The sequence below is a fragment of the Pseudomonas sp. GW821-FHT09H03 genome, assembly GCF_059415945.1.
Genome location: NZ_JBWKOF010000014.1, coordinates 1 through 57,671, shown reverse-complemented (window position 1 = coordinate 57,671; position 57,671 = coordinate 1). Strand labels below are relative to the sequence as shown.

Below are 57,671 nucleotides of genomic sequence, written 5' to 3'. Positions count from 1 at the left end.
GCGAATATGCCCAACAAACTTTCAGCACCCAATGGCCCAGGCCGCCCCAAGGATCTGGCCAAGCGCCAGGCGATCCTCGATGCGGCCAAAACGCTGTTCGTGAGTAAGGGCTATGCCAGCACCAGCATGGATGCCGTCGCCGCCGAAGCGGGTGTGTCGAAGCTTACGGTCTACAGCCATTTCAACGACAAGGAGACGCTGTTCTCCGCCGCTGTGGTGGCCAAGTGCGAGGAGCAACTGCCGCCACTGTTCTTCGAATTGCCGCCAGGCGTCGCGGTTGAAACAGTCCTGTTGAACATCGCGCGCGGCTTTCATCAGCTGATCAATAGCGATGAATCGGTGAACCTGCACCGTCTGATGATGACCCTGGGCAGTCAGGACCCCAAACTCGCACAGATCTTCTTCGAGGCCGGCCCCCAGCGCATGGTGCTGGGCATGGAGCGCTTGCTGACCCGCATCGATCAGAGTGGCGCGTTGCGCATCGACAATCTGCACAATGCAGCCGAGCATTTCTTCTGCCTGCTCAAGGGCGCGGGGAATTTCCGTTTGCTGTATGGCTGCGGCGAGCCACCGGAGGGTGACGCGGCCGAGAGCCATGTGCGGGAAGTGGTGGGGCTGTTTATGCGGGCCTATCGGCCGGATTGAGCCTGATAGACTCTGTTTGGCTGATCCGGCTCCTTCGCGAGCAAGCCCGCTCCCACAGGGGATTTGTGGTGATCCATAGAGCCAGTGTGGGAGCGGGCTTGCTCGCGAAGCAGGCGACGCGGTGCTAGGGCTTCAACGCCTTCTTCGGATAAATGTCATACCGGCTCGACTTGCCATCGAGCGCATGACTTGGCTTGGGCCCTTCAATACACGGAGCCTTGCGCGGGCGCTTGACCACCACCCGGTGGCTGGCCAGGGCCAGGGCCGCTGCAAGCAAGGCCGGCGCATCCGGGTCATCGCCCACCAGCGGCCGGAACAGGCGCATTTCCTTCTTCACCAGCGCGGTTTTCTCACGATGCGGGAACATCGGGTCGAGGTAGATCACCTGGGGTGGCTCCCCTTCCCAATTGCTCATCACCTCGATCGAGTTGCCCTTGAGCAACTGCATGCGCGCCACGATCGGCGCCACCTCGAAATCGTCCGCGCCACGGGCCAGGCCGTCTTCGAGCAAGGCACCAATCAACGGCTGGCGCTCGATCAGGCTCATCTCGCAGCCGAGGCTGGCCAGCACGAAGGCATCCTTGCCCAACCCGGCCGTGGCATCCAGTACGCGCGGGCGCACACCCTGTGCGACGCCGACCGCCTTGGCGATCATCTGCCCGCTGCCACCGCCGTACAGCCGGCGATGGGCCGCTCCGCCCTCGACGAAATCCACCCGCACCGGCCCTGGCGCATCCGCACCCAGCTGTTGCAACTGCAAACCCTGCTCGCCCACCTGCAAGGCGAACTCGGCGTCCGCCACCTGCAACGGCAAGTCCAGGCGCGCGGCCCACTGCTCGGCTTGTGGCTCGAAGGCTTCGCCGAGGGCCTCGACATGAATGCGGCACGACGCAGGTTGATCAATCATCGGAAAACACGCTCAAAAAATTAATGATCGGCAAAAACTGCCGATAACAAAACTATCGAGCATTTTGCCAGAGCTGAGCGTCGACCGAGAGAAATGTCAGACATTCAACCGACAATCACAGGTTTTATCTCGCCCTACGGCGATTACAACCTGCGAAACATCCAGGCACTGAGCGGCGTCAGTCACATCTGGCAGGATTTCTTCGCCCGTGCGCTGGCCGATCAGTCGGGTGAGGTGCTGCCTGAATCGCTCAACTTTCCACCCGTCGACCTCGACAGCCCGATCGAGCCCACTGTAGGTAGCGAACTGTTGGCACACATCGTGTCCCAGCGTTTATGCGATGTGCAGGACAACGAAGTCCGCCCGCCTGAACCGCTGTTCCTGCCGATTGCCGAGTTCGAAATGGACCTGGCCGACAAGCCGCTCCCTCCATTCCCGGCAGATGAAATCGTCGCCCAGCAAAAACAGCAGGACTTCGACAGCGGCTGGGTGCGCCCGATCGTGCTCAACGCCGGCCAGCCTGTGCCGCTAGCAGGCCCGGCGCCGCAACCCCGTGCGTTGCACCTGCCGATCGCCGAGTTCGAACTCGACCTGCTCGACAAGCCGTTCCCGCCGTTCTCGCCTGAAGAGTTGGTGGAACAACAGAAACAGCTCGACTTTGACAATGGTTGGGCGCGCCCGATCATCCTGCAGAACCTGCGCATGGCCGCCTGACCCTCAGCGACAGACCCACCACGGCCCGACATCCACATGAAAGTGATTGCGGTGGGCTGCGTTGTAGTCCGGGCTCAACACCACACTGAACATCCCGCAGGCGCCGTCGCGTACCTGGCGCAGAAACCGCGCGTCCTGATTATCCTTGGGCCAATCCTTGAGCACGCTGATGGCCCGGCCATCGGCCAGGCGAAAACCGGCGATATCCAGCGCATTGGCACTGGCATGCTGGCTGCGCCGCCCGTTCTCGCGGCTGTAGACGTTGCGACAGGCAAAGCTGCCCAGATGCTCGACTCGCGTCACCGCTTGCCCGTAGACCGCCTGCGCGGCGGGCTGCAACACATGGTGCTCGAACAGGGCAAAGGACACGGCGAGGCGGCAACTGGCGAGAAAACTGCTGCTCAGGCCCACCTCGCCACCTTGCACGCGCAAGGTACCGGTCAACGGGCACGTCGCGTCAGGGCTGTCAGCCTGGTGGGTGACGCGCAGGCCGGAACTGCCCAGCGCTTGATCGCACAGTTGCGGGTCATCACGCAGACGCATCAGCTTGTAGCGGGTCAGCAGGTTCGGCGTGGCCTTCACATCCAGCGGCGCCCAGGGGTTCCATTGCGGCGCCAGGTCGATCCAGCCGCGCCAGACGCCCACCACCGCTGCGCCGCTGATCAACAGCAGCACCAGCAGCCACCTTGCGCCACGCATGTTCAGCCTTTGAACAGATTATTGGCCTGCTGGAACGGCATGCTGCGGGAGGTGAAGCCAAAGGTGCCCGACGTGCGTATTTCTTCGGCAGCACGAAAAAACTCGCCATAGGCCGCCAGCGCCAACGCCGAACCGACGCTGATGCGCTTGACGCCCATTTCACTCAACTGCTCGACCGTCAGTTTCAAGCCACCGGACATCAACACATTGACCGGCTTGGGCGCCACGGCACGCACTACTGCCAGGACTTCCTCGGCGCTGCGCAGGCCCGGCGCATAAAGCACGTCGGCGCCAGCCTCGGCAAACGCCTGCAAGCGGCGGATGGTGTCGGCGAGGTCCGGCTTGCCGTGCAGATAGTTCTCCGCCCGGGCCGTCAGCGTGAAGTGAAAAGGCAAGCTGCGCGCGGCCGCCACTGCAGCTTCAATGCGCGCCACGGCATGTTCGAAGCAGTAGATCGGACCTTCTTCACGCCCCGTGGCATCTTCAATCGAACCGCCAACGGCACCGGCCCCGGCTGCGCGTAGAATGCTTTTCGCGCAATCGACGGGGTTGTCGGCGAAACCGTTTTCCAGATCAACCGCCACCGGCAGATCGCTGACCGCGACAATCGCCTGGACGTTGAGCAGGGTCTCGTCCAGGGTCAGTCCACCATCGGGACGCCCCCGGGAAAAAGCATAACCGGCACTGGTGGTGGCCAGCGCCTCGAAGCCGAGACTGGCGAGCATTTTCGCCGAGCCGGCGTCCCACGGATTGGGAATCACAAAAGCGCCGTTGCGTTCGTGCAGTGCCTGGAACGCCTGGGCTCGAAGGGTTTGCGCATCCATTTGGCAGCCTCCTGAACGGAAAAGAGTTCGCCTCAGAGCAGGCCAAGTTGCTCGGTGGCGGGCTCTCTGTATAGCTCAGCCAGCGCCGCCAAGCCAGGCAGGCGCTGCATCAGCATGCCGTGGAAGCGTTGCGCCAGCTTCGCCGCGAGCAGGTTGTCGGCGGTGTGCAGGAAGATGTAGGGCGTGCGGCCCTCTTCGATCCACAGGGCGATCTTTTCCACCCACGGCAACAGAAACGGGTCGTTGGCTTCGAGCAGCGGATGGCCAATGAAACGCACTTGGGGAAATCGGGTGAACGCAGCCGGACGTGGTGGAACCCGGGGCTTCTTCGATTGGGCATGGAGCACCGAGGGTTCGGTGGAGGTGCAACTGAACAGTGCTCGCGGATCGAGGCAGATACGTTCGACGCCGCGGTCGAGCAGCAGGCGATTGAGCATGCGCTCGCTGTCACCCCTGGCAAAGAAGTCGTCATGGCGCACTTCAACGGCCAACGGTCGTTCCAGGGCATCGATAAAACCGGCCAGCTCGGGCAAACGTTGTGGCGTGAAGCTTTTCGATAACTGCAACCACAGCGGCGACACCCGTTCGCCCAGAGGCTTGAGCAATTGCACGAAGGTGTCGGCGGCCGTCAATTGTTCGCGCAGATCGCCACCGTGGCTGATCTCACGGGGGAACTTGGCGGTGAAACGAAAGTGCTCGGGCATGCTCTCGGCCCAGCGTTGCACCGTATTGGCAGCCGGGCTCGCATAGAAGGTCGTATTGCCTTCCACGGCGTTGAATACCTGGGAATACAGATTCAGAAAATCGGCGGGTCTGGCGTCTGGCGGATACAGGTACTCGCGCCAGGCGTTTTCACTCCAGGACGGGCAACCAAGGTAGTAAGGCAGCGACATCAGATGTACAGGTCGAGGCCCAGCACGTCCGCTTCCCAATCGACGAAACCGGCGGTGCTCAGGTAGCTGGCCAAGGCCATTGCCGCACTTTTGCTCATGGAGCGCTGGTAGATCATGTCCTGCTGACGAGCCGGCAGATTGCTCAGTTTCTGTGCAGAGGCTTTGGCAGCACGGGCAGCCCGTTGTTCTTGCGTGGGCAACTCCAACTCACCGTCGATATCGACGTAGTCGTCTTCCGTCACAGGGCCTTTGCGAGGCTTGCGCTTGATCGGGTAGGACTGAGAGGAAACGCCGTCTATACGCATACATGCATGCTCGGAATCAGTGATGGCAGTTTAGTGGCGCAGAATCTGCTGCGCAAACGGCCGAGTGATAACTAGAACACAGAAAAGCGAAAAGGTTTAAAGCCGGGGGCAGAAAATGACGATTGGTAATCGTCTGCGGCGGCAATAGCCGTTCGCCGATCAACCACACCCCACCAGCCTATCAATTCGATAGGCTGGTCATTTAAGGCAAACTCGCCAAGGCGTCAGTTCACAACTGGACGCCATATACCGTTGGAGTGCGGGCCCCCGCGTCATTCAAATTCTCACCCGCTACAATGATTCGATTGCTTTGAACGCTGACCCCCCAAGAAAGTCCGCCTACACCGAGACTGCCCCAGCCATTGCCACCGAAACTGGTATCAGGTCTCCCATCCGGAAGTAGCCTGGCCGCAATGACCAATAACTGAAGATTGGCATTGTTCCCCGTCATGACAATTTTACCATCCGACTGAATAGCCAATGCGTTCCAGAACGTGTCTCGTTCTGCATCAGTGAGCACGGGACTCGCACCGTTGAAGCTCGAGTCTGGACTTGCGTCGGCATTGAACCGCATTACCATGCCCACTGTTCTGGAGTTTCCGATATAGGCTGCGCCAGCACACACCAATTTTCCATCGGCCTGCGCTACCATCTGCCTCATTCTCAATGGGGTTCCAGGGCTACGGTAAAAACCAAAACCTTTGTCAGCGAAAGTTGTGTCGACCTCGCCGTTGGGTGTAACGCAGGCTATTACCAACTGATCGTCAGCGGTCCCGCCGACAATAATCTTCCCATCGTCTCTTACAAGCACACTTCGCAATTCGATGGGGTAGTCAGCGTGTTTGACTTCTGCAACACCTCCGTTACCGAAACTCATATCAAGGCTCCCGGTCGCAGCAGTCAATCGTATTAACAGCGACAGCCTCCCTTCAGCAGTTTTGTAGCTGAACGTTACAAGTATTTTTCCATCGCTCTGAAGACAACCACTGACCAACTCCAACAGTACATATTCTTCATCAAGGACCGGAATCAGTACTGTGCCGAATACCAGGTCAGGACTCCCAGAGCTGTGGAAGCGCGTCAGTGCCACGCGGCCGGTACCGTCCCTTCTCGTATCACCGATGACAAGTATCTTGTGGTCCGCTTGCACCAGTACGCAGGAAGGTCTGGATTCTTCGCCGCTGACAAAACGCCACTTTACATGGCCTGTTCCATTACCGAAGGACGGATCCACGCCCCCGTCAGGCGTAGTCCGATACAAAGCGTTTTCATTCTGCCAAGCCGTAAAATAGACCGATTCGTCCGCTGACAATTGCATTGCCCGCACAGCACCACTTTGAAGATTTGGCCGGACTTGTCCTGATTCGCCGAACCCAGGATCAAGAGGCAGGGCCCCTTGAGCTTTCAATTGAGTCGATTCCATTTCCATTTCTGCTCCTGCTTCCAGCCCGGAGGACACGACAGGTATCCAAAGCGGCTTCCTGACGATAGATCGAGACGTAACGGCAAGATCCAGGAGGGGAGCCACCCCGAGCCGATGAACCGACATTCAACGCTATGTGGAGAAGCAAAAGAAACTGTCAAATATGACAGTTGCGGCAACATAAACCCTCCTGTAGAAAGGGTAAATTGCGCATGAATAGAATCAATGCAACACAGTTAAAAGCCCTTATAACCGTTGCCGGAAAAAGAGCCTTGGTCCCGCTGTGTTAGCCAGATTAGGAACTACTGAAACCTTGAAAGATTACGCATTAATCATGTTTTCGGTAATTTAGGCGTCGCCACTTTATCGCGCAGATAAACCGGCTGCGCTTGATCGGCCACGATCGCCTCGCCCCGCGCCCAGGCAAATCGCGCCAGGGTCAGCAGGTCTTCGGCGTGAGGCAGCATGCCGGCGTCCTGGCCGGTCAGGCTGACAGCAATACGCTCGGCATACCCCCAACCGGTGCCCGCGCCGAACCATTCGCCACTGGCGTCCGCCGGCAACGCCGCCACTTCCGGAGGCAATACCGCCTCAACGCCAGCCAGTCGCATCTCCCCCGCCGTTTCGCGGTAGCAACCCCAATACACTTCGTCCATGCGCGCGTCGATGGCGGCAGCGACCTGGCTGGCGCCATGCTCGCGAAAGGCGCGTTGCGCCAGCACCGCCAGGTTCGACACCGGCAACACCGGGCGATCGAGGGCGAACGCCAGGCCCTGGACCACACCGATGGCAATTCGAACGCCAGTGAAGGCCCCCGGGCCACGGCCAAAAGCGATGGCATCCACAGCTTGCAGGGTAGTCCCGGCGTCAGCGAGCAATTGCTGGATCATCGGCAACAGCTTCTGCGCATGCAGGCGCGGGATCACCTCGTAATGGCTCGTGACCTTGCCGTCATGCAGCAAGGCAACGGAGCAAGCTTCAGTCGCGGTGTCCAGGGCCAGCAAGGTGCTCATCGATGTGTCCGTAACAAGAGGTCAGAAAAAGTGCGTCAGTATAAACAACTACGGCCCGCAAGCGGGCCGTAGATCATGCAACAAGTGATCAGCTCAGGGCAGCAAGCACCTTGGAGGTGATCGCTTCAACCGAACCGACGCCTTCGATATGGCTGTACTTGGGCTTGCCATTGGCAGCGGACAGCTTCTGGTAGAAATCCACCAGCGGCTTGGTCTGCTTATGGTAGACCGACAGGCGATGACGCACGGTTTCTTCGGTGTCGTCTTTGCGCTGCACCAGCTCTTCACCGGTGACGTCGTCCTTGCCGGCCACTTTCGGCGGGTTGTAGACGATGTGGTAAACGCGACCGCTGGCCTCGTGAACACGGCGACCGGCGATACGCTGGACGATTTCTTCGTCTTCAACGGCGATTTCAACAACCGCATCCAGTTCGACACCGGCAGTCACCAGGGCTTCTGCCTGAGGAATGGTGCGCGGGAAGCCGTCGAACAGGAAACCGTTGGCGCAGTCGGACTGGGCAATGCGGTCCTTGACCAGTGCGATGATCAGGTCGTCGGATACCAGGCCGCCGGCATCCATGATGCTCTTGGCCTTGATGCCCAGCTCTGTGCCGGCCTTGACCGCAGCACGCAGCATGTCGCCGGTGGAGATTTGCGGAATGCCGAATTTTTCGGTGATGAACTGAGCCTGAGTACCTTTACCGGCCCCGGGAGCTCCCAGCAGAATGACGCGCATCGATGTGCTCCTCAATTTTTTATATGGATAACGTCAGATTCGCCTCGTGGGGCCAATCTCAAAAATAGGGTCGTGGCCGCCCAAACGGCCAAAGGCTGATCAAGATACACAGCAGGCTGCGCCCACACAAGACGGCAAAAGTCGGAGAAACCGCTGCCCGATGTGACCCGGCCACTGAGTTTTACAAGTCGCAACCCCATCATTAACTGTCGCCTGGCAGTACTTTTCCAACGGCCATGCGCGGACCTGCGGCACATCGACCGCAGGCCTGTACCCGAGGCAAAAACCTTAGCCGGTGTTACGCAAACCGGCGGCAATCCCCGCCACAGACACCAGCAAGGCCTGTTCTACGGGGCTGCCCTGTGCTACATCCTGCAGTCGCGAACGGGCCAGCAACTCGGCCTGCAATAGATGTAGCGGGTCGAGGTAAGTGTTGCGCAAGCGGATGAACTCAAGGGTGGCTGGGCTATGTGCCAGCAGCTGCGACTGACCGGTCAGGCCCAGGACGATGGTGCACGCCTGCGACAATAGGTCGCGTAAGTGCGCGCCCAATGGCAGCAGATCCGCCTCGACCAGACGCTCGTCGTAGGACCGCGCAATATCCGCGTCGGCTTTGGCCAGGACCATTTCCAGCATATCGATACGGGTACGGAAGAACGGCCACTGCTCGCGCATCTGCCCCAACAGTTCGCCTTCGCCGCGTTCCAGCGCCTTGCTCAGGGCCGCTTCCCAGCCGAGCCAGGCCGGCAGCATCAGGCGTGTCTGGGTCCAGCCGAAGATCCATGGAATCGCCCGCAGGCTCTCGATCCCGCCGGCCCGTCGCTTGGCCGGCCGGCTGCCCAAAGGCAAGCGGCCGAGTTCCTGCTCCGGGGTGGACTGGCGGAAGTACTCGACGAACTGCGGATTTTCCCGCACCACGGCGCGATAGGCGCTGACACCGTCGGCCGCCAGTTCGTCCATCAAGTGTCGCCACTGAGGTGTCGGTGGTGGCGGTGGCAACAGGGTCGCTTCAAGCACCGCCGCCAGATAAAGGTTGAGGTTCTGTTCGGCGATGTCCGGCAGGCCGAACTTGAATCGAATCATTTCCCCCTGCTCGGTGGTTCGGAAGCGCCCCGCCACCGACCCCGGCGGCTGCGACAGAATCGCCGCATGGGCCGGGCCGCCGCCACGGCCCACGGTGCCGCCGCGACCGTGGAACAGCAGCAGTTCCACTTGCTGTTCGCGGCAGATATCCACCAGGCGCTCCTGCGCCCGATACTGCGCCCAGGCCGCCGCCGTGGTGCCGGCGTCCTTGGCCGAGTCGGAGTAGCCGATCATCACTTCCTGCGGCCCTTGCAGGCGAGAGCGATAACCCGGCAACAGCAACAATTTCTCGATCACCGGGCCGGCGTTGTCGAGGTCGGCCAGGGTTTCGAACAGCGGCACCACACGCATCGGCCGCAACACGCCGGACTCTTTGAGCAGCAATTGCACGGCCAGCACATCGGAAGCGGCGCCGGCCATGGAGATCACGTAAGAACCCAGGGACGCGCCCGGTGCGGCAGCGATTTCCCGGCAGGTCGCCAGTACTTCGGCGGTGTCGGCAGAGGGTTTGAAGTAAGTCGGCAGCAATGGTCGACGGTTGCCCAGTTCGCGCAGCAGGAAGGCGATGCGCTCTTCCTCGCTCCAGTCTTCGTAGCGACCCAGGCCCAGGTAGTCGGTAATTTCGGTCATGGCACCGGTGTGCCGCGACGAGTCCTGACGCACATCGAGGCGCACCAGGAAAAGACCGAAGGTGACTGCCCGGCGCAGGCAGTCGAGCAACGGGCCGTCGGCAATCACGCCCATGCCGCACTCGTGCAATGACTGAAAGCACAGCTCCAGCGGGTCGAGCAGCTCACGGTTGTTTTGCAGCACATCGGCCGGTGCCGGCGTCGGCGCCGACAATGCGCTGTGCGCCCAGTTGCGCGTCGCCCGCAAGCGCTCTCGCAGCTGTTTGAGCACGGCCCGGTAAGGTTCGGCGCTGTCGCCGGCCTTGGCCTTGAGTGCTTCGCTGGCCTGTTGCATGGATAATTCAGCGGCCAGGTGATCGACATCGCGCAAATACAGGTCTGCCGCCATCCAGCGCGCCAGCAGTAGTACTTCGCGGGTGACCGTCGCCGTCACGTTGGGGTTGCCGTCGCGGTCACCGCCCATCCACGAGGCAAAGCGGATCGGCGCCGCTTCCAGTGGCAAACGCAGGCCAGTGGCGGCATGCAGGGCCTGATCGGCCTTGCGCAGGTAATTGGGGATCGCCTGCCACAGCGAATGTTCGATCACCGCGAAACCCCATTTGGCTTCGTCAACCGGTGTCGGGCGGGTGCGGCGGATTTCTTCGGTGTGCCAGGCTTCGGCGATCAGGCGCTGCAACGTGGCCTGGATCTGTTCCCGCTCGCTAGCGGTCAGGTCGCGGTGGTCCAGCGCCGCCAGTTGCGCGGCAATGGCGTCGTATTTCTGGATCAGCGTGCGCCGGGCGACCTCGGTCGGGTGCGCCGTGAGGACCAGCTCGATCTCCAGTCGTCCCAATTGCCGGGCCAGCGCCTCGGCACCGTGCCCTTCGGCGCGCAGGCGCGCGAGCAATTCAGGCAGTACCCGGGCTTCGAACGGCGCGGCCTGGGTTTCTTCGCGACGGTGGATCAGTTGGTACTGCTCGGCGATGTTGGCCAGGTTGAGAAACTGGTTGAACGCCCGCGCCACCGGCAGCAATTCGTCTTCGGTCAGTTGATTGAGACTGGCGCTGAGCTCGGCATCCATGGAGCCGCGACGGTCGGCCTTGGCGCCCTTGCGGATCTGCTCGATCTTGTCGAGAAACCCCTCGCCATACTGTTCACGAATGGTGTTGCCCAGCAGCTCACCCAACAGGTGAACGTCTTCGCGCAAGCGTGCATCAATATCGGTCATCAGCGGGTCTCCAGCAAAGAATCCGGGCGGCTTTTAACCTAGAGAGTGCCGCTCCAGACGGGTTCTTACAAGCCAGACGACGAAGTGACGTCAAACTTTGCCGGTTGAAGCTAGTCTCAACAGAAGGCCGTACAACGACCTTCGCCGGCACTTGCCGGACACTCACACTGCCTGCCACGAGCAGACGCACCATGAGGTCTCTATGAAAATCCGCGAACTCGCCCACCATTGGGAAGAAAACGCCAAGGGTCGCCTGACCGATACCGGCTACTCGATTCATCTGGACGTGGAAGCCGCCGCCCGCCTGGCGGCGATCATCGATATGTACCCCAAGCGGCATCCCGAAGAACTGCTCGGTGACCTGATCGGTGCCGCCCTGGAGGAACTGGAAAGAAGCTTCCCCTATGTGAAAGGCTCGACCGTGGTCGCCACCGATGAAGAGGGTGATCCGCTGTATGAAGACGTCGGGCCGACCCCGCGTTTTCTGGCACTGTCCCGTCGCCATCTACACGATTTGGCAGCCGGCGACGACAAGCAGAAACACTGATCTCCCTCCCCGCCATACCTGCTCGCGATGGACTCAATTACACCGTGGGGAACCAGACTCCCCGCGTAATCGTTAACCACCATCGCGAGCAGGCTCGCTCCTACATGGGAATACGATCCACTGCAGGAGCGAGCACGCTCGCGATGGACTCAAGACCACCACGGCGAACCAGACGCCCCGCGTAATCGTTAACCACCATCGCGAGCATGCTCGCTCCTACCTGGGAATACGGTCCACTGTAGGAGCGAGCACGCTCGCGATGGACTCAAGACCACCGCGGCGAACCAGACTCCCCGCGTAATCGTTAACCACCATCGCAAACATACTCCACTCCCAAAAACACGGCCTGGAACCCTGCCGACTCCGTCACGGTTTTTCGATAGCTGGCTAAATTTCTCTGAACTTTCGAAAAAAGCTCCGGGTCAACCAGGTAACCACACCTGGGACGAGCGTTTCAAATTCTCTCGAATTAGACGGTTCGCGGCTCCTTGCCCAGGATGGATTTTCAACGTTTATCAGGAGTTGACCCAATGGAGTTGAAGACTATGAAAACCCGTACTGGCATCCCCTCGTTCACCCACCTGCGCAGTTTGAAACTGGCGGCGCTGGCCCTCGGCACCGGCCTGATTCTGGCCGGTTGCGCCGGTAACCCTCCCACCGAGCAATACGCGGTAACCCAATCAGCCGTCAACGACGCCGTGAGCGCCGGTGGCACCGAGTTCGCCGCGGTGGAAATGAAATCCGCCCAGGACAAGCTCAAGCAGGCCGAGATCGCCATGCATGACAAGAAATACGACGAGGCCCGACTGCTCGCCGAACAAGCCGAGTGGGACGCCCGCGTGGCCGAGCGCAAGGCCCAGGCCATGAAAGCTGATCAGACGATGAAGGACTCTCAGAAAGGGGTCCAGGAACTGCGTCAGGAAAGCCAGCGCACCGTTCAATAAACGCCGCGGAACGACGTATTTCTTATTCGACTAAAAGGACGAAACCATGAAGCGCACACAATTGATGATCCCTGCCCTGCTGGCTGTCACCGTTGCCTTGGCGGCCTGCTCCACGCCTCCCAACGCCAACCTCGAACAGGCCCGCACCAATTACGCCGGCCTGCAGGCCAACCCGCAGGCAAGCAAAGTCGCCGCTCTGGAAACCAAGGAAGCCAGCGACTATTTGAACAAGGCCGACAAGGCCTACATGGACAAGGAAGACGCGGCCCAGGTTGACCAACTGGCGTATCTGACCAACCAGCGGGTGGAAGTCGCCAAGCAAACCATCGCCCTGCGCACCGCCGAAGCCAATCTCAAAGACGCCTCGGCGCAACGGGCCCAGGCCCGCCTGGATGCCCGCGACCAACAGATCAAACAGTTGCAGAACAGCCTCAACGCCAAGCAGACCGATCGCGGCACCCTGGTGACCTTCGGTGACGTACTGTTCGCCACCGACAAAGCCGAGCTGAACTCCAACGGTTTGGTCAACACCAACAAACTGGCGCAGTACCTGCAGGAAAACCCGGACCGTAAAGTGATTGTCGAAGGCTATACCGACAGTACCGGTACGGCTTCGCACAACCAGTCGCTGTCGGAACGCCGAGCAAATTCCGTGCGTGCGGCGCTGGTGAAGATGGGTGTTGATCCGACGCGCATCGTCGCCCAGGGTTATGGCAAGGAATATCCCGTAGCCGATAACACCAGTACTTCGGGGCGGGCGATGAATCGTCGGGTAGAAGTGACTATTTCCAATGACAACCAGCCGGTGATTCCGCGTTCGGCGGTGAGTGTCAACAGCCGATAACGGGTGGAAATACGTAACCAATGTGGGAGCGGGCTTTCTCGCGAAGGCGGTGTGTCAAACAACAGTGATGTTGAATGTAAGACCGCATTCGCGAGCAAGCCCGCTCCCACAGTTGATTTATCCAGTCTTACTGCTCCAGCTTTTGCGGCGTTTCCTGCCCCATGCAACGCACCGCTTTCTTCTTGCTGTCCACCAGCACCCCGGTCAGGCCTTTCTGGTCCATGTCGAACAGCACCAGCACACCATCAACGCACTGCGCCACTTGCGAGGCCGGCTCCAGGGAGACTCGGTAGTCTTCACCCGGCACCGTCTTGAGCATGGTGAACTCGCTGAGCAGCAGCGCGTCTTCGGGTTTGGCAAAGTGCAGGTAGCCGTACCACCACAGGGCAGCTACCGTGCCGAGGATGCTGCAGATACCGGTGATGATCAGCGGGATGGCGTTACGTTCTTCACTCATTGCGGACTCTCTGGTGGTTCATCTTCAGAATGCTGGGGCGCCGGGTAATTGGGGATTTCACCCAGGCGGCGCAGACCGTTGAAATGCTGCGGGTCATCAAGATAACGCAGCATGACGTTGCGCCAAACCGGGTCGGCGAAGGTCTGCACATGACCACCACGGGTCAGTTGCAACACTCGCGGCGGCGGCGCAGCTTGATACAGACGGATGCCGTTGGAAAGAGGCACGATCGGATCGTCGATGCTGTGGTAGATCAGTTTCGGCACGCCTTTGAGTTGCGCGATTGAATTGATCGCACTGTCACCATCCGGTACCAGCCACGACAGCGGCACCTGAAATGGCCAGGTCAGCCATGACGTACTCAGGACAAATTGCCCGACGTCGCGGTAGCTGGCGGGTGCGCCATCGAGCACGATGGCCTTGAGTTGCTTCTGCCGTTGCGGGTGCTGCACCAGATAATGCACGGCCATCGAGCCACCCAGGCTCTGGCCGAGCAAGACCAGCGGCTTGCCCTTGACCTCGGGTGCCTGGTCGAGCCATTTGAACGCGGTGTCGATGTCCTGATAGATCCCCGACAGGCTCGGTTCGCCCTCGGACAGGCCGTATCCGCGATAGTCGATCAGCAACACTTGGTAACCGTTTTTCGGCAACCAGAAGCTGCCGCCGAGGTGCATAGGCAGGTTGCCACCGTTGCCGTGCAGGTGCAGGACAGTGCCTTTGACTTCGACACCCTGCTTGGCCGGCAGCCACCAGGCATTCAGCTTGAGGCCGTCGGCGGTGGTCAGGGTGACCTCGCGGTATTGAAGCCCGGCTTTTTCCGGGGTGAATAGCTGGCCGGGTTCAGGGTAGAACAGCAACGAGCCGCAACCGCTCAAGGTCAGGAGGAGGCAAACGATGCCGAGGATTCTCATCCGTTGAAGCCTCGCATTAATGGTGGTTGGAACACAGAACGAATGTGGGAGCGGGCTTGCTCGCGAAAGCAGTGTGTCAGTCAATAGACGTTCTGAATGTTAGACCGCATTCGCGAGCAAGCCCGCTCCCACAGGGGCCGACTCACTCACAGGATGTTGGAGTAATCCGCCTCGATCCGGTCCAGGCTCAGGTGGTTGAGGAAGTTGGAGAAGCACATCCACGCCGACAACGCGTTCATGTCGCGAAACTGTTCCGGCAGGTACTTGGGCGGTACCACCAGGCCTTCGTCCACCAGCTGGCGCAAGGTGCGCATGTCTTCCAGCGTGGTCTTGCCGCAGAACAGCAGCGGAATCTGCTCCAGCTTGCCTTTGCGCACCGCCAGCTGAATGTAGTTGTAAATCATGATGAAGCCCTTGAGATAGGACAAGTCTTTGGTAAATGGCAGACCTGTCGGCACCGAACCGCGGAAAACGCGGCTGGTGTTGCTATAGCTGTCAGCCATCTCGAAGCCTTGCTCACGGAAGAACTCGAACACCTGCAGGAAGTCGGCGCCCTCCTCTACCATATGAATCGCCCGGGTGCGGTTGGTCAGTTTGCGCAAGCGACTGGGGTAGGAAGCGAAGGTGATGATCTCCATCAGGATCGCCAGGCCTTCCTGGGTCACCGTGGACGAGGGCGGGCCTTTGGACAGGAAGGTACAGATAGGCTGGTTCAAGCCGTTGAGCGTGGTGCCAACGTGCACCAGCCCTTCGTGGACTTCCAGGGCGCGTACGTCGCGCTGGTTGAACATCGCATCGGTGCGGATCTTGATGTAGTCGGCACCGGCCGCCGCATCGGCAACAATCCCGTCGGATTCGAATACCCGGATGGTTTCCTCGGCCTCGCCAAACACTTTGTTCAGGCGATGCTGCAGCATGTCCACCGCTTCCTTGGCGGTCAGCGTCTTGGGTTCATCCTTGAGGTCACCACGGCCGTCGATGTTGTTCAGGTAGTCGGACAGCATCAGGCCCAGGTCGGACAGGGTCGGGTCTCCGGCGTGGAACGCATCGGAAGCGGCGCCGTAAAGTTCCTGGGAAATCAGGCCGAAGTCCTCGGTGCCGCGCGCTTCGAGCATGCGCACTACCATGCGGTATTCCTTGCACATGCGCCGCATGATCTGCCCGACCGGGTTGAACTGGCCGAGCTGGCGAGTGATGTCGCGCTCGATATTCTGGAATTCCAGCTTCACCTGGCTGGAGTCGAACGCCAGAGGCCGGTTGAGGTAGTAGTCGCGATCCACTGCGGGCATTTCCTTGCCCTTGGCCTTCAGGAAGCCTTTGCGAATGTTGTCATCCCATTTGACCGCATCGAGTACGCGAATCGGCGTCTGCGCCAGCACAATGCGGTCAGACAAAATGCGTATCGACTGCTGGTAATCGTCCACGCGGAACTCCTGTAGAAAAACGTGCCGGGTTATTTGGTTTTGGCCTGGTGCTGGTAGCGCACGGCCTCGACGAACACATCGGTATTGGCCGGGTCGTCGAGGTACGCCGAGACTTGATCCATGTTGCTGTCGATCAACACACCATCGCCATCGTCAGTCTGGAAACCTTGGCCGCTCAGGGAGCGTTGTTTGATGGCCTGGTTGATCTGGTCGAGGTCGAGGTTATAAACCACCAGTTCATGTTTGTCGGTGAGTTCGAAGCCGGCGATAGTGAAATGCCCGCCGAACTGCGCCGGCACTTTCGCCGACAGATACCAGCGATTGCCATGACGCGACACGGTGAAGGGAAAGGCTTCGCGCTCCTTGGGTCTGGCCCTGTAGTAGCTGACGGCCTGATAGCGATTATCGCCGATGCGGGTCAGCTCCAGGTTGAGCGGCTCACCCCAGGCGTTGGTGCTGGTCCATTCGCCAAGCAGCCCTTTGGGCGCGGGCTCGCTGGTGGGCAGCGGCGCCTTGAACGTCACCAGGCAGCCGCTGAGCAGCAGGAACGACAAGGCGATCACAACGACACGCCAGACTCTCATTCAACACTCCCTATCGACACGCTTCGCCCTCAAATGACCACCTCAGCCTGTGGACGCGAGCCCGTGGCGAGGGGCTTGTGTGGCAAGAGGGCCTGTGTGGCAAAGGGGCTTGTGCGGCCCGGGGGCTTTTGTGGCGAGGGGGCTTGCCCCCGTTGGACTACGCAGTAGTCCCTGTTTTGGGGCCGCTTCGCGGCCCGACGGGGGCAAGCCCCCTCGCCACAAAAGCAACCCTAGCCACACAAGCACCCTAGCCACAAAAGTCCCTTTGCCACAAAAGTCCCCCGGCCACAAAACCCCTCTCACCACACAAGCCCGCTCTTACAGGAATCACACCGACGCCAGCACCAAATGCATGTAACGCGTCAGGATACCGAGCATTTCCTCTTCGGCGTCAGGTTCGGCGTCATTGAGCAGGCCCTGATATTCCATCCGCCCGATAATCGCCGTCAACACTTTGGCATCCTGGTCAGGCTCACGGGAACCCAGTACCTGAAATAACTGGCAGGTGCCCTGCAGCAGAATCTGCTGATGCGAGCGCACCAGTTGGGCCAGGCGCGGGTTGAGCAACGCTTCCTGACGAAACGCCTGCTCGGCCATCAAGTGCTCGCGGCGGTTGACCAGTTGCCGATGGACATAGTCGGTCATCAGCCGTGCGATGTTGTCCGCCAGCTTCGAGCGCGCCTGCGGGCTGCCGTCGCCGCTGTCGACCATCTCGCGCAACAGGCCTTCATTGTTGATCCACAACTTGGCCATGTAGGCCGCGCTGCGCTCAACGTATTGGGCGAAGGTATCGTTGAGCAGGTCATCGATATCCTTGAAATAGTAGGTGGTCGCCGACAATGGCACCGCCGCCTCGGCCGCCACCGCACGGTGGCGTACCGCCCGCACGCCATCGCGCACGACGATGCGCATGGCGGCATCGAGGATGTCCTGTCGACGCTGCTCGCTGCCCTGTCGGCTGGCCTTGCGGCCCTGGTACTGAACACTTTCAGCGACCGCAGTGGCGATATCCGCTGCACCTTCTTGAGCTATTGCACGAATCACGACAGGTATTTCCTCTCAGGTGAAAGTCACAAGTTGATACGTTTGTACCAGACAGGCAATAAAAAACCGCCTGAAGAGGCGGTTTTTTAAGTGAAACACTTACGCTTGCGGCCGCATGTGCGGGAACAGTATCACGTCGCGGATCGACGGTGAGTTGGTCAACAACATCACCAGGCGGTCGATGCCGATACCTTCACCGGCCGTTGGCGGCATGCCGTATTCAAGGGCACGCACGAAGTCGGCGTCGTAGTGCATGGCTTCGTCGTCACCGGCGTCCTTGTCGGCCACCTGGGCCATGAAGCGCTCGGCCTGGTCTTCCGCGTCGTTCAACTCGGAGTAGGCGTTGGCGATTTCACGGCCGCCGATGAACAGCTCGAAACGGTCGGTGACGTTCGGGTTGTCGTCGTTGCGACGGGCCAGCGGCGACACTTCGAACGGGTACTGGGTGATGAAGTGCGGCTGCTCCAGTTTGTGCTCGACCAGCTCTTCGAAAATCATCACCTGCAATTTACCCAGGCCTTCGAAACCCAGCACCTTGGCGCCGGCTTTCTTGGCGATGGCACGGGCCTTGTCGATGTCGTTCAGGTCGTCAGCGGTCAGCTCAGGGTTGTACTTGAGGATCGAGTCGAACACCGACAGACGCACGAACGGCTCGCCGAAGTGGAACACCTTGTCGCCGTACGGCACATCGGTGCTGCCCAGAACCAGCTGCGCCAGCTCACGGAACAGTTCTTCGGTCAGGTCCATGTTGTCTTCGTAGTCGGCGTAAGCCTGGTAGAACTCCAACATGGTGAATTCAGGGTTGTGACGAGTCGATACGCCTTCGTTACGGAAGTTGCGGTTGATCTCGAACACTTTTTCAAACCCGCCAACAACAAGCCGCTTGAGGTACAGCTCAGGCGCAATGCGCAAGAACATTTCCATGTCCAGCGCGTTGTGGTGGGTTTCAAACGGTTTGGCTGCCGCGCCGCCCGGAATGGATTGCAGCATCGGCGTTTCCACTTCCAGGAAGTCACGCTTCATCAGGAAGGTACGGATGTGGGCGATGACTTGCGAACGCACGCGGAACGTCTGGCGCACGTCTTCGTTGACGATCAGGTCAACATAACGCTGGCGGTAGCGCTGCTCGGTGTCGGTCAGGCCGTGGTGCTTGTCCGGCAGCGGGCGCAGGGACTTGGTCAGCAGGCGCACGTTGGTCATTTCAACGTACAGGTCACCTTTGCCGGAACGGGCCAGGGTGCCTTCGGCGGCAATGATGTCGCCCATGTCCCAGGTTTTCACCGCGGCCAGGGTTTCTTCGGACAGAGTCTTGCGGTTGACGTAGACCTGGATTCGTCCGGTCATGTCCTGGATTACCATGAACGAGCCACGGTTGAGCATGATACGACCGGCAACCTTGACCGGGATCGCAGCCTCTGCCAGCTCTTCCTTGGTCTTGTCCGCGTACTGTTTCTGCAGCACATCGCAGTAGTTGTCGCGGCGGAAGTCGTTGGGGAAGGCATTGCCCTTGGCGCGCTCGGCAGCAAGCTTTTCCTTGCGCAGGGCGATCAGGGAGTTTTCTTCCTGTTGCAGGGCTTGCGGGTCGAGTTCTTGGTCGCTCATGTCTTTAAATATTCCATCACGGGTTCGTTGCCCCCGGCCTGCGGCCGGAGATCGCCAGCAAGCCGGCTCCTACAAGGGATCGAGACCGATCCCGTATTGCATGTCTTACAGCCCGGATTTCAGGCTGGCTTCCAGGTATTCGTCGATATCGCCGTCGAGTACCTTGTCGCAGTCGCTGCGTTCGATGTTAGTGCGCAAATCCTTGATCCGCGAGGCATCCAGCACGTACGAACGAATCTGGTGACCCCAGCCGATATCGGACTTGGTGTCTTCCAGGGCCTGGGAGGCCGCGTTGCGTTTCTGCATTTCCTGCTCATACAACTTGGCCCGCAGCATTTTCATGGCGGTGTCCTTGTTGGCGTGCTGGGAACGTTCGTTCTGGCAGCTGACCACGGTGTTCGTCGGTACGTGGGTGATACGTACGGCCGAGTCGGTGGTGTTTACGTGCTGACCACCGGCACCCGAGGAACGATAGGTGTCGATCCGCAAGTCTGCCGGGTTGATTTCGATTTCGACCTTGTCATCGATCTCCGGGGAAACGAACACCGCAGAGAAAGATGTGTGACGACGATTGCCGGAGTCGAACGGGCTCTTGCGCACCAGACGGTGCACGCCGATTTCGGTACGCAGCCAGCCAAAGGCGTATTCGCCCTTGATGTGCACGGTGGCGCCCTTGATCCCGGCGACTTCACCGGCGGACAGTTCCATGATGGTCGCGTCGAAACCGCGTTTGTCAGCCCAGCGCAGGTACATGCGCAACAGGATGTTGGCCCAGTCCTGGGCTTCGGTGCCGCCGGAGCCGGCCTGGATGTCCAGGTAGGCGTTGTTCGGGTCCATTTCGTGGCTGAACATGCGGCGGAATTCAAGCTTGGCGAGGTTTTCCTCGAGACGGGCCAGCTCGGCGACGACATCGCCCACTGCGCCTTCATCGTTTTCTTCGACGGCCATGTCCAGCAGGTCGCGGCAATCGGCCAGACCGGTGTTCAGTTCGTCCAGGGTTTCGACGATCTGCGCCAGTGCAGCACGCTCGCGGCCCAACTCCTGGGCGTATTCAGGTTTGTTCCAGACACTCGGATCTTCAAGCTCGCGATTGACTTCAGTCAGACGCTCATGCTTTTGATCGTAGTCAAAGATACCCCCGAATAGTTTCGGAGCGCTCGGACAGGTCCTTGATGGTGTTAAGGATCGGGTTGATTTCCATGGCGGGCAGCACTCGTTGGCGAACTTTTGAAAGCCGGCGAGTATACCGGTAAACGGCCAAAAACGGCAGTCCGCCTGGCCGAAAAGGCATGTAAACAGGCAATCCCTGAAACGACGCAGACCCCTGTAGGAGCGAGCCTGCTCGCGAAAAACCGCAAGCACCGCTTGGTATCTGGCTTTAAGCGCTATCGTTCACGCCCATCGTCGGATCGCCGCCCGGAGCCTGCTCGCTCCTGCACAGGATACGGTTTACCCGACCCCAACCTGATTACGCCCATTTTTCTTCGCCAAATACAGGCCCTTGTCCGCCGCCGAGATCAGGTCGCGGTAATTGCCTCCCGGTTTCGGGATGATGGTCGACAGGCCGATGCTGACGGTCAGGCTTGAACCTTCACTTGGGGAGTTGTGCGGGATTTTCAGGGCTTCGATGGTCTGGCGCAGTTTTTCCGCCACCAGTCGGGCACCGCCCGGCGAGGTGTTGGGCAGCACCAGGGAGAATTCTTCGCCGCCGTAACGGGCCGGCAGGTCGGAAGGCCGGGCGCTGGCGTTGCGGATCGCCTCGGCCACCTTGCGCAGGGCTTCGTCGCCTTCCACGTGACCGAAGTTGTCGTTGTAGGCCTTGAAATAGTCGACGTCGATCATCAGCAACGACAACTGACTCTGCTCGCGCAACGCACGGCGCCATTCCAGTTCCATGTATTCATCGAAATGCCGGCGGTTCGACAATCCGGTCAGGCCATCGGAGTTCATCAGGCGCTGCAGCACCAGGTTGGTGTCGAGCAACTGTTGCTGGCTGACCCGCAACGCCCGGTAAGCGGCGTCGCGCTGCAACAGGGTCATGTAGGACCGCGAGTGATAGCGGATGCGCGCGACCAGTTCGATGTTGTCCGGCAGTTTGACCAGGTAATCGTTGGCGCCGGCGGCGAACGCCGCGCTCTTGATCATCGGGTCTTCCTTGGTCGACAGGACGATGATCGGTATGTCCCGGGTCGCCGGATGATTGCGGTATTCGCGTACCAGGCTCAGGCCGTCCAGCCCCGGCATCACCAGGTCCTGGAGAATCACCGTCGGCTTGATGCGCACCGCTTGGGCGATCGCCTGGTGCGGGTCGGCGCAGAAATGGAAGTCGATGTTCTCTTCATTCGATAATCCACGGCGCACGGCTTCGCCAATCATCGCCTGATCGTCCACCAGCAATACCATGGCGGCGTTTTCGTCGCTCTTGAAGTCGTCGATCTGTAAATCATTCATGTGCGGTCACCTGAGTACTGCCTGGGCCAGGGTTGCGAAAAAAAGTAGTCATTTGGAGAAAATCTCCAGCAATCGTGGCGCTATCTTGTCCAGTGGGCGAATTTCCACGGCAGCGTCGATGGCCGCGGCCGCTTTCGGCATGCCGTAGACCGCGCTGCTGTTCTGGTCCTGTGCGATGGTCAGGTAACCCTGCTGACGCATGAGTTTAAGCCCCTGGGCGCCATCACGCCCCATGCCGGTGAGCAATACGCCTACGGCATCGCCGGCCCAGTGATGGGCCACGCTCTCGAAGAACACGTCGATAGAGGGTCGGTAGATTTCGTTGACCGGTTCGGCGGTGTAGGCCAGCGTGCCGTTTTTCAACAGACGGATATGATGATTGGTGCCGGCCAGCAAGACCGTGCCGCTTTGCGGCGGCTCACCTTCGCGGGCCAGCCGCACGTCGAGGCCGCTGGCACTGCCGAGCCATTCGGCCATGCCGGCGGCGAACACCTGGTCAACGTGCTGTACCAGCACGATGGCCGCTGAGAAGTTGCGCGGCAGCCCCTTGAGCAGGACCTCTAGCGCAGCGGGCCCGCCGGCGGATGAACCGATGGCAATCAGCCTTTGTCGCGAACCCTGATTGCGTGACGGGCCGGGGGCGGAACGTTCGCCACTGACCTTTTCGCCGATCAGCCAGCCGATGTTGATGATTTTGCGCAGTAATGGCGCGGCCGCTTCCTGGGCATTACCGGCACCGAGGGTCGGAGTGTCGACGACGTCCAGTGCCCCGTGGCCCATGGCTTCGAACACCCGGTGGACATTCTGCTGGCGATCGACGGTAACAATGACGATGGCGCAAGGGGTCTCATTCATGATCCGCCGGGTAGCCTCGACGCCATCCATCACCGGCATGATCAGGTCCATCAGGATCAGGTCCGGCGTATCCTGCGCGCACAGGTGCACTGCCTCGGCCCCGTCGCCGGCGACCCAGACCACCTGGTGAGCCGGCTCGAACGCCAGAGCGCGGCGCAGGGCTTCCACTGCCATTGGCATGTCGTTGACGATTGCGATCCTCATGCCCGCGCTCCTCCAATGAGCTCGACCACTGCATCGAGCAGGGCGTCGTCATGAAAACTGGCCTTGGCCAAATAGTAGTCGGCGCCGGCATCCAGCCCCCGACGGCGATCTTCTTCGCGATCCTTGTAGGACACCACCATCACCGGCAGCGATTGCAGGCGATTGTCCCGACGCAGCAGCGTGACCAGTTCGATGCCATCCATGCGCGGCATATCAATGTCGGTGATCAGCAGATCGAAATCCTCCGAACGCAGGGCGTTCCAGCCGTCCATGCCATCCACCGCGACCGCTACGTCGTAGCCGCGATTGAGTAGCAATTTACGCTGCAACTCTCGCACGGTCAGGGAGTCGTCGACCACCAGAATCCGCTTGCGCGCGGCTTCGACGACCTTGCTGCTGTGCCGGGCGATGCGTTCCAGACGCCCGGTATTGAGCAGTTTATCCACGGAGCGCAGCATGTCTTCGACGTCGACGATCAGCACCACTGAACCGTCGTCGAGCAAGGCCCCGGCAGAAATGTCCTGCACCTTGCCCAGACGCTCATCCAGCGGCAGCACCACCAATGTCCGTTCGCCGATAAAGCGCTCCACCGCCACGCCGTAGATCGCATCGCGTTCGCGGATTACCACGACTTTCAATGTTTGCGGGCTGTTCTGGCTCGCCGGGCGCTGCAATAGCTGAGTCGCCGCCACCAGCCCCACGTGTCGGCCCTCGTGCCAGAAGTGCTGGCGACCTTCGACCTGGACGATATCCGCCGGCTCCAGATCGCACATGCGTTCAATGTGAGCCAAAGGGAAAGCGTAGGCTTCGTCGCCGACCTCTACCACCAGGCTGCGCACCACTGACAGGGTCAGCGGCACTTCCAGATGGAAACGGCTGCCCTCGCCCGCCGTCTGCTCCAGTACCACGGCGCCGCGCAATTGCCGGACCATGTGCTGCACCGCATCAAGCCCGACGCCGCGTCCGGAGACTTCGGTGACCGTGTCGCGCAGGCTGAAACCCGGCAGAAACAGGAACGTCAGCAGCTCTTCCTCGCTCAACTGCGCGGCGGTTTGCGCTGGCGACAACTGCCGTTCGATGATGCTGCGGCGGACCTTTTCCAGATCCACGCCATTACCGTCATCACTCAACTCCAGCACCAACAGCCCGGCCTGATGGGAGGCGCGCAGGCGGATCAGGCCTTCAGCCGGCTTGCCTGCCATCAGGCGCTGCTCGGGGCTTTCAATGCCATGATCGACCGCGTTGCGCAGCAAATGGGTCAGCGGGGCTTCGAGCTTTTCCAGCACGTCGCGATCGACCTGGGTCTTCTCACCCTCGATCTCCAGGCGCACCTGTTTACCCAAGTCGCGGCCCAGATCGCGGACCATGCGCACTTGTCCGCTCAGCACATCAGCAAACGGCCGCATCCGACAGGCCAATGCCGTGTCGTACAGCACCTGCGCCCGCTGGCCGGCCTGCCAGGCGAACTCATCAAGTTCGGTGTTCTTTTCCACCAGCAATTGCTGGGATTGCGCCAAAAGTCGCCGGGCATCCTCGAGGGCTTCCCGGGCTTCCAGGCTCAAAGCCTGGTCCTTGAGATGCGTATTGAGGTTCTCCAGCGCGCGCTGGCTGTTGTTCTGCAGGCGTTTGAGACGCTGCATGGCGGCCAGATGCGGTTTGAGCCGCAGGGTTTCGACCAGGGATTTACTCGACAGATCGAGCAGGCTGTTCAGGCGCTCGGCGGTAACGCGCAGCACACGTTCGCCGTTTTCCGTCGCGGGTTTTCTTTTGCGCAGTGTCTTGGCCGCAGGCGGCTCAATGTCCTCTGCCACTGGCTCGATCCCGGGCACTGGCGCTTCGAGCTGCAGTTCGGCCATCACCGGTGCTGCCGCCGTGGCGTTCGGGTCGAGCAATTGCGCCATCCGTGCCACATAGGCTTCGATCTCGGCCCCTTGCGGATTGTTGTTCGGTGTGGCGATGCGCATCAGCAGATCGGTGCCTTGCAGCAACGCATCGATATGCTCCGGGCACAGCAGCAGACGCCCTTCCTGGGCACTGACCAGACAATCTTCCATCACGTGGGCAACGCTGACCCCGGCATCGATACCCACGATCCGCGCCGCGCCCTTGAGCGAGTGTGCCGCGCGCATGCACGACTCGAGCTGATCGGCCAGGGTCGGGTTGCGTTCAAGCGCCAACAGACCGGCACTCAACACCTGGGTCTGGGCCTCGGCTTCCAGGCTGAACAGCTCCTGCAAAGAGGCGTCGCGCATTTGCTCAGGGGTCATGTAAGGCTCCGTGTCACGGCTGTCAGCAGCTGCTCTTCATCCAGCCAGCGCAGGCTGCGGCCTTTGAATTGCAACACGCCCCGGGTGTATATGGCGCTGGCCTGGGCACCGGAGCGCGAGGCCGCATCGAGGATGCGCTCATCGATGGCGTGAATCCCGTCGACCTCATCCACCGGCACCACCACCGGCCCGCCGTGAGCCGCGATGATCAGCATGCGCGGCATGACCCGGATGCCAGGCGCGACGTTGCCGCTGCCATCGAGCCCGAGCAGTTCCACCAGCGACAGGCACGCCACCAACGCGCCGCGCACATTGGCAACACCGAGCAGGGCCCGGGAACGCTGGTGCGGCAAAGAGTGAATCGCCTGCATCGGCGCCACTTCGACCAGACTGCGGGTAGCCAGGCCCAACCATTCTTCGCCCAGGCGAAACATCAACAGCGAGCGGGTTTTCACCTCGCTCTCGAGCGCAATGGACACTTGCTCGCGATCTTCCTGCTGCAACGCGTAACGATCGAGCAAACGCGTGGCGGCGGCCGAATACACCGCGCAATTACGGCAGTGAATGTGCTCACCCAGCAACGGGCAGGATTTGTCACCGTGAATCCCGATGCGGTTCCAGCAATCGTCGATGGCCTGGGCGTCCCGGCTGACGCGAAAGGTATCGGAGGCGGTCATCGTCTACGCTCACTGTCGGCGGCGCGGCCGCTGCGGGCGGCACGCTCCTGTAATCGTCTGGCACCCGCCGTGTCGCCCTGGGCTTGCAGCAATGCCGCCAGGTGCATCAACGCCTCGGGATGTTGCGGTTCGAGGTACAACGCCTTGCGATAAAAACCCTGGGCCTCCAGGGCATTGCCGGCCACGTCGCTGAGCAACCCCAGCCAGCAAAAAACCTGGGCTACCGGCTCATGGCTGCGCAGATAACTTTCACAGGCGACCCGTGCTTGTGCAGTTTTGCCTTCGTTGGCCAGGGCGGCGATGTTTGCCAGCAACCCGGCCGTGTCGGAATCCGGCTTCTTTGCCGCAGCAGACATCGGCGCCACGCTGGCAAACGGACGGCTGCGCAGCGACGTTGGCGGGGCGCTGCGCAGTTGTTTTTGCACCGGTAAAGGCGCAGGTACGAAGAGGGGGAACGGCTCAGGCTCCGGGGCGCTCTGGTGACTGAAGGCAAAGGATTGTGCAATGCCAATCGAGCGCATGCCCAAGCGCCCCAGCGGAGCACCCTCGGCCGGACCGATGAATAGCACGCCATCCACGTGGGTCAGGCGCTTGAGCACTTCAAACACCTGCTTCTGCGTTGCCTGGTCAAAATAGATCAGCAGATTACGGCAGAACACAAAGTCATACGGCGGCTCACCGGCCAGCAGCGCCGGATCAAGCAGATTGCCGACCTGCAGGCGCACCTGCTCGAGCACTCTCTGGTCAAGGCGAAAACTATCGCCTGCGGCGCTGAAATGGCGTTCTCGAAAGCCCATGTCGTGGCCACGAAAGGAGTTTTTGCCATACAGCGCACGCCTGGCTTTTTCCACAGACAGGGGGCTGACGTCCATGCCGTCGACCTTGAACTGATGCGGCTTGAGCCCGGCATCGAGCAACGCCATGGCTATCGAGTACGGTTCTTCTCCGGTGGAGCACGGCAGGCTGAGGATCCTCAGCGCACGCAGGTTATTGATCTCGGCCAGGCGTTTGCTGGCCAGCCTGGCCAGGGTGACGAAGGACTCCGGGTAACGGAAGAACCAGGTTTCCGGGACGATCACCGCTTCGATCAGTGCCTGCTGTTCGTTCTCTGAGCCTTGCAGCAGTTGCCAGTAATGATCGGCTGTCAGTGCGTGCGACGCGGCACTGCGCTGGCGCACGGCACGCTCGATGATCGCCGGCCCGACCGAGGTCACGTCAAGGCCGATGCGCGCCTTGAGGAAATCGAAAAAGCGCTGGTCGCTGCTCATGAGTGCGCCTCAAGCGACGCCAGGTCCAGCGGTGGCGAAGGGAACAACAGTGCGCGAACCTCATCGTTCAGCAGATCCCTGACCCGCACCCATTGCAGCAAACCCTGCTCGTCCTTGCGCACCGGTCCCAGGTACGGCGCCTGGCGATTGTCCAGTCCATAGGGTTGAAAATCCGCCGGATCGCAACGCAGGGTGTCGGTGGCCTGCTCCAGAATCAACCCGAGCAGTTTCGTTTCCGCGCTTTCATCGCGACGGTAGTTGACCAGCACAAGCCGCGTACTGGTACGGGCCTGGGCGGGCGAACCAAAGGCCAGTGCGCAGAGGTCAATCACCGGTACCACCGCACCACGACAGGCGAACACGCCGGCGACCCATTCGGGGGTACCGGGGATCGGCTTCAACGCATGGCACGGCAGCACTTGCGCCACCTCTATCGCTTGTAATGCATAGCGCTCGCTGCCGACGCGAAACACCAGAAACAACGCGTGCGCCGCCTGTTTCACGGCAGCGCGTTTGGCGGTGATTTCGCTCATCAGACTTTGAATCGCGAAACGCCACTACGCAGCCCTACGGCCACCTGGCTCAGCTCGTCGATGGCGAAGCTGGCCTGGCGCAGGGATTCGACGGTCTGACTGCTGGCGTCACCCAGTTGCACCAGCGCGTGGTTGATCTGCTCGGCACCGGTGGCTTGGGCCTGCATGCCTTCGTTGACCATCAACACCCGTGGCGCCAGCGCCTGAACCTGATGGATGATCTGCGACAGCTGCTCGCCGACTTGCTGCACCTCGGACATGCCCCGGCGCACTTCCTCGGAGAACTTGTCCATGCCCATGACCCCGGCGGACACCGCCGACTGGATCTCACGGACCATTTGCTCGATGTCATAGGTGGCCACGGCAGTCTGGTCCGCCAGACGTCGCACTTCGGTGGCGACCACGGCGAACCCGCGACCGTACTCCCCGGCTTTCTCCGCTTCGATGGCGGCGTTGAGCGACAGCAGGTTGGTCTGGTCGGCGACCTTGACGATGGTCACCACCACCTGGTTGATGTTGCCGGCCTTCTCGTTGAGGATCGCCAGCTTGGCGTTGACCAGATCGGCCGCGCCCATTACCGAGTGCATGGTTTCTTCCATCCGCGCCAGGCCCTGTTGCCCGGAGCCGGCGGCCACCGAGGCCTGGTCGGCGGCGGTGGAGACTTCTGTCATGGTGCGCACCAGGTCACGGGAAGTGGCGGCGATTTCCCGCGACGTCGCGCCGATTTCCGTGGTGGTGGCAGCGGTTTCGGTGGCGGTGGCTTGCTGTTGCTTGGAAGTGGCGGCGATCTCGGTGACCGACGTGGTGACCTGCACCGACGAGCGCTGGGCCTGGGACACCAGGGACGTCAGCTCGGTCATCATGTCGTTGAAGCCGGTTTCCACCGCACCGAATTCGTCCTTGCGCTCCAGATTCAGGCGACTGCTGAGATCACCCGTGCGCATGATTCCGAGAATTTCCACGATGCGATTCATCGGCGCCATGATGGCGCGCATCAACAACAGGCCGCAGAGGCCGGCCGCCAATACGGCGATCACCAAGGAAATGCCCATGATGACTTTCGCGGTGAGGACAGCGTCGTCGATGGCTGCTACTTCCGCATCTGCCACTGCCTTGTTGTTTCGAAGAATATCAGTGAGTTTCAGACGACCCGCCGTCCAGGTCGGGGTCAGCTCTTCATTGAATGTCTTTATCGCTTCGGCGTTCTGATTGCGTTTGTACAACTCGATCACGGCCAACAGAATCCGCTGGTAATCGGCCGCCAGCTTTTCGAACGCGGCGTACTCGACTTTGTCTTCTTCGGTCGTGACTGTTGCGCGATAGAGCTCCATCTGCTCTTGCAGGCGCGCGGAGTAGCCCTTGAAGTCCGAGACATCCTCAGCGCTGAAGCCGTTCCCTTGCTCCAGGCCAAGCATGCCCAGCATTCGTAGATAACTGTCGGACCAGGCACTGCGCACCATCGAACTGTAATACAGCCCGGGAAGTGCATCCTCGCGAACACTGGCTTCGCTGGATTCGATCGTCAACAGCCGTGAATACGAGACGACCACCATCAACAGCATAATGGCGATAATTACCGCAAAACTCGCCAAAATGCGTTGGCGCAACGTCCAGTTCTTCACAGTCGATCCTCGGGCCTGATGCCAAATGGGCGGAGTATAGCCGAGGGCGGTGTTACACCTATAAGACGGTCGCTTACACTATTTTACCCTTCTGGCAGAAACAGACTATCAATTGACCATTAAGGCACTGAGCGCAACTGCAATTGTCATCGTGTACAGGCCCGATCCCACAATAACCTTCTGTGAACACAACATTTGTGCTCGCCGATGGTCCTTGTGGCAGCGAGCCTGCCCGCGGTCAGGCGGCCTCGGCGCCTACAGCGAAGCCTGGCGCACCTGTCTCTCCAGCTCGGCCTTCAACCATGGCTCCAGCTTGAGTTGCCGCGCCAGTTCATCGAGGTAGGACTTCTCCATAAAGTTCTCCTCGTCGACCATCATCACACTGGCGATGTACATCTCGGCCGCCGTCTCCGGCGTGCGCGCGGCGCGGGCGACGTCGGTGGGGTCCAGCGGCTTGTTGAGCTCGGCGTGCAGCCAGTGCTGCAACTCCTGGTCGTTGTCCAGTTTGACGAACTCGCCCTCGATCAGCGCGCGTTCGCGGTCGTCGATATGTCCGTCAGCCTTGGCTGCGGCAACCAGCGCCTGGAGAATCGCCTGGCTGTGCTGCTCGACTTGCGTGGCAGGCAAGCGGTCAAGGGTTTGCGGTTCGGTTTCTGGCGCAGTGCCCTGCTGGGCCTGCCAGTTGCCGTACGCCTTGTAGGCCAGCACACCCAACGCGGTGAGGCCGCCGTAGACCGCGACTTTGCCGCCGACGTTACGGGCCTTTTTGCTGCCCAGCAGCAAGCCCATGGCACCTGCGGCCAATGCCCCGCCGCTCGCGCCGGAGAGCAAACTGCCAAGGCCAGCGCTGCCACCGCTCGCGACCTTTTGCTTCGAGCCACCGGTCTTGTTCTGCAACAAGTCCTGGCCCGACCTTAATAGTTGATCGAGCAATCCACGGGTGTTCATTTTTCCGCCTCCATAAATGTGTTTAACCGGAAAATAAGGCCACCAGCCTAAATTGAAAGTGCCCGCTACCCACTCGCGAGAGTGCTTCCAGATGTTGCCTGCTGCCCTTCCCTTGCCGTTTCAAGCTCGCAGCTTTCGTTTCTCTTGAAGTTTGAAACTTGCAGCTACGCTAAAAACAACAATCGGCAATACTCTTGATCGAGCCAACGCCCCGACCATAATTAAAAAAGAGGGAAACTCCATGTTCGTGCACAAGACCGCACTGCTCAGTGCAATCACCACCGCGCTGCTGGCCAGCGTCAGTGCCCAGGCCGCAGAGCCCCTCACGGCCGTCGGTGCCGGCGAGGGTCAACTGGATATTGTCGCCTGGCCGGGCTACATCGAACGTGGCGAGAGCGACAAGGCCTACGACTGGGTGACCGGCTTCGAGAAAGAAACCGGCTGCAAGGTCAACGTCAAGACCGCTGCTACCTCTGATGAAATGGTCAGCCTGATGGCCAAGGGCGGATACGACCTGGTGACCGCGTCCGGCGACGCTTCCCTGCGCCTGATCGTCGGCAAGCGGGTACAGCCGATCAACACGGCGCTGATTTCGAACTGGAAGAATCTCGACCCGCGCCTCAAGGATGCGCCGTGGTACGTAGTCAATAAACAGACCTACGGCACCCCGTACCAGTGGGGCCCGAACGTGCTGATGTACAACACCAACGTGTTCAAGACCGCGCCCACCAGTTGGGGCGTGCTGTTCGACGCGCAGAACCTGCCGGACGGCAAACCGAACAAGGGTCGCGTACAGGCGTATGACGGTCCGATCTACATTGCCGACGCGGCGCTGTACCTGAAAACCGCCAAGCCGGAGCTGGGTATCCAGAGCCCGTACGAACTGACCGAAGCGCAGTACAAAGCCGTGCTCGACCTGCTGCGCGCCCAGCAGCCATTGATCCACCGCTACTGGCATGACACCACGGTTCAAATGAGCGACTTCAAGAACGAGGGCGTAGTCGCCTCCGGCGCCTGGCCGTACCAGGTCAACGGTCTGATCAACGAGAAGCAGCCAATCGCTTCGACCATCCCGAAAGAAGGCGCCACCGGTTGGGCCGACACCACCATGTTGCACACCGAGGCCAAGCACCCGAACTGTGCGTACAAGTGGATGGACTGGTCACTGCAACCGAAAGTCCAGGGCGATGTCGCGGCATGGTTCGGCTCGTTGCCAGCGGTGCCGGCGGCTTGCCAAGGCAGTGAGCTGCTCGGCGCCGAGGGCTGCAAGACCAACGGTTTCGACCAGTTCGACAAAATCGCTTTCTGGAAAACCCCGCAGGCTGAAGGCGGCAAGTTCGTGCCGTACAGCCGCTGGACCCAGGATTACATTGCGATCATGGGTGGGCGCTGACTCAAGTGCGATTCGCGTCGAGCTCCCTTTGCCCCTCTCCCCCCTGGGGGAAAGGGCTGGGGTGAGGGGGTAGCTTTTGACGTTGCTCTTCAATTATGGGCAATGACCGAAACCGCTGCCCTCACCCCCCGCCCTCTCCCGGAGGGAGAGGGAGCTAAAAGCGGATCGCATTTCATCTGCGAGATGTGCGAGCTAAAAGCAGATCGCATTTCATCTGCGAGATGTGCGAGCTAAAAGCAGATCGCATTTCACCTGCAGGATGTGTGAGCTCAAAGCAGATCGCATTTCACCTGCAGGATGTGTGAGCTAAAAGCAGATCGCATTTCACCTGCAGGATGTGTGAGCTAAAAGCGAATCGCATTTCATCTGCCAGGTGTGTGAGCTGAAAGCAGATCGCATTCACCGCTAGACGATTCAGTTTTTTCAGAAGTCCAGGCAGGGCCGTTGCGACGGCCCTCGCCTTTTTGGAGCACCGCACCATGACGCTTGCAGTCCAATTCACCAACGTTTCCCGTCTGTTCGGCGAAGTGAAGGCCGTAGACCGGGTTTCCATCGACATCCAGGACGGCGAGTTCTTCTCCATGCTGGGGCCTTCCGGCTCGGGCAAAACAACCTGTTTGCGCCTGATCGCCGGTTTCGAACAACCGAGCGCCGGCTCCATCCGTATTCATGGCGAGGAAGCCGCCGGGCTGCCGCCGTATCAACGCGACGTGAACACCGTGTTCCAGGATTACGCGCTGTTCCCGCACATGAACGTTCGCGACAACGTCGCCTACGGCCTGAAAGTCAAAGGCGTGGGCAAGATTGAACGCCTCAAGCGCGCCGAAGAAGCCCTCGACATGGTCGCCCTGGCTGGCTATGGCGAGCGCAAGCCGGTGCAACTGTCCGGAGGTCAGCGCCAGCGTGTGGCCCTGGCCCGCGCCCTGGTCAATCGTCCGCGCGTATTGCTGCTCGACGAGCCCCTCGGCGCTCTCGACCTGAAGCTGCGCGAGCAAATGCAGAGCGAGCTGAAAAAGCTGCAGCGCCAGCTCGGCATCACCTTCATTTTCGTTACCCATGACCAGACTGAAGCGCTGTCGATGTCCGATCGCGTTGCAGTTTTCAACAAGGGCCGCATCGAACAAGTCGATACGCCGCGCAACCTGTACATGAAACCGGCCACCACCTTCGTCGCGGAATTCGTTGGCACTTCCAACGTGATCCGCGGCGAGCTGGCCAAACAGTTGAGTGGCAATCCGCAGCCGTTCTCGATTCGCCCGGAACACGTGCGGTTCGCCGAAGGCCCGCTGGCCAGCCACGAGATTGAAGTCTGCGGTTTGCTGCACGATATCCAGTACCAAGGCAGTTCGACTCGCTATGAGCTGAAACTGGAAAACGGCCAGACCCTGAACATCAGCAAGGCCAACAACCAGTGGCTGGATACCAGCGCACAGCACCAGACCGGACAGCGCATCAGTGCACGCTGGGCGCGTGAAGCCATGATCCCGTTGCACGACACCGCAGCGGGCGGGGTGTGAGATGAACAGCGTGGCTCTCGCTCAATCTTCGGCCAGCGGCTCACTGCTGCGCAGGTTTTCCAATCTGTTGTATCGCCGACCGAATTTTTACCTGTCGCTACTGTTGGTACCGCCGCTGCTGTGGTTCGGTGCGATCTATCTCGGTTCGTTGCTGGTTCTGCTGTGGCAAGGCTTCTACACCTTCGATGACTTCACCATGGCGGTCACCCCCGACCTGACCCTGGCGAACTTTGCCGCGCTGTTCCAGCCATCGAACTTCGACATCATCCTGCGCACCCTCGGCATGGCGATTGCCGTGTCGATCGCCAGCGCCATCGTCGCGTTCCCGATCGCCTATTACATGGCACGCTACACCACCGGCAAGACCAAGGCGTTCTTCTACATCGCGGTGATGATGCCGATGTGGGCCAGCTACATCGTCAAGGCCTATGCCTGGACCTTGCTGCTGGCCAAGGGCGGCGTGGCCCAGTGGTTCGTGCAGCACCTGGGGCTGGAACCGGTCCTGCAACTGGTGCTGGGCATTCCGGGCGTCGGTGGCAGCACCCTGTCGACCTCGCACCTGGGGCGCTTCATGGTGTTCGTCTACATCTGGCTGCCCTTCATGATCCTGCCGATCCAGGCCTCGCTGGAACGTTTGCCGCCGTCGTTGTTGCAAGCCTCCGCCGACCTTGGGGCCAAGCCGCGCCAGACCTTCATGCAGGTGATCCTGCCGTTGTCGATCCCGGGCATTGCCGCAGGCTCGATCTTCACCTTCTCTCTGACGCTCGGTGACTTCATCGTGCCGCAACTGGTGGGCCCACCCGGCTACTTCGTCGGCAGCATGGTCTACGCCCAGCAAGGTGCGATCGGCAACATGCCAATGGCCGCAGCGTTCACCCTGGTGCCGATCGTGCTGATCGCCATCTACCTCTCCATCGTCAAACGCCTGGGGGCCTTCGATGCACTCTGAGAAAGCTTCTATTGGCCTGAAAATCGCGGCGTGGGGCGGGCTGGTATTCCTGCACTTCCCGATCCTGATCATCTTCCTGTACGCCTTCAACACCGAAGACGCGGCGTTCAGCTTTCCGCCCAAGGGCTTCACCCTGAAGTGGATCGGCGTGGCGTTCTCGCGGCCGGATGTGCTCGAAGCGATCAAGCTGTCGTTGCAGATCGCCTCGATTGCCACGCTGATCGCCATGGTCCTTGGCACATTGGCCTCGGCCGCGTTGTACCGCCGGGATTTCTTCGGCAAGCAAGGCATTTCGCTGATGCTGATCCTGCCGATCGCCCTGCCGGGGATCATCACCGGGATCGCGCTGCTGGCGACCTTCAAGACACTGGGGATCGAACCGGGGATGTTCACCATCATCGTCGGTCACGCGACCTTCTGTGTGGTGATCGTCTACAACAACGTCATCGCCCGTTTGCGCCGCACTTCGCACAGCCTGATCGAGGCCTCGATGGACCTCGGCGCCGACGGCTGGCAGACCTTCCGCTACATCATCCTGCCGAACCTCGGCTCGGCGTTGCTGGCTGGGGGCATGCTCGCTTTCGCGCTGTCGTTCGATGAAATCATCGTCACCACCTTCACCGCCGGCCATGAACGCACCCTGCCGCTGTGGCTGCTCAACCAGCTCAGCCGCCCACGGGACGTACCGGTGACCAACGTCGTGGCGATGCTGGTGATGATCGTGACCATGCTGCCAATTTTCGGTGCCTATTACCTGACCCGTGGCGGTGAAAGCGTGGCGGGCAGTGGTGGAAAGTAACTGACAACGATTACTCCCGAAAGGAACCGAACTCAATGTGGGAGCGGGCTTGCTCGCGAAAAGGTCATCACATTCAACAGTGATGGTGCCTGACACACCGCTTTCGCGAGCAAGCCCGCTCCCACAGTTAGACCCGGTTGCTACAGATAAAAATAAATAGTTTCGAAGAGGACAATGCCATGCAAACCCGACTCTTGATCAACGGCCAACTCCTTGATGGCGAAGGCCCCGCCCAACCGGTGTTCAACCCGGCGCTGGGCAGTGTGCTGGTGGAAATCAACGAAGCCAGCGAAGCCCAGGTCGATGCCGCCGTGCGCGCTGCCGACGCCGCGTTCGACAGCTGGTCGCAGACCCCGCCTAAAGAACGTTCGCTGCTGCTGCTCAATCTCGCCGACGTCATCGAAGCCCACGGAGAAGAGCTGGCCAAACTGGAATCGGACAACTGCGGCAAGCCCTACAGCGCCGCGTTGAACGACGAGATCCCGGCGATTGCCGACGTATTCCGTTTCTTCGCCGGCGCCAGCCGTTGCATGAGCGGTTCGGCCGGTGGCGAATACCTGCCTGGCCACACCTCGATGATCCGCCGCGATCCGGTGGGCGTGATCGCTTCCATCGCGCCGTGGAACTACCCGCTGATGATGGTTGCCTGGAAAATCGCCCCGGCCCTGGCCGCCGGTAATACCGTGGTCCTCAAGCCGTCGGAACAAACTCCGCTGACCGCCCTGCGTCTGGCCGAGCTGGCGTCGGAAATTTTCCCGGCCGGCGTGCTCAACCTGGTATTCGGTCGCGGTCCTACCGTCGGCAGCCCGCTGGTGACCCATCCGAAAGTGCGCATGGTGTCCCTGACCGGTTCCATCGCCACCGGTTCGAACATCATTTCCAGCACCGCCGACAGCGTCAAGCGCATGCACATGGAACTGGGCGGCAAGGCTCCGGTGATCATCTTCGACGACGCCGACATCGACGCGGCAGTGGAAGGCATCCGCACCTTCGGTTTTTACAACGCCGGCCAGGACTGCACCGCCGCCTGCCGCATCTATGCGCAGGAAGGCATCTACGACAAGTTCGTCGAGAAACTCGGTGCCGCCGTCAGCAGCATCAAGCACGGCTTGCAGGATGACCCATCGACCGAACTCGGCCCACTGATCAGCGCACAGCACCGCGACCGCGTGGCCGGCTTTGTCGAGCGCGCCGTGGCCCAGCCGCACATCCGCCTGATCACCGGTGGCAAGGCGGTGGACGGCAACGGGTTCTTCTTCGAGCCCACGGTGCTGGCCGACGCGCAGCAAGACGATGAAATTGTTCGTCGTGAAGTGTTTGGGCCAGTGGTGTCCGTCACCCGATTCACCGATGAAGCGCAGGTGCTGGGCTGGGCCAATGATTCGGACTACGGGCTCGCCTCGTCGGTGTGGACCGCAGACGTCGGCCGCGCCCATCGCCTGTCCGCGCGCTTGCAGTACGGCTGCACCTGGGTGAATACGCACTTCATGCTGGTCAGCGAAATGCCCCATGGCGGTCAGAAACTGTCCGGATACGGGAAGGACATGTCGATGTATGGGTTGGAGGACTACACCGTTGTGCGGCATGTGATGTTCAAGCACTAAAGGCATCGCCAGCAGGCTGGCTCCCACAGTTTGGAATGCGTTTCCCTGTGGGAGCCAGCCTGCTGGCGATAGCGTCACCCCGGCTTCAAGGCAGAAGCCGGCACCAGGCGACACCTGGAAGACAAAACAATAACCACCGCCCCGGAACGCTTCCAAAACTTTGCCCTGGTTTCGGACATCCTGAATCTGCCAATTTTGCGCAGAGATCTCAATGAGTGCATTACCCTGCCCAGCGCATGGCCTTGGTAGGGAACAGCATCTGGCAACACATCACTCCCCCACTTTCGCGCTCACCCCGCTAAAGTTTTCTACGCCTCTGCACACTTGAGTTGGTTGACGAAAAGCGCGGGAGACCCTAGTGTGTTTACGTAGTTTACAGCGTATACACCCTAGGAGAGCCATCATGGCTTCACCCGTTTTGTCCTTTCGCGTCGAAGAATTACTGGCTCAACAGCTCGATCAGCTGGCAGCCGCCACCGATCGCGACCGCCAATACCATCTCAAGCGTGCACTGGTTCGTTATGTGGAAGCCGAATCCTGGCATCTGCAAGCCATCAGCGACGGCATAGCCGATGCCAACGCCGGGAAATTTACCGATCTGGACGCCGTGAAGGCTAAGTGGGCCAAACGTGCCGAGCGTAGTACTGACTGAAAAAGCCGAAAGCGACCTTGATCACATCCACGAGCATTACCACAGGGTCGTTGGGGCACCTGCCGCCCTCGAGATCATTTTCACGATCCTGCAATCCTTTGAACTGCTCGAGCATTTTCCCGGCTCGGGCCGGCCGTCTGTGGTGCCTGATGTACGAGAGTTAGTGCTTGGCCGATATCCCTTCATCGCCCCTTATCGATTTGTCGAAGGCCAGGTACAGGTGTTGCGAGTGCTGCATCAACGCTCAGAACGCTCGCAGGATTGGTGAAAAAAGGGCATCCCGCCCAAGCCGGATGCCCCGCCTCTTTCAGAACCGCGAAACACTCCTCATCGCATCCACCAGATAGCGCATGGCAATCCGGTCGCTTTCCGATAATTCGCGATATCGCTCCACCAGTTTCATTTCCTCGCTGTTGAGTCTGCGTCTGCGTCGCCCGGTACCCAGGCACGGAAAGATTCCCAACATTTCGGTGATGCCTTGTACTTTCGACATGGACGATGTCCTTCTCTATACGTCAAAGAAAACTGCTAAAAACCGAATCGCCCTATCTTTTTCAACTGACTCCCTGTTTCAGCTGCCTCCATGTGCCCACTGAACCGCACCGGCCTGAAGGGCATAAACCGGTCATGAGCACAGAATAGGAATATTCCGCGCGCTGAAAAGCGGTTTTTAGAGTAATTAGTCGAAAAAAGCAGATATGCCCTGAAAATCAGAAAAGGCTGTGGGAAACATTTACCGACATGTCTTGTTTCATTGCCGGACTAGCGCCGTGCCATCAATCAATTTTGCTCTTCAAGCGAACGGTTTAAGCTATCCGGCATCTGTTTAAAGTCCGTTGCGTTTGGCCGAAGGCATGTCCGAACCGATATTTCTGATCCAGCACGTGCCAGGAACGGCGCGGGATTGTTAACGACAGGTTGTATTTATGCACCGCAGACATTTGCTCAAAGCCTCCATGGCCATCGCTGCCTACACCGGCTTGTCCGCCACCGGCCTGCTGGCCGCCAATGCCTGGGCGGGCAGCGGGAGCACCGCCGATGGCGAGGCCACGGCGTTCGATTTCGAAGCGCTGAAACGCCAGGCCAAACAGCTTGCCAGCAACCGCTACCAGGACACCAAGCAGGTGTTGCCGCCGACCCTGGCCACCATGACCCCGCAGAACTTCAACGCCATCCGCTATGACGGCAACCATTCACTGTGGAATGACCTGAACGGGCAGCTTGACGTGCAGTTCTTCCACGTCGGCATGGGGTTCAAGCAGCCGGTGCGCATGTACAGCGTCGACCCCAAGACCCGCCTGGCGCGCGAGGTGCATTTCCGTCCGTCGCTGTTCAACTATGAAAACACCACCGTTGACACTACCCAGCTCAAAGGAGACCTGGGCTTCTCCGGCTTCAAGCTGTTCAAGGCTCCGGAACTGGACAAGCACGACGTCGTGTCTTTCCTCGGCGCCAGCTACTTCCGTGCAGTAGACGCCACCGGCCAGTACGGCTTGTCGGCCCGCGGCCTGGCCATCGACACCTACGCCAGCAAGCGCGAAGAGTTTCCCGACTTCACCAAGTTCTGGTTCGAGACGCCAGACAAGGACAGCACCCGTTTCGTGGTCTATGCCCTGCTCGACTCGCCGAGCGCTACCGGCGCCTATCGCTTCGATATCGACTGCCAGGCCGAGCGCGTGGTGATGGAAGTCGACGCCCACGTCAACGCGCGTACTGCCATCGACCAGTTGGGCATTGCACCCATGACCAGCATGTTCAGTTGCGGCACCCATGAGCGCCGGATGTGCGACACCATTCACCCGCAGATCCATGACTCCGATCGCCTGGCCATGTGGCGCGGCAACGGCGAGTGGATCTGCCGTCCGCTGAACAACCCGGCCACCCTGCAATTCAACGCATTCGCCGACAAGGACCCGAAAGGTTTCGGCCTGGTGCAGACCGATCACGAGTTCGCCAGTTACCAGGACACCGTCGACTGGTACAGCCGCCGTCCGAGCCTGTGGGTCGAACCGACCACAGCCTGGGGTGAAGGCTCGATCGACTTGCTGGAGATCCCCACCACCGGCGAGACCATGGACAACATCGTGGCCTTCTGGACGCCCAAAAAACCAGTGGCCGCCGGCGACTCGCTGAACTACGGCTACAAGCTCTACTGGAGTGCCCTGCCCCCGGTCGGCACGCCACTTGCCCGGGTCCACGCGACCCGTTCAGGGATGGGCGGTTTCACTGAAGGCTGGGCACCGGGCGAGCATTACCCACCGGTCTGGGCCCGGCGTTTTGCCGTGGACTTCACCGGTGGCGGCCTGGATCGCTTGCCTGAAGGCACAGGCATCGAGCCCGTGGTCACCTGCTCGAACGGCGAGGTCAAGGATTTCAGCATTCTCAAGCTCGACGACATCAAGGGCTACCGCATCCTGTTCGACTGGTACCCGACCAATGACAGCGTCGCGCCGGTAGAACTGCGTCTGTTCATTCGCACTAACGATCGCACGCTCAGTGAAACCTGGTTGTACCAGTACTTCCCGCCTGCGCCGGACAAGCGCAAATACCCCTGACATGCCCACACTGTAGGAGCCGGCTTGCTGGCGATGACGATCTATCAGACAGGATTGATGTGACTGATGCTCCGCTATCGCCAGCAAGCCGGCTCCCACACCTGGAGATGCGCATTAGCCACCATTCGGTTTTCCGAACGCGACCTGTCGGTCGGTTCGGTTAACCGGATGCTTCCTTCACAACATCAACGCCACAAATATTTAATTTCCTTATAAATCAATGATTTGATCATTATCGACTGGTCTGGCACGAGTCATGCTCTACACTCTTCGACGAATGTCCTTTGCGCTCGCTCATCGTGGCGCTCAGGTGTTTTGCAGCACAAAAAGGGCCGATGAACTGGCTCCATAAAAAAAACAAAGTCGAGGAAAATTTGATGCGCATCGTTCCCCATATCCTGGGCGCAGCCATTGCTGCCGCTCTGATCAGCACGCCAGTTTTCGCAGCCGAACTGACCGGCACCCTGAAGAAGATCAAAGAATCCGGTGTCATTACCCTCGGACACCGTGACGCTTCCATTCCTTTCTCCTACATCGCTGATGCTTCCGGCAAGCCGGTCGGCTACTCCCACGACATTCAGCTCAAAGTCGTCGAAGCCCTGAAAAAAGACCTGGACCTGCCCAATCTCCAGGTCAAGTACAACCTGGTCACCTCGCAAACCCGTATCCCGCTGGTACAGAACGGCACCGTTGACCTTGAGTGCGGTTCCACCACCAACAACGTCGAGCGTCAGCAGCAAGTTGACTTCTCTGTCGGCATCTTCGAAATCGGTACCCGCCTGCTGTCCAAAAAGGACTCCAAGTACAAGGATTTCGAGGACCTCAAAGGCAAGAACGTCGTGACCACCGCCGGCACCACGTCCGAGCGCATCCTCAAGGCGATGAACGCCGACAAGCAGATGGGCATGAACGTGATCTCCGCCAAAGACCACGGCGAATCCTTCCAGATGCTGGAAACTGGCCGCGCAGTGGCCTTCATGATGGATGACGCCCTCCTGGCCGGTGAAGCCGCCAAGGCCAAGAAAGCCGATGACTGGGCCGTGACCGGTACTCCACAGTCCTACGAAATCTACGGCTGCATGGTGCGCAAAGGCGACGAGCCGTTCAAAAAGGCCGTGGATGACGCCATCAAGGCAACTTACGCATCGGGCGAGATCAACAAGATCTACGAAAAATGGTTCATGCAGCCGATTCCGCCAAAGGGCCTGAACCTGATGTTCCCGATGAGCGACGAGCTCAAGGCCCTGATCGCCAATCCGACCGACAAAGCGGCTGACGACAAGAAATCCTGATTTCTGACTAACCTTATCCCTGAGAGGGTCGTTGCCCTCTCAGGGATCGCACTCCCTGCTGGCATTTTTGGAAAAACTCGAACCGGTGGCTGTCGAGCCGAGCGCGTGTGCCTGACTCTCGAGGTCGGGCGGGAACGGAGCTTCCCCCAAGCGGGCATTTGTACATCGATCGAATCCGAGGGGAGACCCTAATGAATTACAACTGGGACTGGAGCGTGTTCTTCAAGTCCACCGGCGTGGGCAGCGAGACCTATCTCGACTGGTACGTGTCCGGTCTGGCCTGGACCATCGGCATCGCCATCGCGGCGTGGATCATCGCCCTGACACTGGGCTCGATCCTGGGCGTCATGCGTACCGTGCCGAATCGCATCGTATCGGGCATCGCCACCTGCTACGTCGAACTCTTCCGTAACGTGCCGCTGCTGGTTCAGCTGTTCATCTGGTACTTCCTGGTACCCGACCTGCTGCCGGCGGACCTACAAGAGTGGTACAAGCAGGATCTGAACCCGACAACCTCGGCCTTCCTCAGCGTCGTCGTGTGCCTGGGCCTGTTCACCACCGCGCGGGTTTGCGAACAGGTGCGCACCGGCATCCAGGCCCTGCCCAAGGGTCAGGAATCCGCGGCCCGCGCCATGGGTTTCAAACTGCCGCAGATCTACTGGAACGTGCTGCTGCCCCAGGCCTACCGGATCATCATTCCGCCGCTTACCTCGGAATTCCTCAACGTCTTCAAGAACACCTCCGTGGCCTCGCTGATCGGTTTGATGGAATTGCTCGCGCAGACCAAACAGACCGCCGAGTTCTCCGCCAACCTGTTCGAAGCCTTTACCCTGGCCACGCTGATCTACTTCACCCTGAACATGAGCCTGATGTTGCTGATGCGCCTGGTCGAGAAGAAAGTCGCCGTACCGGGCCTGATCTCCGTAGGGGGTAAATGATGGAATTCGACTTCTCGGGCATCATCCCGTCCCTGCCGGGCCTGTGGAACGGCATGGTCATGACCCTGAAACTGATGGCCATGGGCGTGATCGGGGGGATCATCCTCGGCACCATCCTGGCGCTGTGCCGCCTGTCCCACAACAAACTGCTGTCGAACCTCGCTGGCGCCTACGTCAACTACTTCCGCTCGATCCCGTTGCTGCTGGTCATCACCTGGTTCTACCTGGCGGTGCCGTTCGTACTGCGCTGGATCACCGGCGAAGACACGCCGATCGGCGCGTTCGCCTCCTGCATCGTGGCCTTCATGATGTTCGAAGCGGCGTACTTCTGCGAAATCGTCCGTGCCGGTGTGCAGTCGATTCCCAAGGGCCAGATGGGCGCTGCCCAGGCGCTGGGCATGACTTACGGCCAGATGATGCGCCTGATCATCCTGCCGCAAGCGTTCCGCAAGATGACCCCGCTGTTGCTGCAGCAGAGCATCATCCTGTTTCAGGACACCTCGCTGGTCTACGCGGTCGGTCTGGTGGACTTCCTCAATGCTTCGCGCGCCAGTGGCGACATCATTGGCCGCTCCAATGAGTTCCTGATCTTCGCAGGTCTCGTGTACTTCATTATCAGCTTTTCCGCCTCGCTGCTGGTCAAGCGTCTGCAAAAAAGGTTCGCCGTATGATCTCTATCAAAAGCATCAACAAGTGGTATGGGGACTTTCAGGTACTGACTGATTGCAGCACCGAGGTCAAAAAAGGCGAAGTGATCGTGGTGTGCGGGCCATCGGGTTCCGGCAAGTCGACCCTGATCAAGTGCGTCAACGCCCTGGAGCCGTTCCAGAAGGGCGACATCGTGGTCGACGGCACGTCCATAGCCGACCCGAAGACCAACCTGCCGAAACTGCGTTCGCGCGTTGGCATGGTGTTCCAGCACTTCGAACTGTTCCCGCACCTGACCATCACCGAAAACCTGACCATCGCGCAGATCAAGGTGTTGGGCCGCAGCAAGGAAGAAGCCACCAAGAAAGGCCTGCAACTGCTTGAGCGCGTCGGTCTCTCGGCTCACGCCCATAAGCACCCGGGCCAGCTTTCCGGTGGTCAGCAGCAGCGTGTGGCGATTGCCCGTGCGCTGGCGATGGACCCGATCGTCATGCTGTTCGACGAACCGACCTCGGCGCTGGACCCGGAAATGGTCAACGAAGTACTCGACGTGATGGTGCAACTGGCCCACGAAGGCATGACCATGATGTGCGTGACCCACGAAATGGGCTTCGCCCGCAAAGTGGCCGACCGCGTGATCTTCATGGACGCCGGCAAGATCATCGAAGACTGCCCGAAAGAGGAGTTCTTCGGCGACATCAACGCCCGCGCCGAACGTACCCAGCACTTCCTCAACAAGATCCTGCAGCACTAAGCAAACACCGCTCCCCCTGTGGGAGCGGGCTTCTGTGGCGAGGGGGCTTGCCCCCGTTGGGTCGCGAAGCGGCCCCGGCATTTTATAGTCAGACCGCATGCAATGGGCTTACGACTGCTTCGCAGCCGAACGGGGGCAAGCCCCCTCGCCACAAAGTTCACCCCACACCAGTGGTTATTCACGATCAAGTGTTGTGGTTGACCCAAGGCATCTGTGATGAAATGCGACCCCAATCTCTATCGCGCACCGCCGCCATCACTCGCCGTGAAACCCCGTCTGATCCGTCATTTGTTCCTGCCGCCGTTGATCATCGCCCTGATGATCGGACTCGGCTTCATCGGCTTCTGGCTCAGTGAGCACTATGGCATTCGCCACCTCGGCGAGAACGGCCAGCGTCAGCTGGAGCTGCACGCCCGCGCCGTCGAGAGCGAGATCAGCAAGTACACCTACCTGCCCAGCCTGCTGGAACTCGAATCCAGCGTTTCGCAGCTGCTGGCCGACCCGACCCCGGAACACCGGCAAACGGTCAATGATTACCTCGAAGGCCTGAACCGGCGCAGCCGCAGTCGGGCCATCTACGTGATGGACACCACCGGCCGCGTCATGGCCACCAGCAACTGGCGCGACTTCGACAGTTACCTGGGTGAAGACCTGTCCTTCCGCGCCTATTTCCAGAACGCCGTGCGCGGCCAGCCGGGACGCTTCTATGGCATCGGCAGCACCAACGGCGAGCCCGGTTACTATCTGGCCCACGGCCTGGAAGAACACGGCAAGATCATCGGCGTCGCGGTGGTCAAGGTCCGCCTGGAAGCCATGGAAGAACGCTGGCAAAGGGCGCGCCTGGAAGCCTTCGTCAGTGACGAGAACGGCATCATCATTCTGTCCAGCGATCCGGCGCGACGGCTCAAATCGGTGCTGCCGCTCAGCGACGAAACCAAGGAGAAACTGGCCCGCAGCCTGCAGTACTACTGGTTCCCGCTCAATGAACTGCAACCGCTGGCCCGGGAAACCCTGTCGGAAGGCGTGGAAAAACTCACCTTTCCGGCCAACAGTGAACTGAAGTCAGACGACGAGAACATCAGCTATCTGTCGCAAAGCCGACCGCTGAGCGATACACCGTGGAACTTCACCCTGCTCACCCCGTTGCAGGATTTGCGTCGCGAAGCGATCAACCAGGGGATTCTGGTAGCGGTGGCATTTGCCCTGGTCGCCTTTCTGCTGATTGCCTGGAACGAACGGCGCAAGGTGATCGCTACCCGCCTCGCCGCCCGGGAAGCCCTGCAGGAAGCCAACAATCAACTGGAGCGTCGGATTACCGAACGGACCGTCGACCTGCGCGCCAGCAATGAACGGCTCAAGGGTCAGATCCGTGAACGCCGGCATGCCGAAGAGACCTTGCGCCGCGCCCAGGATGAACTGGTGCAGGCCGGAAAACTCGCGGCGATTGGCCAGATGTCGACCAGCATCGCCCATGAATTGAACCAGCCGCTGGCGGCGCTGCGCACCCTGTCCGGCAATACCGTACGTTTCCTCGAGCGCGGCCAGCTTGACGTGGCCAGCACCAACCTCAAGACCATCAACGAGTTGATCGACCGCATGGGCCGGATTACCGCCAGCTTGCGCTCTTTTGCCCGTCGCGGTGATGACAAAGGCCAGGCCTGCCTCGGCAAAGCCGCGGACGCCGCCTTGCAGTTGCTCGGCAGCCGCGTGGAAAACACACCATTGCGCCTGCATCGAGACTTCGAAGACGTACAACTGCAAATCGACCAGACCCGCCTGGAGCAGATTCTGGTCAACCTGATCGGCAACGCCCTCGACGCCATGCAGGCGCAGCCACTGCCACAGCTGTGGCTGGAAGGTGAGCGGGTCGACGACAAGTATCGGCTGCGCGTACGTGACAACGGCCACGGCATCGACGCCGAAACGCGCAAGCACCTGTTCGAACCGTTTTTCACCACCAAACCCGGCGAACAGGGCCTGGGCCTTGGCCTGACGCTTTCTGCCAGCCTGGCCGCCGCCACCGGCGGGCAACTGGGTGTCGAACATCCGGCCAGCGGTGGTACCGCATTCGTCCTCAGTTTACCGTTGGTAAGCCCCACTCCCGCCGAGCCAATATGAACAACGACCTTAGTGTGTTGATCGTCGAAGACGACCCCCATGTACTGCTTGGCTGCCAGCAGGCGCTGACCCTCGAAGACATCCCCTGCATTGGCGTGGGCAGCGCCGAAGAAGCCCTGGAGCGGGTCGGCGACAACTTTGCCGGCATTGTCATCAGCGACATACGCCTGCCGGGCATCGATGGCCTGGAACTGCTGACCCGGCTCAAGGCGCGCGATCGCAGCCTGCCGGTGGTCCTGATCACTGGCCATGGCGACATCTCCATGGCGGTCGGCGCGATGCAAAAAGGCGCCTACGACTTCATGGAGAAACCGTTCTCCCCGGAACGTCTGGTGGATGTGGCCCGCCGCGCCCTGGAGCAGCGCAGCCTGGCGCGTGAAGTTTCGTCGTTGCGCCGGCAACTGGCCGAGCGCGACTCCCTCGAAGGTCGCATCATCGGCCGTTCGCCCGCCATGCAGAACCTGCGAGAACTGATCGCCAACGTCGCCGACACTTCGGCCAACGTGTTGATCGAAGGCGAGACCGGTACTGGTAAAGAGCTGGTCGCGCGCTGCCTGCACGACTTCAGTCGCCGCCACACCCGGCAGTTTGTCGCGCTGAACTGCGGGGGCCTGCCGGAGAACCTGTTCGAAAGCGAAATTTTCGGCCATGAAGCCAACGCCTTCACCGGCGCCGGCAAACGGCGAATCGGCAAGATCGAGCACGCCGACGGCGGTACGTTGTTCCTCGACGAAGTGGAAAGCATGCCGCTGGCGCTGCAAATCAAACTGCTGCGGGTCTTGCAGGAGCGCACCCTCGAACGCCTCGGCTCGAACCAGAGCGTGGCGGTGGACTGCCGGGTGATCGCCGCGACCAAGTCCGATCTGGACGAGTCGAGCAGGGCCGGCGAATTTCGCAGCGACCTGTACTACCGCCTCAACGTGGTAACCCTGGAACTGCCACCCTTGCGTGAACGTCGCGAGGACATCCTGCAGCTGTTCGAACACTTCCTGCAGCAATCATCCCTGCGTTTCGACCGCAGTGTGCCGGAGCTGGACAACCAGACCCTGTCCAGCCTGATGAGCCACGACTGGCCCGGCAACGTGCGCGAACTGCGCAACGTCGCCGAGCGCTTCGCCCTCGGCCTGCCGGCCTTCAAGAAGTCTGGGGCCAGCGGCAACAACCAGGGCCTGGCCTTCGCCGAAGCCGTGGAGGCTTTCGAGCGCAACCTGCTGGTGGACGCCTTGCAACGCAGCGGCGGCAACCTGACCCAGGCCAGCCAGGAACTGGGCATGGCCAAGACCACGTTGTTCGACAAAGTGAAAAAGTACGGCCTGAGCCATTAAAGCGAGACCTGTGTGGACCTGATTCTCAAAGCAATGCTGGGTGCCGCGGTGGTGGTGATCCTCGCCGCCCTGGCCAAGACCAGAAACTATTACATCGCCGGCCTGGTGCCACTGTTTCCGACCTTCGCCCTGATTGCCCACTACATCGTCGGCAAAGGCCGCTCGCTGGATGACCTCAAGACCACCATCGTGTTCGGCATGTGGTCGATCATTCCGTACTTCGTCTACCTGGCGACCTTGTACCTGATGGTGGACCGGATGCGCCTGGAGGCCTCGCTGGCGGTGGCCGCCGTGGCCTGGTTGATGGCAGCCACCGTGCTGGTCAGCGTCTGGGTGCGCCTGCACGCCTGAACATCCCCCTCGCCGTAATACTGTTCACTTAAGCTGGGTACACACTTTGTGGCGAGGGGGCTTGCCCCCGTTGGGTCGCGGAGCGGCCCCAAAACCGGCCACCGAGGTGTATCAGGTATAACGCGTGTTATGGTTTTACGACTGCTGCGCAGCCGAATGGGGCGGTGCGGCGATCCGACAAGCCCCCTCTCCACAAAGTGTGTACCCAGCTTAAGTGAACAGCATTACCCCCTTGCCGGGGTTTACAGGAGATTGTGTTCGACCACCGGGTCGATCTGCGCCCAATGCGACGTGTCTTCCCGGTGAGCGCGCAAATACGGCAACACTGCCGCCAACAACGGTGCCTTGAACTGTTCCTGGAAGCGATGGGCCAGACCCGGAATCAATTTCAACTCACTGCCACGCAAGTGCGCCGCCAGATGCACGCCGTGCATCACCGGCAGCAGCGGATCGGCCGTACCATGCACCACCAGCGCCGGCACCCGTAATTGGTTAAGCAACGCGACACGGCTCGGTTCGGCCAGAATGGCCATGATCTGGCGCTTCACGCCTTCGGGATTGAACGCCCGGTCATAGGAAGCGGCCGCCTGTTCCAGCAATGCCTGACGATCGTCACTGACCATCGGACTGCCCAGCGCTGCCAGCAGGTCGGCCTGTTGTTCCAGAGCCACTTGACGATTCGGGGCGCCGCGACGCGCCAGCAATTGCATAAGGGCCGCGCTCGGCGCCGGCAAGCCTTCGGCCCCGGATGTGGTCATGATCAACGTCAGGCTCTCGACCCGTTGCGGCGCCATGGCTGCCATATGCTGGGCGATCATCCCGCCCATGCTCGCGCCGAGCACGTGAAACCGTTCGACATGCAGGGCATCCATCAGGCCGAAGCCATCGTCCGCCATGTCGGTCAGGGTGTAGGGCGCCGACACCGGCAAGCCGAGTTTGTAGCGCAGCACTTCGAAGGTCAGGTTGGCGTCGGCGGGCGTTTGCCGCCAAGTGGACAGACCAACATCCCGGTTGTCGTAACGAATCACCCTAAAACCCTGCTGACACAGCGCGACCACCACCTCATCCGGCCAATGAATCAACTGCCCGCCCAGGCCCATGACCAACAACAGCGCCGGATCGGAATCACGCCCGATGCTCTGGTACGCCAGGCTCACCTGTGCCAGATCGACCCGTTCGGTTGGAACATTCACATCACATTGCGAGGCCGCCATGGATGGCAGGCTGAACAGCGCGGCCAGGAAAACGGCCGCCGATAGAAAGAAAGCACGCATGAAAAACACCGAAACGCAGAACCCCAGTAGAGCGCGAGTCTGATGATGTTTGTGCAAGCGCGCTGCCACAGTTGCGTGACAATTTGATGAAAATCGCCGAATGGTCGGTGCGCTAACTCTCATGTCGTGGTGCGGTAACTATGTAGTGCCCGTACCACACGGGACTTTCCTTAAATGGCTCGATCAAGGAGCGGATCCTCTGCTCCCCACATCGCGAGCCATATTGCCATGACCGATAGACTCCTCTTCGAACTGCCCTTGTCGCCACCTGCCGTCTTTACACCCTCCCCCCCGCTACCGCCCCTGATCGACGAAAGCCTGTTTCTGCAAGCGTCTGCACGCTGGCGCGAAACCAGCCAGGGCTTGCGCGAGCTGGTGACCAGCAGTCCGCGACTGCGCGACACGCTCAATCAACTGCTCAAACGGGAACTGAATCTGGATGGGCAACTGGCCGGTTTGCTCTTCCCCGCCACGGACGAGCAGCCAGAGCGTTTCGTCAGTTTGACCGATGCCTGCGCTTTCGTTGTGCAACACCCGACGCTGGAGGAAAACCTCGATCAGCAATGTCGAGTGACGGGCGTTGATCAGCCCCACCCCCTGTCAGCACTGACACCGCTGCAAATGCTCGCGCGACTCAAGAAGCTCAATCTGGAGCAGGCACTCGGCGAGCGCTGGCGAACCTTCTGGGCCTCGCGAGCCCCCGGCACCCCTGTGTCGCGACAACAACGCTCGATACAGCTTTATCGCGATCATTTCGAGGCCGCCGCCCAACTGGCATTCGCCCAGAAAACCCTTACGGCGCAGCAGCTCAAACCTTTGCTGACGCTCATCGATACGCCCCCCGCGGAGGCGGTCTCCAGCGACCCGCCCATCCGTACCGAAACACTGGCGCTGGTGTTAAGCAACCAAAGCCGAGTCAAACTTACAGGTGCCTGGGTCATCACCACGGGAGACCCGGCGAGCGCCAGCCCATTGCTGTATCTGCCCAGCCGGCCCTTCGCAATCCAGGTATTCAAGCAGCGCAGCGACATGCAAGACTGGCTGTCGCGGCAAGCACTCGTTCCCAGGGGCCTGCCCAGCGATAACATGCATTTTGAGTACACAGTACAAACCAAGCCATTTGTCGTGGGCTCAAGCGATCTGTACGCGGCTCACCTGGAGGCTCAGGTGACCGCGTTACGGCATGGCACACGCGGCAAGCCCGGGCTCGCGGAGCATGGAGGGCAAGCCCTGAGCCGGGCTGACCAGATTGATCGTCAGCACAGCAAAATAACGGTTTTCGCCTCACCGCCCAAGCTGGAAACCGGCGATGACGATACCCAGGTCGATGAGCCCGCGCTTTTCGGCAGCCTGTACGCCGATATCCCCCGGTCGATGCGCAAGGCTGCGTTGGACAAACAGCGTGAGGCACTGGAAACACTGGTTGAAGCGGTTGGCGAAGGTGAAGGCCTGCAACCTTTCAAGGATTCGCTCAAAGCGCTGGAAGATGCCGAACAAGCTGCCGACAAGGCCTGTACTGCATTACTCCATCGCTCGCGCACCCTGGATCTGGACAGGTTTCAGCAAGAATTCAGCGCCCTGCACACCGCTCACAAGGCCGGTTTACACGCCGAAGCAGCGCTGCAACTGGCGCTCAAGCAGTTGACTGACGATGAGTGCAGCCGGCTCAAAGCTGTACTCGATACCCCCGACGAACCCGGTCTGGACGCGGTAGCGGCCAGCCTCACGCTATCAACGAGCGAGCAACAGGATGACGGCGGCAGCCCCACCACCCAGGTGCTGAACGGCGCATTTGTCGTGACCGGCGCGGACGCGCTCATCGACGCAGACTCGCCACATAGCGTACTGCTCTATTGGCCTGGAGCCGGTGGTGGATTGCAACGGTTTGCCAACCGTCGCGAGCTGGAGCACCAGGTGTTCATGCTTCACGATCAGGACAGCAAACTGACCGTGCAGCTGAAAAAAATCAGCGGCGATGCGCTCCTGCATGGCCTTGACCAACTGACCAGCGACTTCGAAGAACAGGCCGGCAAAATACGTCAGCTCCATGCTGAACCGGCCGACGCCGCACAGCGTGCCGAACAACTGGAGATTTTGCGCCAAGGCGCCCTCGCCCGATTACAGGTTCCGGTGCACGCCGCCAGAAGCCTGGCCTTCACCCATCTGCTTGAGCAAGACCGCAGTGGCGCCCTCGCCGCCAACCTGCCGCAGTGGCTCAACCAGTTGCCTGAAGCGGACCGTAACGAACTCAAAGGCCTGATTCAGGCGTACATCCCGGCGATGCAACGCAGCCACGAACTGATGACCATTGCCCTGGAGCCCCGGGACGACTTCACCCGCAAACACCTGCACGCCCGCCTGCGCAAAGACTTTGCAGTCAAGGGCAGTTTCGACGTAAAGCTCGACTTGCCCGATTCGGTGAGACTGGAAAACCAATTCGTTGAAGCGCCCGGAGCACCCGGCACCCCGCAGAAACTCAAATCAGTGCCCAGCATATCGCGCAGCAAGATGTCTCTGGAGGATCTGGCCCAACACAACATCGACACCACGCCGTCGATGAACCTGGTGCAATTGGCGCTACGCCTGTCGTACATGCAGGTGCAGGTCACTGCCGATGATGAAACCGAAAGCAAGAACCTGACGACCGGGATCACTGTGCCCTGGCTGAAGAGGGTCCTGCCCGAACTCGACTTGGCCCAGGCCTACGAAAAGCAGATCCGCAAAACGTTCATGGGCGCGGCCGACGAATCCGTGTTCGTGAAGGAGCATCGGCGTGAATGCCTGATCGAGCCCTGGCGCCTGATGCTCAAGCTGCAAGGCGAATGCTCCCGCCTGCAGAAACAGATCAGCGTCGACGAATTGAAAGTGCTGAACATCGCCATCGACGCCAACAGCGCCGAGGCCTGGAACGCCGACGGTAAGCGTATCGTCATGCTCGCAGCCTTCCTGAGCGCAGGGGGCAAGGACACGCCCGGTGAAGGCTCCGCCACCTTGTCGGGTGTGACGTTCATTGAAGAACAGGTCAGTGGTACGACCCTGCTCTACCTGCCCGACAGTCCCGATGGCCAGTTCCTGCGTCGCTACGACAACCTGGAGGGGGCTCGCAAAGCCCTGTTCAACCTGTGCCTGCATCAGCGTTGGGTCAGTTATCTGGCCGGTCGCGCGTTGCAGGGTCAGGTTGCAGCCCATGAAAGGCGCATCAATCAGGCTGTGCTCACGCACTTCGATGCGATGATCGGGGTCGGCGCGCGCTGGCCGGCGACTACCTCGCTGGCCGCACACCTGCTCGATGGGCATATGGGCCGCCTGATCGAAGCCCATCGGGGCACGTCGCGCTCCAACTATGCGCTGTACATGGAGCGATATGCCCTCAAAGGCCCGCGTGCATTCAACTACATGAAAATGGCCATGGGCATGGTGCCTTTCGTTGGCGTGACCATAGCCCTCTACGATGCCTGGACCGCCGCGAACCAGGCGACCGCGGCCTTTATTCGCGGCGAGGTGGGTGACGGCCTGTCAGAGGTCGAATCGGTGCTGCTTTCATTGATTGACGCGGCCATGGATCTGCTCCCGGGTGAAGTGGCCAGCTCGGCGCTTTCCCGGACAGCGCGCTCCTTCACCCGCACTCGCCAGTTGAACAAGCTGGTCAGAAACGTCGCGGCAATGCAGCACATTTCCCTGCGACAAGCCCGGCATGTGCTGGCACGCTTCGCCGGTTACGAGTACGACAAACCGCTCTCGCTACTGGGGCTGCAACCGGCAACCCACGGTCTCTACCGCGGTATATACCGGCATGCCGATGGTGATTTCATCGAGCGCCAGGGCCGCATTTTTCAGGTTGAACTGAGCAAGGATTCGCGCAACTGGCGTCTGTTCGGCAATTCCCGAAAAACCTACAAGCAACCTGTTGCCCTGGATGAAACAGGTCATTGGGACACCTGGTTCGGCGTTTATGGGACGGCCTTCGAAGGCGGTGGGTTGGGAGGTGGCCAGGTGTACGGGCATTTGGCCGACGCATTAGATCCGATCTGGCCGCAAGCTGTTCGTCAACGGCTGCCACGCTGGTGGACCGACCAGAGGTTTCGCCGCCTTCAACAGTTGAACGAGACAGCCCAAGAGGTTACCGATGAATTTCGTGTCCAGACCGATTCCAGCGCTATCGCAATCAATAAATACCAAGCCACTACGATGGAGAGTCGCCCGGCGCTCAGGCCGACTGTCGACGCCTTATGCGACCTCGATATTGAATTGGCCATCCGACGGCACAGGGTGCTGGTGGAGCTGGAACCGCTGACACAGGGACGAAAAAAACGTGAGTTAATTGAAGCGATAAGCAAAGGTACCTGGATATTGGCTGATCGATACAGGCACCGTGCGTCTTATGCCTCGGACGGTAACGTAGACCTGTTTAAACGAATGACTGCCCTGAAAGAGGAGCTGGACAAATTACCCAGTACCGCCCTTGAACAGCGGGCGGCTGTGAACGACGGTCTGCGCAAACTGCAGGTGGAGTTCGTGGCTAACGTGGAGCAGATGCAAAAGTTCAAAGCCGAGGCCAACTATTGGTTTGATCGCATCAGCATCAAGTCGCACAAAGCCCTACTGAAGTCAATCATGGAAGAAATGAACCAAAACGCCACCGAAGCCAGATTGACGTTTCTGAAAACCATCTACCAGATGAAAATCGTCAGACGGGACGGCACAACCGATGATGCAGCATGGCAGTACCTCAAAGATCAGGTCGTTGCGCTACGTGACAATGTCGCCCGAGCCTTGTCGTTGCAGAACGGCCTCCCGGAAGTCATCGTCACACGGGAGCAGCGCAATCAGAGCCTTCAGGTCTGCGTTTCGCAGTACACAGAATTCCGACGCAAGATGAGGGTCTGGACAACCAGCTACCCGGAATACTTCCACATGGATGTCGTTGATCCGTTGCTGGCCGGCATCGATAAAATGACAGTCTTGGCACGTAAAGGCATCGATCAATCTGTCCCGGTGGCACCCAAAGGGGAAATAAGTAAAAAATTGTTCCCGACCGAGGACAACCAATGGCTGATTGGTGTTGAAAGTTGGGATCCGAAAAGCAAGAAGCGGCTATTCAAAGTCAACGACAATGAAGTCTGGGAGCAAACCAGTGGTGACAAATTTCGCCTGCTGCCTCCGTCGACACCCGGACCGGCAGCGGTTCAACCGAATCTCGCTGCACTGCTGGACGAAGCCCAAAAGCGCCTGGATTACCAGCCCAAATACCAGGCCAAGGTTGAGGGCTACGCCGAGCAGGATATGCTCCCGGTTGACCTGGAGCACATGTTGGTCAGCGAGGCGGACGAGCTCATTCGCCGTGCCGACCGTATTGAGGGTGTGGCCGCGCAGGAGCAAATCATAAGAGCGTTACGCGACAAGGCGGACGAGCTCAAAACCACCGGGCGCTCGCTGCGCACCCGGCAATCACTGACCACACGCAAACCCACCGACGGTATGTTGCTGGATCTGATCGAGCAGGATGCGGTGGAGATACGTAAAAAACTTCCGATCAGAAATCTCGGCAAGCGCCGCGACGGACACCCAGACTACATGCAGGAATATGAAGTCTGGGATATGACACTCACTGAACCAGAGTTGCTCTGGTACGTCCACTTTCACTACAAAAGCGATAATCCGCCGCAATTCAAGAGGTTCGAGAAGGCCCACTTGAAACTGCCGGAACACCGTTATCTGACACACGCAGACGATGCCAACCTGCCCTATGCGGATATCGGCAATCGATCTGCCGTCCTCCAGTACTTTGAAACGTTTTAACTGAAAGGGGGAGCGGCTGGCCCGCTCCCCTCAAGGTTACGCCAACTGACTGCGCAACTGCCGCGCCGCCGCCACCATGTTGACCAACGCCGCTTCCGTCTCCGGCCACGCCCGCGTCTTCAACCCGCAATCGGGGTTGACCCACAGACGCTCGGCCGCAATCCGCTGCGCCGCCTTGCTCATCAACTTGACCATTTCGGCCGTGTCCGGCACCCGTGGCGAGTGGATGTCGTAGACGCCCGGGCCGATGTCGCTGGGATAGTCGAAGGCTTCGAAGGCCTCCAGCAACTCCATATCCGAACGCGAGGTTTCGAGGCTGATCACGTCGGCATCCATGGCCGCGATGGACTCGATCACATCGTTGAATTCGCTGTAGCACATGTGGGTGTGGATCTGGGTTTCGTCGCGCACCCCCGAGGCGCTCAGGCGGAACGCCTCCACGGCCCAATCCAGATACTCCTGCCACTGTGCCCGGCGCAGCGGCAGGCCTTCGCGGAACGCTGCTTCGTCAATCTGCACGATCCTGATCCCGGCGCTTTCCAGGTCCTGCACTTCGTCACGCAGGGCCAGGGCCAGTTGCTGTGCCTGGACCTTGCGCGAGACATCTTCCCGAGGGAACGACCACATCAGCATGGTCACGGGACCGGTCAGCATGCCTTTCACGACTTTGTCCGTGAGGCCCTGTGCATAAGTAATCCAGTCGACCGTCATCGCTTTCGGGCGGCTCAGGTCGCCGTAGATGATCGCCGGTTTCACGCAGCGCGAACCGTAGCTCTGCACCCAGCCGAAACGGGTGAAGGCATAACCGTCGAGCTGCTCGGCGAAGTACTCGACCATGTCGTTGCGTTCAGCCTCGCCGTGCACCAGCACGTCCAGGCCCAGGCGCTCCTGGATTTGCACTGAGTGACGGATTTCGCAGCGCATGGCGTCGTTGTAATCGTTGGCCGACAGCTTGCCCTGCTTGAAGGCCTGGCGCGCCAGGCGGATCGAAGCGGTCTGCGGGAACGAGCCGATGGTGGTGGTCGGGAACACCGGCAGTTTCAGCTGCGCGCGTTGCTGTTCGATGCGTTTGGCGAACGGCGATTGGCGTTGGCTGTCGGTTGCCGCGATGCCGTGGATGCGAGCCTGAACGTCGGTTTTATGGATACGCGGTGACTGGGCGCGACTGGCGTGAATGGCACGGCTTTGTGCCAGGGCCGCTTGCACCTTGGGCGCTTGCGGATCGTTGAGCGCATCACGCAGCACAGCGATTTCGCCACACTTCTGCACTGCAAACGCCAGCCAGCTTTTCAGTTCCGGATCGAGTTTGTCTTCGCGCTCCAGATCCATCGGGCTGTGCAGCAACGAGCAGGAACTGCTGACCCACAGGTTGTCGCCGAAGCGCTCCTGGGCAAATTGCAGTTGCGCCAGCACGGGCTCCAGTTCGCAGCGCCAGACATTGCGACCGTTGACCAGGCCCACCGAGAGAATCTTGTAGGTCGGCAGGCGATCGAGCACTTGGCCGAGTTGGTCCGGCGCGCGCACCGCGTCAATGTGCAAGCCTTGCACCGGCAGGCCGACCGCCAGCCCGAGGTTGTCTTCCAGGCCGCTGAAATAAGTTGCCACGAGCTTTTTCAGCGGCGAGTACTGAAGAATGTGATAGGCCCGCTCGAAGGCGTTCTTCCAGGCCTGGGGCAGGTCGAGTGTCAGGATCGGTTCGTCGATCTGCACCCATTCCACGCCCTGCCCTGCAAGGCGAACCAGAATTTCGTTATAGACCGGCAGCAGGCGCTCGAGCAGGTCGAGCCGGTCGAAGTCGTTACCCTTGGCCTTGCCCAGCCACAGGTAAGTCAACGGACCGATGATGACGGGTTTGACGGTGTGACCAAGCGCCCGGGCTTCATCGACTTCTTCGAACAGTTGTTCCCAGCTCAGCTTGAACGCTTGCTCGGCCGTGAATTCCGGGACCAGGTAATGGTAGTTGGTGTCGAACCACTTGGTCAGTTCCTCGGCGTACGGCGCGTTGGCGTGCTCAGCGCCGCAGCAGGCTGTACTGGCGCCGCGGGCCATGGCAAACAGGGTATCGAGAGTCGGCAGGCCGTTGGCATCCTTGGTGTTGTCGAAGCGCTCCGGGATCACGCCGAAGGTCAGGGAGTGCGTCAGCACCTGGTCGTACCAGGCGAAGTCACCGACTGGCAGCAGATCGATACCGGCGTCTTTCTGCAATTGCCAGTGGGCGGCACGCAGTTGACGGCCGACGTCATTCAACGCTTGCTGGTCGATATCGCCCTTCCAGTAGGACTCAAGGGCTTTTTTCAATTCGCGGTCCGCGCCGATACGGGGGAAACCAAGGGTGTGGGCCAGTGCCATGGTGAGAATTCTCTTCATAAGATTCGGTAAAACATGGCGCTATTGTCGACAGGCAAGGCAACATGAGACAAACTCAACCTTTTCGTGTTGATCACAAGTTTTTCTCATGGAGCCAGACCGGTGCTTGAAATCCGTCACCTCAAGACCCTGCACGCCTTGCGCGAAGCCGACAGCCTGGTGGACGCGGCCGACCGCCTGCACCTGACCCAGTCGGCACTGTCTCACCAGTTCAAAGAGCTTGAGGAACGGCTGGGCATGCCGTTGTTCGTGCGCAAGACCAAACCGGTGCGCTTCACCAGCGCCGGCTTGCGCCTGCTGCAACTGGCCGACGCCACCCTGCCGCTGCTGCGCGCCGCCGAGCGCGATATCAGTCGTTTGGCCGGCGGCACCGCCGGGCGCCTGCACATGGCCATCGAATGCCACAGTTGCTTCCAGTGGCTGATGCCGACCATCGACCAGTTCCGCGACGCCTGGCCGGAAGTCGAACTGGACCTGGCCTCGGGTTTTTCCTTCGCGCCGCTACCGGCCCTGGCCCGTGGCGACCTGGACCTGGTGGTGACCTCCGATCCGGTGGATCTGGTCGGCATCACCTACGTGCCGCTGTTCACCTATGAAGCGATGCTCGCGGTGGCCAACCAGCACCGCCTGGCCGGCAAGGCCTATATCGTCCCGGAAGACCTGCTCGCGGAAACCCTGATCACTTATCCGGTAGAACGCGACCGGCTGGACATCTTCACCCGCTTCCTGGAACCGGCCGACATTGAACCGGCGCAGGTACGCACCTCGGAGCTGACGGTGATGATGATGCAACTGGTGGCCAGCGGACGCGGTGTCTGCGGCATGCCCCACTGGGCGCTGCATGAATACAGCTCACGGGGTTACGTGAAGGCCAAGCGGCTGGGCGAAAAAGGCTTGTTTGCCACGCTCTATGCGGCGATCCGCACCGATATGCTGGATGCACCGTACATGCGTGATTTTCTGCTGACGGCCAAGGACACGTCGTTTTCGACACTCGATGGTGTCAGCGCAGTCCGCTGAAACGCAATCAACCTGTGGGAGCGGGCTTGCTCGCGAAAGCGGTGTATCAGTCAAGC

General features: G+C 60.3%; 49 protein-coding genes. 22 read left to right on the top strand and 27 right to left on the bottom strand.

Translation table 11 applies throughout. The annotated features are described in order from the left end of the window. Window positions 1-6: 6 nt before the first annotated feature. Complete coding sequence (locus AC07OG_RS19945) at window positions 7-645, top strand: TetR/AcrR family transcriptional regulator (RefSeq protein WP_495067880.1); 639 nt, start codon at window positions 7-9, stop codon at window positions 643-645. A gap of 124 nt (window positions 646-769) precedes the next feature. Here AC07OG_RS19945 and AC07OG_RS19940 read toward each other — a convergent pair whose 3' ends face one another. Next, window positions 770-1,552, bottom strand: a complete 783-nt coding sequence (locus tag AC07OG_RS19940; protein WP_256352677.1) for a class I SAM-dependent methyltransferase — start codon at window positions 1,550-1,552, stop codon at window positions 770-772. Between the two features lie 93 nt (window positions 1,553-1,645). On the opposite strand from AC07OG_RS19940, the gene AC07OG_RS19935 reads away from it, so the two are divergent. After that, window positions 1,646-2,266, top strand: a complete 621-nt coding sequence (locus AC07OG_RS19935; protein WP_495067879.1) for an energy transducer TonB — start codon at window positions 1,646-1,648, stop codon at window positions 2,264-2,266. A gap of 3 nt (window positions 2,267-2,269) precedes the next feature. Here the strand turns inward: AC07OG_RS19935 and AC07OG_RS19930 are convergent, their stop codons facing one another. The 8 genes from AC07OG_RS19930 to ppc form a co-directional block, all read right to left on the bottom strand. Next, a complete protein-coding gene (locus AC07OG_RS19930) occupies window positions 2,270-2,965 on the bottom strand; it encodes an extensin-like domain-containing protein (protein ID WP_495067878.1) in 696 nt (231 codons plus the stop codon). 2 nt (window positions 2,966-2,967) lie between these two features. Continuing rightward, window positions 2,968-3,789: an isocitrate lyase/PEP mutase family protein gene (locus AC07OG_RS19925; RefSeq protein ID WP_495067877.1), complete on the bottom strand. Its 822-nt coding sequence runs from the start codon at window positions 3,787-3,789 to the stop codon at window positions 2,968-2,970. A gap of 32 nt (window positions 3,790-3,821) precedes the next feature. Beyond that, a complete protein-coding gene (locus AC07OG_RS19920) occupies window positions 3,822-4,682 on the bottom strand; it encodes a DUF72 domain-containing protein (protein ID WP_495067876.1) in 861 nt (286 codons plus the stop codon). Further along, complete coding sequence (locus AC07OG_RS19915; RefSeq protein WP_060541815.1) at window positions 4,682-4,987, bottom strand: hypothetical protein; 306 nt, start codon at window positions 4,985-4,987, stop codon at window positions 4,682-4,684. The genes AC07OG_RS19920 and AC07OG_RS19915 overlap by 1 nt, the downstream gene beginning before the upstream one ends. 229 nt (window positions 4,988-5,216) lie before the next feature. Beyond that, window positions 5,217-6,416 (bottom strand): hypothetical protein, encoded by a 1,200-nt coding sequence (locus AC07OG_RS19910; RefSeq protein WP_495067875.1) that lies wholly within the window; start codon window positions 6,414-6,416, stop codon window positions 5,217-5,219. Between the two features lie 326 nt (window positions 6,417-6,742). Beyond that, the gene (gene tsaB / locus AC07OG_RS19905; protein WP_060541818.1) at window positions 6,743-7,423 is read right to left on the bottom strand and encodes a tRNA (adenosine(37)-N6)-threonylcarbamoyltransferase complex dimerization subunit type 1 TsaB; all 681 of its coding nucleotides are present in this window, start codon (window positions 7,421-7,423) and stop codon (window positions 6,743-6,745) included. A gap of 88 nt (window positions 7,424-7,511) precedes the next feature. Next, complete coding sequence (gene adk / locus AC07OG_RS19900) at window positions 7,512-8,159, bottom strand: adenylate kinase (protein ID WP_495067874.1); 648 nt, start codon at window positions 8,157-8,159, stop codon at window positions 7,512-7,514. Window positions 8,160-8,447: 288 nt separating this feature from the next. Further along, window positions 8,448-11,078 (bottom strand): phosphoenolpyruvate carboxylase, encoded by a 2,631-nt coding sequence (ppc, locus tag AC07OG_RS19895; protein WP_495067873.1) that lies wholly within the window; start codon window positions 11,076-11,078, stop codon window positions 8,448-8,450. A 202-nt stretch (window positions 11,079-11,280) separates the two neighbouring features. Here ppc and AC07OG_RS19890 point away from each other — a divergent pair, with 202 nt between their 5' ends. From AC07OG_RS19890 to lptF, 3 genes are all read left to right on the top strand, one after another. After that, complete coding sequence (locus AC07OG_RS19890; protein WP_060541821.1) at window positions 11,281-11,625, top strand: hypothetical protein; 345 nt, start codon at window positions 11,281-11,283, stop codon at window positions 11,623-11,625. 530 nt (window positions 11,626-12,155) lie between these two features. Then, window positions 12,156-12,569, top strand: coding sequence for a DUF4398 domain-containing protein (locus AC07OG_RS19885; protein ID WP_495067872.1), 414 nt, complete (start codon window positions 12,156-12,158; stop codon window positions 12,567-12,569). Window positions 12,570-12,615: 46 nt separating this feature from the next. Beyond that, window positions 12,616-13,413 (top strand): lipotoxin F family OmpA-related lipoprotein LptF, encoded by a 798-nt coding sequence (gene lptF / locus AC07OG_RS19880; protein ID WP_495067871.1) that lies wholly within the window; start codon window positions 12,616-12,618, stop codon window positions 13,411-13,413. A 127-nt stretch (window positions 13,414-13,540) separates the two neighbouring features. On the opposite strand, the gene AC07OG_RS19875 is transcribed toward lptF, so the two are convergent. The 15 genes from AC07OG_RS19875 to AC07OG_RS19805 all read right to left on the bottom strand — a co-directional run bounded on the left by AC07OG_RS19875 (window position 13,541) and on the right by AC07OG_RS19805 (window position 30,260). Next, a complete protein-coding gene (locus AC07OG_RS19875; protein ID WP_060541824.1) occupies window positions 13,541-13,870 on the bottom strand; it encodes a PA3694 family proteiin in 330 nt (109 codons plus the stop codon). Beyond that, the gene (locus AC07OG_RS19870; protein WP_060541825.1) at window positions 13,867-14,781 is read right to left on the bottom strand and encodes an alpha/beta hydrolase; all 915 of its coding nucleotides are present in this window, start codon (window positions 14,779-14,781) and stop codon (window positions 13,867-13,869) included. Before AC07OG_RS19870 ends, AC07OG_RS19875 begins: the two co-directional genes overlap by 4 nt. A 146-nt stretch (window positions 14,782-14,927) precedes the next feature. Next, window positions 14,928-16,205, bottom strand: coding sequence for a flavohemoglobin expression-modulating QEGLA motif protein (locus tag AC07OG_RS19865; protein WP_060541826.1), 1,278 nt, complete (start codon window positions 16,203-16,205; stop codon window positions 14,928-14,930). A gap of 29 nt (window positions 16,206-16,234) precedes the next feature. Next, the gene (locus tag AC07OG_RS19860; protein WP_495067870.1) at window positions 16,235-16,789 is read right to left on the bottom strand and encodes a hypothetical protein; all 555 of its coding nucleotides are present in this window, start codon (window positions 16,787-16,789) and stop codon (window positions 16,235-16,237) included. A 327-nt stretch (window positions 16,790-17,116) separates the two neighbouring features. Further along, a complete protein-coding gene (locus tag AC07OG_RS19855) occupies window positions 17,117-17,821 on the bottom strand; it encodes a TetR/AcrR family transcriptional regulator (RefSeq protein WP_177336972.1) in 705 nt (234 codons plus the stop codon). Window positions 17,822-17,932: 111 nt separating this feature from the next. Next, a complete protein-coding gene (gene lysS, locus AC07OG_RS19850) occupies window positions 17,933-19,435 on the bottom strand; it encodes a lysine--tRNA ligase (protein ID WP_060541828.1) in 1,503 nt (500 codons plus the stop codon). Between the two features lie 105 nt (window positions 19,436-19,540). Continuing rightward, a protein-coding gene (prfB, locus tag AC07OG_RS19845) for a peptide chain release factor 2 (RefSeq protein WP_103394385.1) occupies window positions 19,541-20,636 on the bottom strand; the annotation gives its coding sequence in 2 pieces (ribosomal slippage) (window positions 19,541-20,563 and window positions 20,565-20,636; 1,095 coding nt in all). Window positions 20,637-20,884: 248 nt separating this feature from the next. Next, the gene (locus AC07OG_RS19840) at window positions 20,885-21,886 is read right to left on the bottom strand and encodes a diguanylate cyclase (protein ID WP_495067869.1); all 1,002 of its coding nucleotides are present in this window, start codon (window positions 21,884-21,886) and stop codon (window positions 20,885-20,887) included. A gap of 48 nt (window positions 21,887-21,934) precedes the next feature. Next, the gene (locus AC07OG_RS19835; RefSeq protein ID WP_060541830.1) at window positions 21,935-22,945 is read right to left on the bottom strand and encodes a chemotaxis response regulator protein-glutamate methylesterase; all 1,011 of its coding nucleotides are present in this window, start codon (window positions 22,943-22,945) and stop codon (window positions 21,935-21,937) included. Continuing rightward, window positions 22,942-25,212 (bottom strand): hybrid sensor histidine kinase/response regulator, encoded by a 2,271-nt coding sequence (locus tag AC07OG_RS19830; protein WP_495067868.1) that lies wholly within the window; start codon window positions 25,210-25,212, stop codon window positions 22,942-22,944. The genes AC07OG_RS19835 and AC07OG_RS19830 overlap by 4 nt, the downstream gene beginning before the upstream one ends. Next, entirely contained in the window at window positions 25,209-25,889 is a 681-nt protein-coding gene (locus AC07OG_RS19825; protein ID WP_060541832.1) for a chemotaxis protein CheW, read from the bottom strand. Before AC07OG_RS19825 ends, AC07OG_RS19830 begins: the two co-directional genes overlap by 4 nt. Then, on the bottom strand, window positions 25,886-27,157 hold the full coding sequence (locus AC07OG_RS19820) for a CheR family methyltransferase (protein WP_495067867.1): 1,272 nt from the start codon (window positions 27,155-27,157) through the stop codon (window positions 25,886-25,888). Before AC07OG_RS19820 ends, AC07OG_RS19825 begins: the two co-directional genes overlap by 4 nt. Next, complete coding sequence (locus AC07OG_RS19815) at window positions 27,154-27,690, bottom strand: chemotaxis protein CheW (RefSeq protein ID WP_495067866.1); 537 nt, start codon at window positions 27,688-27,690, stop codon at window positions 27,154-27,156. The genes AC07OG_RS19820 and AC07OG_RS19815 overlap by 4 nt, the downstream gene beginning before the upstream one ends. After that, complete coding sequence (locus tag AC07OG_RS19810) at window positions 27,690-29,312, bottom strand: methyl-accepting chemotaxis protein (protein ID WP_495067865.1); 1,623 nt, start codon at window positions 29,310-29,312, stop codon at window positions 27,690-27,692. The genes AC07OG_RS19815 and AC07OG_RS19810 overlap by 1 nt, the downstream gene beginning before the upstream one ends. A 255-nt stretch (window positions 29,313-29,567) precedes the next feature. After that, window positions 29,568-30,260 carry a tellurite resistance TerB family protein gene (locus tag AC07OG_RS19805; protein WP_495067864.1) on the bottom strand — a complete coding sequence of 231 codons (693 nt, stop codon included), beginning with the start codon at window positions 30,258-30,260 and terminating at the stop codon, window positions 29,568-29,570. Window positions 30,261-30,501: 241 nt separating this feature from the next. On the opposite strand from AC07OG_RS19805, the gene ydcS reads away from it, so the two are divergent. From ydcS to AC07OG_RS19770, 7 genes are all read left to right on the top strand, one after another. Beyond that, window positions 30,502-31,653 carry a putative ABC transporter substrate-binding protein YdcS gene (ydcS, locus tag AC07OG_RS19800; protein ID WP_495067863.1) on the top strand — a complete coding sequence of 384 codons (1,152 nt, stop codon included), beginning with the start codon at window positions 30,502-30,504 and terminating at the stop codon, window positions 31,651-31,653. A gap of 479 nt (window positions 31,654-32,132) precedes the next feature. Next, window positions 32,133-33,170, top strand: a complete 1,038-nt coding sequence (locus AC07OG_RS19795) for an ABC transporter ATP-binding protein (RefSeq protein WP_495067862.1) — start codon at window positions 32,133-32,135, stop codon at window positions 33,168-33,170. 1 nt (window position 33,171) lies between these two features. Beyond that, entirely contained in the window at window positions 33,172-34,119 is a 948-nt protein-coding gene (locus AC07OG_RS19790) for an ABC transporter permease (RefSeq protein ID WP_495067861.1), read from the top strand. Beyond that, window positions 34,109-34,918, top strand: coding sequence for an ABC transporter permease (locus AC07OG_RS19785; protein WP_060541842.1), 810 nt, complete (start codon window positions 34,109-34,111; stop codon window positions 34,916-34,918). Before AC07OG_RS19790 ends, AC07OG_RS19785 begins: the two co-directional genes overlap by 11 nt. A gap of 179 nt (window positions 34,919-35,097) precedes the next feature. Next, a complete protein-coding gene (locus AC07OG_RS19780) occupies window positions 35,098-36,522 on the top strand; it encodes a gamma-aminobutyraldehyde dehydrogenase (protein ID WP_218424813.1) in 1,425 nt (474 codons plus the stop codon). A gap of 403 nt (window positions 36,523-36,925) precedes the next feature. After that, window positions 36,926-37,174: a CopG family ribbon-helix-helix protein gene (locus AC07OG_RS19775; RefSeq protein ID WP_495067860.1), complete on the top strand. Its 249-nt coding sequence runs from the start codon at window positions 36,926-36,928 to the stop codon at window positions 37,172-37,174. Next, complete coding sequence (locus tag AC07OG_RS19770) at window positions 37,152-37,442, top strand: type II toxin-antitoxin system RelE/ParE family toxin (protein ID WP_495067859.1); 291 nt, start codon at window positions 37,152-37,154, stop codon at window positions 37,440-37,442. The genes AC07OG_RS19775 and AC07OG_RS19770 overlap by 23 nt, the downstream gene beginning before the upstream one ends. Window positions 37,443-37,481: 39 nt before the next feature. On the opposite strand, the gene AC07OG_RS19765 is transcribed toward AC07OG_RS19770, so the two are convergent. Then, a complete protein-coding gene (locus AC07OG_RS19765; protein ID WP_060541846.1) occupies window positions 37,482-37,667 on the bottom strand; it encodes a hypothetical protein in 186 nt (61 codons plus the stop codon). A gap of 433 nt (window positions 37,668-38,100) precedes the next feature. Here AC07OG_RS19765 and AC07OG_RS19760 point away from each other — a divergent pair, with 433 nt between their 5' ends. The 8 genes from AC07OG_RS19760 to AC07OG_RS19725 all read left to right on the top strand — a co-directional run bounded on the left by AC07OG_RS19760 (window position 38,101) and on the right by AC07OG_RS19725 (window position 47,155). Further along, a complete protein-coding gene (locus AC07OG_RS19760; RefSeq protein WP_495067858.1) occupies window positions 38,101-39,729 on the top strand; it encodes a glucan biosynthesis protein D in 1,629 nt (542 codons plus the stop codon). Between the two features lie 377 nt (window positions 39,730-40,106). Then, on the top strand, window positions 40,107-41,021 hold the full coding sequence (locus tag AC07OG_RS19755; RefSeq protein ID WP_060541857.1) for a glutamate/aspartate ABC transporter substrate-binding protein: 915 nt from the start codon (window positions 40,107-40,109) through the stop codon (window positions 41,019-41,021). 191 nt (window positions 41,022-41,212) lie between these two features. Continuing rightward, the gene (locus tag AC07OG_RS19750; protein ID WP_056855249.1) at window positions 41,213-41,959 is read left to right on the top strand and encodes an amino acid ABC transporter permease; all 747 of its coding nucleotides are present in this window, start codon (window positions 41,213-41,215) and stop codon (window positions 41,957-41,959) included. Beyond that, the gene (locus AC07OG_RS19745) at window positions 41,959-42,630 is read left to right on the top strand and encodes an amino acid ABC transporter permease (protein WP_060541848.1); all 672 of its coding nucleotides are present in this window, start codon (window positions 41,959-41,961) and stop codon (window positions 42,628-42,630) included. The genes AC07OG_RS19750 and AC07OG_RS19745 overlap by 1 nt, the downstream gene beginning before the upstream one ends. Next, complete coding sequence (locus tag AC07OG_RS19740) at window positions 42,627-43,361, top strand: amino acid ABC transporter ATP-binding protein (protein ID WP_008021036.1); 735 nt, start codon at window positions 42,627-42,629, stop codon at window positions 43,359-43,361. Before AC07OG_RS19745 ends, AC07OG_RS19740 begins: the two co-directional genes overlap by 4 nt. 216 nt (window positions 43,362-43,577) lie before the next feature. After that, the gene (aauS, locus tag AC07OG_RS19735; protein WP_495067857.1) at window positions 43,578-45,479 is read left to right on the top strand and encodes a two-component sensor histidine kinase AauS; all 1,902 of its coding nucleotides are present in this window, start codon (window positions 43,578-43,580) and stop codon (window positions 45,477-45,479) included. Further along, window positions 45,476-46,804, top strand: coding sequence for a two-component response regulator AauR (aauR, locus tag AC07OG_RS19730; protein WP_495067856.1), 1,329 nt, complete (start codon window positions 45,476-45,478; stop codon window positions 46,802-46,804). Before aauS ends, aauR begins: the two co-directional genes overlap by 4 nt. A gap of 21 nt (window positions 46,805-46,825) precedes the next feature. Next, window positions 46,826-47,155 carry a GlpM family protein gene (locus AC07OG_RS19725; RefSeq protein WP_162237398.1) on the top strand — a complete coding sequence of 110 codons (330 nt, stop codon included), beginning with the start codon at window positions 46,826-46,828 and terminating at the stop codon, window positions 47,153-47,155. 242 nt (window positions 47,156-47,397) lie between these two features. Here the strand turns inward: AC07OG_RS19725 and AC07OG_RS19720 are convergent, their stop codons facing one another. Continuing rightward, window positions 47,398-48,429, bottom strand: a complete 1,032-nt coding sequence (locus AC07OG_RS19720) for an alpha/beta fold hydrolase (protein WP_495067855.1) — start codon at window positions 48,427-48,429, stop codon at window positions 47,398-47,400. A 228-nt stretch (window positions 48,430-48,657) separates the two neighbouring features. Here AC07OG_RS19720 and AC07OG_RS19715 point away from each other — a divergent pair, with 228 nt between their 5' ends. Then, complete coding sequence (locus AC07OG_RS19715; RefSeq protein ID WP_495067854.1) at window positions 48,658-54,228, top strand: dermonecrotic toxin domain-containing protein; 5,571 nt, start codon at window positions 48,658-48,660, stop codon at window positions 54,226-54,228. A 36-nt stretch (window positions 54,229-54,264) separates the two neighbouring features. On the opposite strand, the gene metE is transcribed toward AC07OG_RS19715, so the two are convergent. Further along, complete coding sequence (gene metE / locus AC07OG_RS19710; protein WP_495067924.1) at window positions 54,265-56,577, bottom strand: 5-methyltetrahydropteroyltriglutamate--homocysteine S-methyltransferase; 2,313 nt, start codon at window positions 56,575-56,577, stop codon at window positions 54,265-54,267. A 120-nt stretch (window positions 56,578-56,697) separates the two neighbouring features. Here metE and metR point away from each other — a divergent pair, with 120 nt between their 5' ends. Further along, on the top strand, window positions 56,698-57,615 hold the full coding sequence (gene metR, locus AC07OG_RS19705) for a transcriptional regulator MetR (protein ID WP_060541855.1): 918 nt from the start codon (window positions 56,698-56,700) through the stop codon (window positions 57,613-57,615). The last annotated feature ends 56 nt before the right edge of the window (window positions 57,616-57,671 follow it).

Coding starts and splice junctions, on each gene's coding strand:
- aauS (WP_495067857.1), top strand. CDS start 43,578: ATGAAATGCGACCCCAATCTCTATCGCGCACCGCCGCCATCACTCGCC.
- ydcS (WP_495067863.1), top strand. CDS start 30,502: ATGTTCGTGCACAAGACCGCACTGCTCAGTGCAATCACCACCGCGCTG.
- AC07OG_RS19780 (WP_218424813.1), top strand. CDS start 35,098: ATGCAAACCCGACTCTTGATCAACGGCCAACTCCTTGATGGCGAAGGC.
- AC07OG_RS19940 (WP_256352677.1), bottom strand. CDS start 1,552: ATGATTGATCAACCTGCGTCGTGCCGCATTCATGTCGAGGCCCTCGGC.
- AC07OG_RS19860 (WP_495067870.1), bottom strand. CDS start 16,789: ATGAGAGTCTGGCGTGTCGTTGTGATCGCCTTGTCGTTCCTGCTGCTC.
- AC07OG_RS19870 (WP_060541825.1), bottom strand. CDS start 14,781: ATGAGAATCCTCGGCATCGTTTGCCTCCTCCTGACCTTGAGCGGTTGC.
- AC07OG_RS19815 (WP_495067866.1), bottom strand. CDS start 27,690: ATGAGCGAAATCACCGCCAAACGCGCTGCCGTGAAACAGGCGGCGCAC.
- AC07OG_RS19945 (WP_495067880.1), top strand. CDS start 7: ATGCCCAACAAACTTTCAGCACCCAATGGCCCAGGCCGCCCCAAGGAT.
- AC07OG_RS19825 (WP_060541832.1), bottom strand. CDS start 25,889: ATGACCGCCTCCGATACCTTTCGCGTCAGCCGGGACGCCCAGGCCATC.
- aauR (WP_495067856.1), top strand. CDS start 45,476: ATGAACAACGACCTTAGTGTGTTGATCGTCGAAGACGACCCCCATGTA.
- AC07OG_RS19760 (WP_495067858.1), top strand. CDS start 38,101: ATGCACCGCAGACATTTGCTCAAAGCCTCCATGGCCATCGCTGCCTAC.
- AC07OG_RS19920 (WP_495067876.1), bottom strand. CDS start 4,682: ATGTCGCTGCCTTACTACCTTGGTTGCCCGTCCTGGAGTGAAAACGCC.
- lysS (WP_060541828.1), bottom strand. CDS start 19,435: ATGAGCGACCAAGAACTCGACCCGCAAGCCCTGCAACAGGAAGAAAAC.
- AC07OG_RS19925 (WP_495067877.1), bottom strand. CDS start 3,789: ATGGATGCGCAAACCCTTCGAGCCCAGGCGTTCCAGGCACTGCACGAA.
- AC07OG_RS19910 (WP_495067875.1), bottom strand. CDS start 6,416: ATGGAAATGGAATCGACTCAATTGAAAGCTCAAGGGGCCCTGCCTCTT.
- AC07OG_RS19820 (WP_495067867.1), bottom strand. CDS start 27,157: ATGAGCAGCGACCAGCGCTTTTTCGATTTCCTCAAGGCGCGCATCGGC.
- AC07OG_RS19835 (WP_060541830.1), bottom strand. CDS start 22,945: ATGAGGATCGCAATCGTCAACGACATGCCAATGGCAGTGGAAGCCCTG.
- AC07OG_RS19745 (WP_060541848.1), top strand. CDS start 41,959: ATGGAATTCGACTTCTCGGGCATCATCCCGTCCCTGCCGGGCCTGTGG.
- AC07OG_RS19930 (WP_495067878.1), bottom strand. CDS start 2,965: ATGCGTGGCGCAAGGTGGCTGCTGGTGCTGCTGTTGATCAGCGGCGCA.
- AC07OG_RS19750 (WP_056855249.1), top strand. CDS start 41,213: ATGAATTACAACTGGGACTGGAGCGTGTTCTTCAAGTCCACCGGCGTG.
- AC07OG_RS19840 (WP_495067869.1), bottom strand. CDS start 21,886: ATGAATGATTTACAGATCGACGACTTCAAGAGCGACGAAAACGCCGCC.
- AC07OG_RS19875 (WP_060541824.1), bottom strand. CDS start 13,870: ATGAGTGAAGAACGTAACGCCATCCCGCTGATCATCACCGGTATCTGC.
- AC07OG_RS19885 (WP_495067872.1), top strand. CDS start 12,156: ATGGAGTTGAAGACTATGAAAACCCGTACTGGCATCCCCTCGTTCACC.
- AC07OG_RS19715 (WP_495067854.1), top strand. CDS start 48,658: ATGACCGATAGACTCCTCTTCGAACTGCCCTTGTCGCCACCTGCCGTC.
- lptF (WP_495067871.1), top strand. CDS start 12,616: ATGAAGCGCACACAATTGATGATCCCTGCCCTGCTGGCTGTCACCGTT.
- AC07OG_RS19740 (WP_008021036.1), top strand. CDS start 42,627: ATGATCTCTATCAAAAGCATCAACAAGTGGTATGGGGACTTTCAGGTA.
- AC07OG_RS19890 (WP_060541821.1), top strand. CDS start 11,281: ATGAAAATCCGCGAACTCGCCCACCATTGGGAAGAAAACGCCAAGGGT.
- AC07OG_RS19795 (WP_495067862.1), top strand. CDS start 32,133: ATGACGCTTGCAGTCCAATTCACCAACGTTTCCCGTCTGTTCGGCGAA.
- ppc (WP_495067873.1), bottom strand. CDS start 11,078: ATGACCGATATTGATGCACGCTTGCGCGAAGACGTTCACCTGTTGGGT.
- AC07OG_RS19935 (WP_495067879.1), top strand. CDS start 1,646: ATGTCAGACATTCAACCGACAATCACAGGTTTTATCTCGCCCTACGGC.
- adk (WP_495067874.1), bottom strand. CDS start 8,159: ATGCGCGTCATTCTGCTGGGAGCTCCCGGGGCCGGTAAAGGTACTCAG.
- tsaB (WP_060541818.1), bottom strand. CDS start 7,423: ATGAGCACCTTGCTGGCCCTGGACACCGCGACTGAAGCTTGCTCCGTT.
- metE (WP_495067924.1), bottom strand. CDS start 56,577: ATGGCACTGGCCCACACCCTTGGTTTCCCCCGTATCGGCGCGGACCGC.
- AC07OG_RS19765 (WP_060541846.1), bottom strand. CDS start 37,667: ATGTCGAAAGTACAAGGCATCACCGAAATGTTGGGAATCTTTCCGTGC.
- AC07OG_RS19755 (WP_060541857.1), top strand. CDS start 40,107: ATGCGCATCGTTCCCCATATCCTGGGCGCAGCCATTGCTGCCGCTCTG.
- AC07OG_RS19720 (WP_495067855.1), bottom strand. CDS start 48,429: ATGCGTGCTTTCTTTCTATCGGCGGCCGTTTTCCTGGCCGCGCTGTTC.
- AC07OG_RS19785 (WP_060541842.1), top strand. CDS start 34,109: ATGCACTCTGAGAAAGCTTCTATTGGCCTGAAAATCGCGGCGTGGGGC.
- AC07OG_RS19830 (WP_495067868.1), bottom strand. CDS start 25,212: ATGACCCCTGAGCAAATGCGCGACGCCTCTTTGCAGGAGCTGTTCAGC.
- AC07OG_RS19790 (WP_495067861.1), top strand. CDS start 33,172: ATGAACAGCGTGGCTCTCGCTCAATCTTCGGCCAGCGGCTCACTGCTG.
- AC07OG_RS19805 (WP_495067864.1), bottom strand. CDS start 30,260: ATGAACACCCGTGGATTGCTCGATCAACTATTAAGGTCGGGCCAGGAC.
- AC07OG_RS19915 (WP_060541815.1), bottom strand. CDS start 4,987: ATGCGTATAGACGGCGTTTCCTCTCAGTCCTACCCGATCAAGCGCAAG.
- AC07OG_RS19775 (WP_495067860.1), top strand. CDS start 36,926: ATGGCTTCACCCGTTTTGTCCTTTCGCGTCGAAGAATTACTGGCTCAA.